Origin of the sequence: Paramagnetospirillum kuznetsovii, from assembly GCF_003284725.1 — a bacterium.
Lineage (GTDB): Bacteria > Pseudomonadota > Alphaproteobacteria > Rhodospirillales > Magnetospirillaceae > Phaeospirillum > Phaeospirillum kuznetsovii.
This window is the reverse complement of the sequence record NZ_PGTO01000008.1, coordinates 56,028-112,678: the sequence shown is the minus strand read 5'-3', so window position 1 is coordinate 112,678 and position 56,651 is coordinate 56,028. Positions and strand designations below refer to the sequence as shown.

The following is a 56,651-nucleotide window of genomic DNA, read 5'->3' as shown; positions in this document are numbered from 1 at the left end:
GGAATTGGCGCGCCATCCCGAATCCTCAAGCCCGCTGGACAGCGGCGATGTGTTTCTCAGCCAACTGCCCCATCCCCACGGCAATCACTTTCATGTGGGCCATAAGGTGGCGCTGTCCAAGGACGCCAGCGGGCTGACCAACCAGGCGGTATGGACGGTGCTGGAACGCAAGGGCCTGATCAAGGCCAGCTTTCCGGTGGCCGTGACCTTGACCGCCGCCGGGATCGCCTATGATACTGGCATCGCCGATCAGATTCTTCACGGTTCCGACCACTGATGCCCTACACGGTCAAGGAAGTCTTCCTGACGCTGCAAGGCGAGGGCGCCCAGGCCGGTTGCGCCGCCGTGTTCCTGCGCTTCGCCGCCTGCAATCTGTGGAACGGCCGCGAGGAGGATCGCGCCACGGCGGCCTGCCGCTTTTGCGACACGGATTTCGTCGGCGGCGAGAAATTCCCCGACGCCGAGACCCTGACCGAGCGGGTCGCGGGATTGTGGCCGGTGGGGCAAGGATCGCGATTGGTGGTGATCACCGGCGGCGAGCCCGCCCTGCAACTGGATCAGGTGCTGGTGGACGCCCTGCATGACCGGGGGTTCCGGGTCGCCATCGAGACCAACGGCACCCTGGCGCTGCCCGACGGCATCGACTGGGTCTGTGTCAGCCCCAAGGCCGGAACCCAACTGGTGGTGACCCAGGGCGACGAGCTGAAGCTGGTCTTCCCCCAGCCCGGCCTGGATCCGGCCGGATTCGAATATCTCGGCTTCAGCCATCTGCTGCTCCAGCCCATGGACGGACCGGAGCGGGACGCCAATACCCAGGCCGCCATCCGCCATTGCTTGACTCATCCGCGCTGGCGTCTCAGTTTGCAGACACACAAGATCATCGGAATCGCCTGATGCCCGCCTTTCGAGTCAGCCGCCGCATCGAGATCGATGCCGGCCATCGCATCATGACCCACGGCTCCAAGTGCCGGAACCTGCACGGCCACCGCTATGTCATCGAGGCCGAGTGCGAGGCCCGGCAGCTGCATGCCGACGGCGAACAGACCGACATGGTGGTGGATTTCGGCTTCCTCAAGGAAGAGATGATGCGCCTGATCGACGCGCCCTGCGATCACGGCTTCATCGCGGCTTCCGCCGATGACGAGTTGCTGTCGCTGTTCGCGCCACAGGGGCGCGACGCCGATCCCTGGCTGGCCGAGATCAGGGGCAAGGTCGCGGCAAGCGGCGCGGCGCTGACCGTCGAGACCCGCATGCTGACCAAGCTTTACGTGGTGCCGTTCCAGCCCACCGCCGAATGTCTCGCCAAGCACTGGTACGGACTGCTGGCCGAGCCGGTGAAAAGCCGCTCCGACGGCTGCGCCCGGCTGGTCTCGCTCCGCGTCTGGGAAACGCCAAACTGCATGGCCGAATACGCGCCGGGGTGATTATTTCCCGCGTTCAAGCGCCCGCCACGCGATGTCGCGGCGGCAGAAGCCTTGCGGCCAGTCCAGCTTGTCCACCGCCTGATAGGCCCGCTCGCGCGCCTCGCTGACCGTCTTGGCCGTCGCGGTGACGCCCAGCACGCGGCCGCCGGTGGCGACGACCTTGCCGTCCTTCAGGGCGGTTCCGGCATGGAACACGGTGACGCCCTCGACCGCGCCCGCCGCATCCAATCCGCCGATGACGGTGTTCTTGTCATAGGCGCCGGGATAGCCCTTGGCCGCCATGACCACCACCAGGGCGGGGTCGTCGTGCCAGTCCAGATGGATGCCGTCCAGCTTGCCCTCGGCCCCGGCCAGCAACACCGGCAGCAGATCGGATTTCAGGCGCGCCATCAACACCTGGCATTCGGGGTCGCCGAAACGGACATTGTATTCCAGCAGCTTCGGCCCTGACGCCGTCACCATGATTCCGGCGAACAGGACGCCGGTATAGGGCTTGCCCGCATCAGCCATCGCCTTGACCAGCGGCAGGATGGATGTGCGCATGATTTCTGCCTGGATTTCCGGCGTGACCACCGGGGCGGGGGAATAGGCGCCCATGCCGCCGGTATTGGGGCCGGTATCGCCGTCGCCCACCCGCTTGTGGTCCTGGGCGGCCACCAGGGGGAGAGCGGTGGCGCCGTCGCAGAGCGCGAAGAAGCTGCACTCCTCGCCGTCAAGGAATTCCTCGATCACCAGTTCGTCGCCTGCGGTCCCGAACACTTTGTCGCCCATCATCATGTCGACGGCGGCCAGGGCCTCGTCCAGGCTCATGGCCACCACCACGCCCTTGCCCGCGGCCAGCCCATCGGTCTTGACCACGATGGGAGCGCCCTTGGCGCGGATGAAGCTCTTGGCGGCCTCCATGTCGGTGAAGCGGCCGTACCACGCGGTGGGCACGCCCGCCTTGGACGCCATGTCCTTCATGAAGCCCTTGGAGCCCTCCAGCTCGGCGGCGGCGGCCGAGGGGCCGAATACCTTGATGCCCTCGGCGCGGCACGTGTCGGCAAGGCCCAGCACCAGCGGCGCTTCCGGGCCTATCACCACCAGATCGACGGCATTGGCTTTGGCGAAGGCGACCAGCTCGTCCACCTTCTCGGCCCCGATGGCGACGCAGTCGGCGACGGCGGCGATCCCGGCATTGCCCGGCGCGCACCACAGTTTGGCGAGCAGGGGGGACTGCTTCAGCTTCCAGCACAGGGCATGCTCACGCCCGCCCGAACCGACCACCAGGACTTTCATCGCCAGACTCCCTTGAAACCGTGGCCGGGTTTTAGCACTTCCGTCCCCGTTTGCAAATCGGCCCGCCACGGGCCATCATCCCCCCATGACCGACGAGCCAGCCCCCAGATCCAATATTCCCGAATACTCGGTCAGCGAGTTGTCGGGCTCCTTGCGCAAGACGGTGGAGGAGACCTTCTCCTTCGTGCGCGTGCGGGGCGAGATCTCGGGCTTCAAGCGCCATTCCTCCGGCCATATGTATTTCGCCCTCAAGGATCCCGAGGCGGTGCTGGACGCCGTGTGCTGGCGCGGCCAGGCCAGCCGTCTGGGCATCAATCCGGAAGACGGCATGGAGGTCATCGCCACCGGGCGGCTGACCACCTATCCGGGGCGCTCCAAATACCAGATGGTGGTGGAACGCATGGAACTTGCGGGGCAGGGCGCCCTGCTGAAGCTGCTGGAAGACCGCAAGAAGCGGCTGATGGCCGAAGGCCTGTTTGCCCCCGAGCGCAAGCGTCCCATTCCTTTCCTGCCCGACGTGATCGGCGTGGTGACCTCGCCCACCGGGGCGGTGATCCGCGATATCCTCCACCGGCTGGCCGAACGCTTTCCTCGCCATGTGCTGCTGTGGCCGGTGGCGGTGCAGGGAGAGGGCGCCGCCGCCCAGGTGGCGGCAGCCATTCGCGGCTTCAATGCCTTGGCCCCGGGCGGCGCGGTGCCGCGCCCCGATGTGCTGATCGTGGCGCGCGGCGGCGGTTCGCTGGAAGACCTGATGGCCTTCAACGAGGAAGTCGTGGTGCGCGCCGCCGCCGAATCCGAGATTCCGCTGATCTCGGCGGTGGGTCACGAGACGGATACCACCCTGATCGACTTCGCGTCCGATCTGCGCGCCCCCACGCCGACCGCCGCCGCCGAGAAGGCGGTGCCGGTGCGCGCCGAGCTGATCGCCGGTCTGGCCGAGCAGCAGGCCCGTCTGGTGGGCGCCATGATGCGCGGGCTGGCCGATCGCCAGGGCCGTGTGGCCCAGACCTTCCGCGCCATTCCCCATCCCCGCCGGGTGATCGAGGATTGCGCCCGGCGCCTGGATGACCGGGGCGAGCGGCTGGACAATGCGCTGCCCAATCTGGTGGAGCGCCGCCGCATCGAGCTGGACCGGCTGTCGGCTCGCCTCGCCCACGGGCTGCGCGCCGCCCGCGCCGCCGGGCAGGCCCTGGCGGAGCGCGAGGCTCTGCAATTGGATCAGCTATCGCGGCGCCTGAGCGAAGCCATGCCAAGGCTGCTGGATGACCGGGCCTTGCGGGTGGAAAACGCGGGAAAGCTGCTGGAGAGCTATTCCTACCGCAAGGTGCTGGAGCGCGGCTATGCCGTCATCCGAGACGAGCACGGCCATCCGGTGGTCGCGGCCGCCGAGGCCAGGCCAGGGGCGGTGGTGGCGGTGGAATTCAGCGATGGGGTGGTCCAGGCGGTGATGCAGGGCAAGCCCTCGCCAAGTGCGCCCAAAATGCGCAAACCCCCGCCGCCCGACGGGCGACAGGGGAATTTGCTGTAACGGATGGGGATGGGCCTACTTCGCCCGTGTGGTGGCGTAGACGCCGCGCTGTTCGGGAACCGGCTTGAACTTATCCGAGATGCCCAGCACCGTTTCGGCGCCGCCAAGATAAAGGAAGCCGTCATCGGGCATGATCCGGCTGACGTTTTCCAGCACGCGGGTCTTGGTGGGCTGGTCGAAATAGATCAGCACGTTGCGACAGAACACCACGTCGAAATTGCCCAGCGGCTTCAGGTCATGCAACAGGTTGTATTCGCGGAAGGTCACCATGGCGCGGATGGCCGGGTCGATCTGCCACATCTCGGCGGTCTTCTTGAAATACTTCACCAGCAGTTGGATCGGCAGGCCGCGTTGCACCTCGAACTGGGAATACAGACCCGCCTTGGCCTTTTCCAGCATCTCGGTGGAAATATCGGTGCCGACGATCTCGATCCGCCACCCGGCCAGCTTGGCACCTTCTTCCTTCAGGACCATGGCCAGGGTATAGGCCTCTTGTCCCGAGGAGGAGGCGGCCGACCAGATGCGCAACGTCTTCGGGCCGCCGCGGGCGGCGAGCATGTGCGGCAGCACCAGCGCCTTGAACTGGTCGAACGGCTTGATGTCGCGGAAGAAGAACGACTCGTTGGTCGTCATGGCCTCCGTCACTTCGCGCAGCAGGTCTTCCCCCGCCGTCCGCAGGCCGGACACCAAGTCGTCCAATCCCTTGAGGCCGCGCTTGCGCGCCACCGGGGTCAGACGGCTTTCGAGCAGATAGGCCTTGTCGCGGGTAATGATCAGACCAGAGCGGTCCTTGAGCATCTTGGCGACATAATCGAAATCTTCGGGCCGCATGATATTAGCGCCTCGTCGCCAGCTTCATGATCCACGGAGCAATTTCAGGCAGCGGCAAGACAGCCGAGCAAATGCCCGCCGTCGCCACTGCTCCCGGCATGCCCCACACAACCGAGGTGCCCTCATCCTGGGCAATAACCGTTCCGCCGGATGCCACCACAGCCTGTCCCCCCTTAAGTCCATCGGACCCCATTCCCGTCAGAATGCAGGCGACGACCCGCTTGCCATAGGCGGCACAAATGCTGCGCAGCATGGGGTCGACGGCAGGCCGACAAAAATTTTCCGGCGGATTCTTGTTAAGCCTAATAATTTTGTCGGTGCCCTTGACCTCCACCACCATGTGAAAGTCGCCGGGCGCGATATAGACACGGCCGCCCCGAATGACCTCGCCATCGACGCCTTCCTTGGCGTCCCAGCCGGACACGCGGCTGATGTGTTCGCCCAGGATGGTGGTGAAGGTGGCGGGCATGTGCTGGGTGATCAGAATGGGTTGGGTAACCGTGCCCGTCCGCATGGCGCCCAGCAGGGTAAACAGCGCCTGCGGGCCGCCGGTGGAAGAACCGATGGCGATGACATCGGGGTGTTCCGCCGGGTGGTTTCGCAGGTTCAACGGCCCCGGCGGGTGGATGGCCACCCTGGCGGGAGGAAGCGGCGCCAGCGGACGCGGCGTCAGCGGCGGCGCACCGGCCGGGCGCGGCAGGCGGTTGGGCGAGCGGTGACGGGCCTGACCCAATGCCCGGATCTTGCCGACCAGTTCAGCCTTGAAATCTGCTCCGCCCGCCAAATCCTTGGTCGCGGTCGGCTTCGGGATATAGTCCGCCGCGCCCATTTCCAGGGCGCGCAGGGAAATATCGGCGCCCTTCATGGTCAAGGTGGACTGCATGATGATCTTCAGGCCGGGATCGGCCTGGAGCAGTTTCGGCAGCGCCGTCATGCCGTCCATGATCGGCATTTCGATATCGAGGATGACCACGTCGATTTCGTTGCGGTCCAGGGCGGCCAAGGCCATCTGGCCGTTCCCAACCGAGGCGACGATCTGGATGCCTTGTTCGGCATCCAGGATGCGGGTCACCAGCCCGCGCACAACCGCGGAATCATCGACCAGCATGACCCGGATGGGGTCGCCGGTGGCGGCGTGGCTCTGTGACAATGGGGCCTCGGTGGTCATGGGTGCGATATATCCGCAAGTTGCCTAGAGCAGGCCCACCTGCGAAAACTTCGCCTGCAGGATTTCACTATCGAACGGCTTCATGATGTATTCATTGGCGCCCGCGGTGATGGCCTCCTGGATATGCTCGATATCGTTTTCCGTGGTGCAGAAGACGACGATCGGGTGATCCCCACCTGGCAGGGCGCGCATGGCGCGCAGGAAGTCGATCCCGTTCATGACCGGCATATTCCAGTCCAATAGGACGGCATCCGGCATGGCGCGCTTGCAGGCCTCAAGAGCCTGGGCGCCGTCTTCGGCCTCCTCGGTCTTGAAACTCAGCTCGTGCAGGATCTTCTTGGCCACCATCCGGATGACCTTGGAATCGTCGACGATTAGACAGGACTTCATGCCCAAGCTTGCCTCCGGTGGAAAGATCGCCGCCCCTGGCAGGGACAGCCTACCTCTTCAATGCACAGTTTACCAACGCCTATACTATTCGTTCCGCGAGAAATCCAGCAGCTTGCCCACATCAAGCACCACCAGCAGCTTGTCTTCAAGCCGATAGATGCCGATGGAGAATTCTCGCCAGTGGGGATCCAACGTCGGGGGATTACGTTCGAACTTGGCGGCCGGCAGCGACAGGACTTCGCCCACCGAATCCACCATCAAGGAATAGAGTTCGCCGCTCATATCGACGACGACGCTCATGCCTTTCTTGTCCGCCGCCCGGTCCGGCAGGCCGAGGCGCAGCCGGACGTCGATGGCGGTTACGATACGGCCGCGCAGGTTCAGGCTGCCCGCCACTTCGCGGGGAGCCAGCGGAATGCGGGTGATCTTCTGGGGCCCCAGGACGTCTTGGACCGTCAGCACCGGAATGCCGAACAACTGGCCTTCGATGAACATGGTGACGAAGTCCTGGGTCTCGGGAGCGGCAAGCTCCGTCACCTGGCGCTTCCCGGCTGGAACGATCTGGTTCATGCGGCACCTTTGGAGGCTGCGATGGTCGAAGCCAGGGTCTGTAAGAGGGCATCGCGGTCGAACTTGGCGATGTAATCGTTGAAGCCGACCTGACGCCCGCGTTCAAAATCCTTTTCGGTGGCGTGGGACGACAACGCCACCATGGGGATCTGCGCCCAGCGGGCGTCGGAACGGACCGCCTGGGCAAACTCGAAGCCGCTCATTCCCGGCATTTCGATGTCGCTGATGATGGCGTCGAATTCGTCGCCCCGTTCACGCAGCGCCAAGGCCTTGTCGGGGCCTTCCACCGAGATGACCTCGTAGCCCGCCACCGACAGCAGCGGGGTCAGCAGGTTGCGGAAGAACGGCGAGTCGTCGACCAGCAGCACGCGGGGCTGTTGGTAGTCGGAATTGCCGAACTCCTTGTCGTTGCGGCCGAACCAATCGCCGAACGCCTGCGGCAGGTAGTAGCCGGCGTCGATGATGGTGGTCGCCTTGCCCGCGATGACCGCGGTGCCGATGATGCCGGGATTGCCGTCGGACAGTTCGACGCGCAGGCGGTCCTCGACGATATCGACGATCTCATCGACCACCAGGCCCATGGTGTGCTCCTGGTCGGAGAACACCAGCACCGGCTGGCGGCCCTCCTCGCGGAAGTTCATGGAGCCGTCGATGGAGATCAACGGCATCAGATGGCCGCGATACTGGACCATGGGCTTGCCGTGGCTGTGTTCGATCTCGCCGACCTCGATTTCTTCCAGTCGGGCCACCAGGGCCAGCGGCACCGCCTTGAGATCGTCGCCACCGGCGCGGAACACCAGCAACGAGGTCTTGGACTCGGCGTGGCTTTCGCGCACGGCCTGGGCATCGCCCGCCTGGGCACCGCCCAGCAGACCGGATTCGCCGGTGGCGCCCGCGATGCCGTTGGGGTCCAGGATCATGATCACCGAGCCGTCGCCCAGGATGGTGTTGCCCGAGAACATGGCGATGTGGCGCAGGATGGGCGCCACCGGCTTGACCACGATTTCCTCGGTATCGAACACCCGGTCGACGATGATGCCGAAGGTGTAGGTGCCCACCTGGGTCACCACGATGAAGGTTTCCTGTCGCTCCTCGCCGTCCTCGGCCAGCAGCAACTGACGCTTCAGCGAGACCAGCGGCAACAGACGATCGCGCAGGCGAAGAACCGGCGCGTTGTTGATCATCTCGATGCCGTGCTCGGAGTTGTTGGTGACGCGCACCAGTTCCAGCACGCTGATCTGCGGGATGGCGAAACGCTCGGAGGCGCATTCAACGATCAGGGCGGAGACGATGGCGAGAGTCAGCGGGATCTTGATGATGAAGCTGGAGCCCTTGCCGGGCACGCTCTTCAACTCGACGGTGCCGCCGATCTTTTCGATATTGGTGCGCACCACGTCCATGCCGACGCCACGGCCCGAAACGCTGGTGACCTTTTCGGCGGTGGAGAAGCCGGCCTTGAAGATGAACTGGTAGATCTGCTGCGGCGTCAGGGCTTCCAATTCGGACTCGCTGGCGAGTCCGTTCTGGACGGCCTTTTGCTTGATGCGCTCCAGGTTGAGGCCGCGACCGTCATCGGAAATCTCGATGATGATGTGACCGCCCTCGTGATAGGCGTTCAGAACCACCTTGCCCACCTCGGGCTTGCCGATGCGCTTGCGCTCTTCGGTGGGCTCCAGGCCATGGTCGGCCGAGTTGCGCACCATATGGGTCAGCGGATCCTTGATCAGTTCCAGCACCTGGCGGTCGAGTTCGGTCTCGGCGCCCAGCATCTGAAGGTCGATCTTCTTGTTCATTTCGACCGAGAGGTCGCGGACGATACGCGGCAGCTTGGCCCAGGCATTGCCGATGGGCTGCATGCGGGTCTTCATCACGCCTTCCTGAAGGTCGGTGGTGATGTGGCTGAGGCGCTGCAGCGGGGTGGCGAACTCGCTGTCATCCTTGCCGCGAACCATCTGGAGAAGCTGGTTGCGGGTCAGCACCAGTTCGGACACCAGGGTCATCAGATTTTCCAGCAACTCCACATTGACGCGGATGGTCTGGGCGGCGACGGCGGATTCCTTGGCCTCGGCCGGAGGTCCGGCGACGACCGGAGCGGCGACGGCGGGCGGCTGCGGGGTGGGCGCGGGAACGCTGGCGACGGGAGCAGGCTCGGGCTCGGGCTCGGGTTCGGGCTCGGGCGGCGGCGCTGCTGCCGCAGCGGCGGCGGCGGCGGCCTTGGCCGATTCGGCGACGGACTCGAAGGTCGGCATGGGCGGCGGCGGCGGCGGCGGGGGAGAGCCTGCGGCACGGCCATCGGCCATGGCATTCAACTGGGCGATCAGATCGTCGTCGCTGCCCTCGGGCTCGCATTCGTTCTGTTCCAGGTGACCCAGGATCAGCTTGATGCGGTCGATGGACTGGAGAATCAGCGTCACCGCGGCGGGCGTGACCTCAAGCTCGCCTTCGCGGAACTTGCCGAGCACGTTCTCGCCCGCATGCGCCACATGTTCGAGGCGCGGCAGGCCAAGGAAACCGCAGGTGCCCTTGATGGTGTGAACCAGACGGAAGATATTGCCGAGGATCTGCGGATCGTTCGGGTTCTGCTCTAAATTCACCAAAGCCACGTCGAGCGTGGAAAGACTTTCCGACGTTTCGGTCAGAAATTCACTGAGGAGATCATCCATGGTCGTCTCCAGTAGGCCCCTACAAACCGTCTTCGGGCGGTTTCAAAACTCCCCGCGCCGACAAAAACCGAAGGCGCAGGATCGACTAATAGCACGGCTGGTTTGTCTTTAGAAGAACCCAGACCGGGATAAATCCGCTTTCGTAACGAAATTCGTCAGATGCTGATCCGCCCACCGTTCGGTTCTTGTACGATCTTCAAAATTCCGCCGTTTTTCTCCATCAACCGCCGGGCGAAGCTGGCCTGGGCAATCCGAGGTCCGTTCGGCGTAATGCCCGATGTCAGCGCTTGGGCGATGTCGTCCCCCAATTGCGCGCCTTGGCCGACAAAGCTTACCGCGATGCCAAGACCGCTTCCCGGCGGCGGCGCGATGTCCACCGTCACCTTGCCGCCGCGCGCCAGCGCGTCGCGGGCCAGCAACACCATGTTCAGCAGCAGCCGAGCCGTCTCCCCGCTCAGGCGCTGGGGCGCGCAATTCCAATCCAGCGCCAAGTCGGCATTGCCGCTTGATGCCACCGCCCGCAGATAGCCCGCCGTAAGATCGCGCACCGCCGCCGCGGGCTGTTCCGATCCGGCCGGACCGAAGGCGGCGCGGAAAAATCTCAGCCTGGCCGAGGCGCCCGACGCGCTGGCGGAAACCAGCTGCGCCGCTTCGGCGTCGTAGCCGTCTTCCAGCAATTCCGCTCCGGCGGCGGCGGCGCCGACCGCCCCGGCCATGTCATGGCACAGGCGGGCGCACAGCAGCTCGGCGAGAAAGAGATCGTCGGTGGATGTCATGGGGGGATTAGAGCCAAATGCACCGGGGAGGGACGCTCGAGCAACCATAGTGAACGCGCGGGAATGGCGAAAGGTGATTCACCGTTTCAGAATTGCCACACTCTCCAGATGGGCAGACCACGGGAACTGGTCAATAGGCGTAAGCGAGGTTACCGTCCATCCGCCATCGGCCAGCACGCGGAGGTCTCGCGCCAGGGTCGCCGGATTGCACGACACCATCACGATGACGCGGGGACCGCCCTTGGCGGCGGCGGGCTTGGCCAGTTCCGCCACCTGGGCGCTTGCCCCGGCCCGGGGGGGATCCAACACCACCGAGCGATAGGCGACCAGTTCATGGGCCGCCAGGGGGCGGCGGGCAAGGTCGCGCACTTCGGTGGTGATGGGGAGAGCTTTGCTCCGGGCGGCGGCGTCCAGCGCCGCCAAGGGGCCTTGCTCGCCCTCCACCGCGTGGACCGGACCGAGCAGCGCCAGCGGCGCGGTGAAGCTGCCGCATCCGGCATAGAGGTCGAGCACCGGAAGACCGGCGGTCACCCCGGCGGTCACCAACTGCGTGATGGCGATCTCGCCACCGCGAGTCGGTTGCAGGAAGGCGCCGGGGGAGGGTTCCACCATCACCCCCGAAAACCCAACCTCCGCCGGGCGGCGCCGCGCGATGGGCTCGACGAATCCGGTTCCGGGGCGTCGCCAGGAAAGCCGCGCCAGATCGGCGGATTCGGCGAATGCGGCCAGTCTCTCGCGGTCGAACAGGTCCAGGCGCGCCTCGGCCTCCACCAAGACGTCAAGCCCCCCTTCGGTCAGGGTGGCGGTGACGTCGCCGCCGGTGCCTTCGGGGACGATGGCGGCCAGCATGGCGCGCAGCGGCGCGAGCAACCCCACCAGGACGGGCTCCAGCAGCAGGCAGCGCTCCACATCGATGATGGTGTGGCTGGCCCTGGCGTTGAAGCCCAGCAGGGCCGCGCCCTTGGCTCGGGTAAAGGCGAAGGTGGCGCGACGGCGGCTGGCTGGCGGCACCCGGATCAGGGGCGCGATGGCAAGATCGCCGAAGCCGTGGCGCGCCAGCGGAACCGCAAGCAGATCGAGCTTCCAGGCGGCATAGGCGTCGTCGGCCAGATGCTGAAGACCGCAGCCGCCGCAGCGGCCGAAATGGGGGCAAGGCGGCTCGACGCGATCCGGGCCGGGCTCCATGACCTCGATCAGTACGGCGGCCAAGCCGTCACCCCGTCGGCTTTCGACGCGGGCCACGACCCTGTCGCCGCTCACGGTGAAGGGAACGAAGACCGCCTCGCCGTCCAGCCGGGCGACGCCGTCGCCCCGCGCGCCGATCTCGTCGATCACCAACGCGACGGTGCGGGCGGCGGGCGGCGCCGCGCGGCTTTTGCGGGCTTGGCCGGAATGGCGGCGCGGTGGCTTTCTCATTTCAGGCGGGCGCGGGTCAGGTCGGCGAGAAAGCGGGCGAATATGTCCGATACGCCCTTTTCCATGGCGGCGGCCACCGTGGTGACAGTGTCGGAATCAGTGGGGGTCTGGGCGTCGTAGGTTTCCAGCAACACCAAGGTTCCGTCACGGGCCGAGACCACGCTCAACTGGATTTCGATGCTCACCATGGAACGGTCGGCCAGTTGTTCGAAGCGGCGCACCTTACCGCGCAGGCTCCAGTCGGCCAGGACGCGCAGATCGGGCGTCACCACCCGGTCGGCGGCTCCGGCCTTGGTCAGGAAAGCGGCCAGCCGATCCTGAATCATCAGCGCGGGCGGCTCGCTCCAGTAGTCGTATTTATAATGGGCAAGCGGTCCGCCGTCCTTGGCGGAAAAGGCTATGGCCCGTTCGGTCAGCGCCCCGTCAGCCGCCAGCCGGTCCACCTCCAGCGCGCCGGTCAGCACCGGCTTGGCGAGGCGGGGCGCCGCGGCAGGCTCGATCCGGTAATAGTTGTCGGGCGGCGCCGCCGGTCCGGCACATGCGGCCAGGGCGAGAAGGGGAAGAAGGAAGAAAAAACGCATTCTCATTGCCGTACCCCTATTTCCGCCCCGGCCCGTCGTCGCCGCGCTTGGTTCCGCCGATCAGCACGCCGGGGTTCTCGCGGATCTGGCGGCTGAATTCGTGCAGATTGCGGGTGGTTCCGTCCAGATTGTAGGTAATGGAATCGATATTGCGCGACACCGCTTCCAGGGTGTGGCGCAGATCCTTCAGGCTGTGATCCATGGCGTCCTTGTTGCCGGTCACCGTCTTGTCCAGGGTGGTCAGCACCGAATCCACCTTGTGGCGGCTTTCCTGCAATCCGGCCGACAGTTGGGCCAGATTGACCAGCGACTGGCGGACCTGTTCCGCATTGGCGTCGTTGATCACCTTGGCGGACAGGGTTCCGGTCATGCGCTCCACATCGGCGGTGATGCGGGGCGTCTTGGCCGACAGATCGGCGGCGACCGCCACCAGATGCCCCATCAGTTCGGGGGCATGTTTTTCCAGAATGGTTCCCACCGCGCCGATCTGCTGGTTCAGGCTGAACAGCAGGGGCTTCAAGGCGCTTTGATTGAGGTCGGTGATCTGCTCGGCCACGTCGCTCATGGCGGCGAACATATTGGCGGCCGGGGCGCCGGTGATTTCGGCGCCGCTCGCCAGCATGTCGGGCGACGCGCCCGCCTTGATGTCGAGCACGGCGGCGGCCAAAAGGCCCGAGGCGGCGACGCGGGCGACGGAATCCTTTGGGATGCGCCAGTCGTCCTTGATGGACAGCTCCAGCCGGAACATGGTCTTGGCGTCGGCGCGCTCGGCGGTGATGTCCTCGACCTGACCGATGGCGAAGCCCTCATAGGTCACCTTGGTGCCGTATTTGACGCCGGTGACATTGGCCAGATGGGTGTGATAGACGCTGGTCGATCCGGTGCGTCCCGTCAGCAGCGCCACCACCGCCAACATGGCGACCAGCATGGCCAAGGTGAAGCCGCCGACCATGACATAGTTGATCCGGGAATCCTTCATGACCGGTTGGCCCCATTGGTCTGGGCGGCACCGGGACCGAGCAGCCGACGCAGATAGGCGTCGGGGTCGAGCTCGGCTTCCTCGGTGCGGCGATTGAGCAGATTTTGAATGCGAATATCGGTGCTGGCGCGGATGGCCTCGACGGTGTCGAGCGCCAGGACTTTGCCCCGGTCCAGCACGCAGATACGGTCGGCGATCTTGAAGGTGGAGTCCAGATCGTGGGTCACCACCACGATGCTCATGCCCATGGCGTCGCGCAGCCGCAGGATCAGATCGTCGATGGAGGAGGCCACCACCGGGTCCAGCCCGGCCGAGGGCTCGTCGCAGAACAGCAGTTCCGGGTCCATGACGATGGCGCGTGCCAGGGCGGCGCGCTTGATCATGCCGCCCGACAGCTCGGCGGGCTTCAGATCCTCGAACCCGGCGAGACTGACCACTTCCAGCTTGAGGCGGGTCATGATGCCGATGGTGGTCTCGTCGAGCTTGGTGTGCTCGCGCAGGGGAAGGGCGATGTTGTCGCCGATGGACATGGAGCTGAACAGGGCGCCCGACTGGAAGGCGACGCCGGTCCGGGTGCGCAATCGCTGATGCTCCAGCGGCGTCAGCCCTCCCAGATCCTGGCCCAGGATGCGGATGGTCCCGGAACTGGGCGACAGCAGGCCCAGCAGATGGTTGAGAAGGGTGGTCTTGCCCGAGCCCGACCCGCCCATGATCACCATGATCTCGCCCTTCTTCACCGTCACATTGACGTTGTGAAGGATCTGGCGGTCGCCGTAATGGGTGTTGAGCGCCACGACCTCGACGCTGTTGGCGCTGGCATTGTCCTTGCGGCCGACCATCAGCGGGTCACCATGAAGACGAAGACCATGTCGGTGATGACGATGGCCGAGATGGCGTGCACCACCGAGCGGGTGGTCATGCGCCCGACCCCTTCCGCTCCGCCGGTCACCGAGGCGCCGTTGACGACGCCCACCACGGTGATCAGCACGGCGAAGATGCCGCTCTTGGCCAGTCCGTGCAGCATGTCGTTCAGCTTGACCAGCTCGATGACGTCGTTGCCGTAGGCTCCCAGGCTGCTGCCCAGTTGCGGCGCGATATAGAGCCCGGCGGCGAACAGCCCCACCAGATCGGCCCACAGGGTCAGGCAGGGCAGCATCACCAGCATGGCCACCAGGGCGGGAACCACCAGGAAGCGCACCGGCGAGATGCCCATGACGGTGAGCGCGTCGATCTCCTGGTTGATCCGCATGATGCCCAGCCGGGCGGCCAGGGCCGAGCCCGAGCGTCCCGCCACCAGGATGCCGGTGATCAGCGGGGCGAATTCGCGCACCGTCGACATGGCGACCCCCAGGGTGACGCGGGATTCGGCGCCGAACAGCTTCAGCGAGTAGATGCCCTGGATGGCCAGCATGATGCCGATGGTGCCCGACAGCACGGTGACGATGGGCAGGGCTCCGATGCCGATTTCCATGGCCTGCTCGACGATGGGGCCAAGGCGCACCGGCTGGCGGCGCTTGCCGCCCATGACCAGCCAGAACAGGCTTTCGCCCACCAGCGAGGCGGCGAAGCCGAATTCCATGAGCCCGGCCACCGCCCGGCGGCCCAGGCGGTCGAGAAATCCGATCAGCGCCCCCCCTTCGGCCACTCCCGCTCACTCCTCATGCCGGGGCGCGGGCGTCTCGCCCGCCGATACGGCCGGGACGGCCGCGCTCCAAGTTTATTTCAATGCCGCCTCAAGCGTGTCGGCGATGGTGAAGACCCGGTCGAGACGGGCCAGTTGCAGCACCCGGCGCACCGGATCGGCCAAGGCCGCCAGGGTGAAGGGCGAGCCGTTCTTGCGCGCCATCTGGTAGGCCTCCACCAGACCGGCGACGCCGGAGCTGTCGATATAAGAGACGCCCGACAGCTCGACCACCACCGCCTTCTTGTCCAGCATCAGGTCCATCAAGACCTTGCGAAGATTGGGTGAATGGCTGAGATCCACCTCGCCGGACAGGGTGACGACGGTGACGGCGCCGCTTTGGCTGGTTTGCATAATCATGGGCTTATCCGCTTGACCATTTGCAACAGGTTGCCGATTCCGGCCGGGGGCGGCAGAAAATCCACTTGGTCCATGATGGACCGCATCAGATGGGTTCCCAAACCGCCCGGCCGCACATCATCGAGCGCCCTCGGCCTGATCTTAGCCACTTCGACGGGAGGAGCGAAGTCCATAAGTCGTATGACCAAAAGATCCTCGTCGCGCTCCACCTGCACCACCACGTCGCCGTCGCCACCCATATAGGCGTGGCGGATGACGTTCTGGCAGGCCTCGTCCACCGCCAGCACCACGTCCTGGACGAGGTCGTCATGGCACCCCAATTCGCGCGCCGTCCGCGTCACGTCGGCGCGAATCTGCGCCAGGGTCTCGGCGCGGGCCGAATAGCGGCGGATGAACGTGCTTTGACCGCCGGGCCTGACGTCTTCCACCACCACCAGGGTGACGTCGTCGCGCAGGCTTCCGGCGCCGTCCAGGGAATGCACGATCGCCTGGATGCGCTCTTCCGCCGGCATGGCGGCGAAGGCGTCGAACAATCCCTTGGCGCCGTCGCTGCCCAGCATGCCGCCGTCATGGGTTCTGACCTCCGTCAGTCCATCGGTGAACAGATAAAGGGCGCCGCCGTTCAGATCCACCACGCTTTCCGGGCAGCCGTCGGCGAACAGGTCCGGCGCGATGCCCAGGGGCGGCATGCCGTCCTCGATGGCGTGGAAGCCGTCGTCGCGGCGAACCAGCGGTGGTTCGTGCCCGGCATTGGCCAGCACCACCCGGCCGGTCTTGGGGTCGAGGATTCCGGCCAGCATGGTGACGAACATGCCCGCCAGTCCGGTTTCGTGGAGTTCGGCGTCGATGGCGGCCAGCAGGCGGCCGGGTCCGTCTTCCCGCTTGGCGAGGCAGCGAAACAGGCTGGCGGTCTTGGTCATCAGCAGCGAGGCGTTGACCCCCTTGCCTGACACGTCGCCGATGGCGAAGGCGATGCGGCCGTCGGCCAGCGGCACGATCTCGTAGAAATCGCCCGAGACGCCCCGCGCAGGCAGATTGACGCCATGGACGGGATAGCCGGGCGGCATGGGCGGCGGCAGCATGGCGCGCTGGATTTCCGAGGCCAGCGCCAGTTCGCGGCGAAAGCCCTCCTGCTCCGCCATTCCCGCCACCAGCCGCGTATTGATCAGCGCCAGGGCCGACGACATGGACAAGGCGCGCAGCAATTGGGCATCCGTCGGGGTAAAGGCCTCGCCGCCCTGCTTGTTGAACAATTCGATGGCGCCCAGCTTCTGGCCACGGAACGACATGGGGGCGCAGAGGATGGAGCGGGTGACGAAGCCGGTGGCGTCATCCACAGAATTGGCGAAATCGGGATCGAGCCGGGCGTCCCTGACCAGTTGCGGGCTGTCCAGATCCACCGTCCGCCACACGATGCCGCGTCCGGGGGCAAGGCGCAGTCCGGTCAGATCGGTGGGGCCGATGCTGGCGTGACAGACCAGCTCGCCGGTATCGGGCTCCAGCAGGAACAGCGACGAGGCTTCCGCATGCAGCCGCTCGGTGACCCGGGTCAGACCCAGCCGCAGGGTGGTTTCCACGTCCTGGGACATGGCGAATTCGCTGGTCATCTCGATCATCAGATCGAGATGGCTGGAACCGGCGCCCTGGTCAGGTTGGATTTTCGACATGCCCCATCATGCCTTGCTGCGCGGCTTTGCGCTAATTGAGTCTGGCGTCCGCTTCGGCCAGACTGACGGCGAGCGAGACAAATCGCTTTGTCCGATCCTGGTGAATCTTGCGCAAAAGGCGTTCGTCGGCGGTTACGAAAATTCGCTGCTCGGCCTCCGCCATGGCCAGATAGATGCAGTCATAGGCGGAATGGTCGAGAGCGATGGCGATGGCTGAGGCCGGTTCCAGAAAGGGCCGCATGGGCATAAGCTCCATATCGGCGCGCATCAGCAGGCTGGCGGCAAGCCTGACCTCGTCGGCGGAAAGTTCTCCCCGGCGCGCCTTCTTCCATAGGATGTTGGCGCATTCCGCCATCAGCAGATCGGGGGCGGCCAGGGAATGCTTGCGCAAGGCCAGGGCCGCCTGGCTTCCCTCCTCCTCTATGATCCATTTGATGGCGACACTTGCGTCGATGATGAAAGCACTCACCGTTCGTCACGCCCCTCGCGCAGCAGGGCTTCCGCCGGGGTGTGGCGACGTCCCCGCGTCATGGCGCGGAACTCGGCCGCCAGATCGTCGAAGGAGGGTTCAGGCTCGCCGGTCAGGGCTTGGCGGAGAATTTCCCGATGCTCGGCCTCGGCCGAACGGCCGTGGCGGGCGGCACGGCGTTTCAATCGGGCGATCAGATCGTCGTCCAGATTGCGAACGCTGAGACTTCCGGTCATGGCTCACCTCATTGATGGCAATGAGGGCAATCATAGCATGGATCGGGGCTTCTGTCGTTCCGTGATCAGCCCGGGATTCGCGCCTTCATCTCTTCCACCGCTTCCACCAGGCCCGAGCGGGTTCCCATTTCCATGGCCGAATGTCCGGCGTCGGCGATCAGGCGTAGCTTGCATCCCGGCCAGGAGCGGGCAAGATCGTCGGCGCTGACCGGCGGACAGACCATGTCGTAGCGCCCCTGGACGATGATGCAGGGCAAGTGGCGGATGCGGCCCAGGTTCCGCAGCAACTGGTCGGGATCCAGGAAGCCGGCATGGACCATGTAATGGGCCTCGATGCGGGCCATGGCCAAATTGCCGGGGCCATCGGTTTCAGGTTGCGCCGTGGGTGGCGGCAAGAGGCGGGCGCAGGCTTCCTCGTAGCCGCACCACACCCGCGCCGCCGCCAGATGGACGGCGGGATCGGGATCGTTCAGCCGGTGCATATAGGCGGCCAGCGGATCGGCGCGTTCGGCGGCGGGCAGGAAATCCATGAAGCGAAGCCATGCCTCGGGGAAGAAGTTCCGCATGCCGAACAGGAACCAGTCCACTTCCTCGGGGCGGAACAGGAAGACGCCGCGCAGGACGAATCCGGTGCAGTTCCGCGGATGGGTCTCGCCATAGGCCAGGGCCAGGGTGCTGCCCCACGAACCGCCGAACAGCAGCCAGCGCTCGACGCCGAGGAACCGGCGCAGCGCCTCCATGTCTTCCACCAGATGGGCGGTGGTGTTGGCCTCCACCGAGGCATGGGGGCGCGATCGTCCGCAGCCGCGCTGGTCGAACAGCACGATGCGCCAGAACGACGGGTCGAAGAAGCGGCGATAGGTGGGCGCCGTTCCCGCCCCCGGTCCGCCATGAACAAACACCACCACCGGTCCCGACGGATTGCCGGAAACCTCCCAGTAGACGTGGTGGCCATCGCCGACCGACAGCATCCCGGATGCGACGGGATCGATGGGATGAAACAGATCCATTGGGCCTCGTCATCTGTGGTCGTGCCCACTATGCCAGTTCGTCCGGTCATTGACGCCACCAAATTGGCGGCCTAAACCCGCGTTTATGAAAGTGGACGATTTCGACTTCGATCTCCCCCGCGAACTGATCGCCGAGCGCCCGGCCGAACCGCGCGGTTCGGCGCGGCTGCTGCATGTGGGCGCCCAAGGCCTGATCGACGGTCGGGTGGCCGAACTGGCGGGAATGCTGAAGCCCGGCGATGTCATGGTGTTCAACGATACCCGCGTCATTCCGGCCCGCCTGTTCGGCCGACGCGGCGAGGCGGGCGTCGAGGTCACCTTGCATCAGCGCGTCGCCCTGGACTCGTGGAAGGCCTTCGCGCGGCCCGCCAAGAAGCTGCGGCCCGGCGACCGGGTGGACTTCGGCCACGGCTTCTCGGCGGCGGTGGTGGAAAAGGGCGAGGCGGGGGAGGTCACGCTGCGCTTCGACCAGTCGGGCGAGGCGCTGTTGGCGGCGCTGGAAGAGTTCGGCCGCATGCCGCTGCCGCCCTATATCCGCAAGGGCCAGGCCGACGAGCGCGACAAGGGTGATTACCAGACCGTCTTCGCCCGCGCCAAGGGCGCCGTCGCCGCCCCCACCGCCGGGCTGCATTTCACCCCGGACTTGCTGGCCGAGCTTGACGCCAGGGGAGTCAGGCGGGTGACGGTGACCCTGCATGTGGGGGCGGGCACCTTCCTGCCGGTCAAGGTTGACGATACCGCCGACCACCGCATGCATTCCGAGATCGGGGTGATCTCCGCCGATGCCGCCGCCGCCGTCAACGCCGCCAAATCGGCGGGCGGGCGGGTGGTGGCGGTGGGCACCACCTCGGCGCGCCTGCTGGAAAGCGCCGCCGATGAGACGGGATGCCTGCATCCCTTCGACGCCGCCACCGATATCTTCATCACCCCGGGCTACCGGTTCAGACTGGTGGATGTCTTGATGACCAATTTCCATCTGCCGCGCTCGACCCTGTTCATGCTGGTCTCGGCCTTCATGGGGCTGGACCGCATGAAATCGGCCTATGAACACGCCAAGGCCTCGGGCTACCGGTTCTATTCCTATGGCGATGCCTGTCTGTTGGAGCGAAAGGCGAGTCCCTGATCCGTCATGCGACGCGCTCCACCGGCTGTCGATGATTCACCACCAAGACACCAAGTCACCAAGAGGGCGGAGCAAGAGGTCGCCCCCAGACGCGTCGTCATCACACGGAGAGCAAGAAACCGTGTCGATCTCTTGGTGTCCTTGGTGCCTTGGTGGTAAATCCACCGTCATGTCCCATGCCACCGATGGCCGATTTAAACCGGACGGCCGTGGCGCAAGCCCGTTCATGATCAAAAGAGTTGAAACCACCGATGATGACAGACTTCAAGTTCGACCTTCTCGCTACCGACGGGCAGGCCCGGCTGGGGCGGGTGCATACCGCCCACGGCGTCATCGACACCCCGGCCTTCATGCCGGTGGGAACCGCGGGCACGGTGAAGGCCATGCTGCCCGGCTCGGTGGCCGCCACGGGGGCGCAGATCGTGCTGGGCAACACTTATCATCTGATGCTGCGGCCGGGGGCCGATCGGGTGGAACGGCTGGGCGGGCTGCACCAATTCATGAACTGGCCGGGGCCGATCCTGACCGATTCCGGCGGCTTCCAGGTCATGAGCCTGGCCAAGCTGCGCAAGATGGATGCCGACGGCGTGACCTTCCAGTCCCACCATGATGGCTCCAAGCATCGCCTGACCCCGGAAAACTCCATGGAAATCCAGCGGCAGTTGGACGCCGACATCACCATGGCCTTCGACGAATGCACCCCGTTTCCCGCCACGCCGCAACAGGCGGCCGAGTCCATGCGGCTGTCCATGCGCTGGGCGGCGCGCTCCAAGGCGGCCTTCACGCCCCGTCCCGGCTATGGCCTGTTCGGCATCGTTCAGGGCGGTATCTATCCCGATCTGCGGGCGGAATCGGCCAAGGCGCTGCTGGAGATCGGCTTTGACGGCTATGCCATCGGCGGCCTCGCGGTGGGCGAGGGGCAAGAGGCCATGTTCGCCACCCTCGACGTCACCACCCCGCTGCTGCCCGAGGACAAGCCGCGCTACCTGATGGGCGTCGGGCGGCCCTCGGACATCATCGGCGCGGTGATGCGCGGCGTCGACATGTTCGACTGCGTCATGCCGACCCGCTCGGGCCGCACCGCCCAGGCCTTCACCAAGCGCGGCACCGTCAATCTGCGCAATGCGCGCCACCAGGACGATCCGCGTCCGCTGGAAGAGGGTTGCGCCTGCCCCGCCTGCCGCGATCATTCCCGCGCATACCTGCATCACCTCATCCGCTCCGAGGAAATCCTCGGGCCGATGCTGCTGACATGGCACAATATCCAGGCCTATCAGGATCTGACGCGATCCCTGCGCGCCGCCATCGCCGAGGGGCGGGTGGAGGCGTTCGCGGCCCGTGCCGCCGAACTGGAAGCCCAAGGCGATATCGCCGCGCTGTGACGGAGGGACCATGCTGGACCAACTGGACGGATTGCCGCTCGATCTCCCCGAGGCGGCCCAGGCGGCGCTGAAAGCGGCGGGGGCGCAGTGGCACGACGAGGCGACGGCCGAGGCCAAGGTGCGCGAAGCCCTGGCCCTGGCGCCCGATGCCCTGGCGGCGCGCATCGGCGCCTATAAGTTCTATTTCTACCGCCATCGGCTGGACGAGGCGCTACCCCATGCCCGCTCCTGCGTCGCCTTCGCCCTCGACGCGTTGGGACTGGGCGAGGATTGGCGAGCGGTCAAGCCCCATGACGCCGCCTTCGTGGGCACCGCCGTCACCTTGGGGCCGCTGCCCAAGCTGCTGATGCAGACCCTGATCGCCACCGGCTATGTGCTGGCGCGGCTGGGCCGCATCGCGGAATCGGAAGAGGCGCTGTCCAAGGTGGTGGAACTGGACCCCACCGACCGGCTGGGAGCGGCCCGCCTGCTGGCCACGGTGCGGCGCGGCGGCATCGAGGAGGAAGACCCCGAGTGATGGACCATGCCGCCTATGGTCTGGCCTGGCTGGTCTTCGGCCTGACCCATTCCGCCCTGGCGGGGCGGACATGGTTCGGGCGGTGGTCGCGCATTGTATACAATGTGATTGCCACCCTGCAGTTCCTGGCGGTGGCGGCGCTGGGCGCCAAACTGCTGGGCGACCGGGCCGTCTTCGTCATGCCCGAGCTTGCCCGCTGGTCCCTCGGCGTGGTCCATCTCATGGGCTGGGGCATCGTGCTGGCCTCGGCCCGCTTCTACGATCTGGGCAGGCTGGGCGGCCTGACCCAGTTGCGCCACCCCGAGCTTGCCCCCGACGAGGGCCTGCGCACCGACGGCCCCCATGCACGGCTGCGCCATCCCCTCTATGCCGGGGCCTTCCTGATCCTGTGGGGAGCGGCCCTGTCGCCGCTGGGACTGGCGACGGCCTGCTGGGGCAGCCTGTACCTGCTGATCGGCACCGCCTGCGAGGAACACCGCCTGCTGCGGCGCTACGGCGAGGCCTATGCCGAGTATCGGCGCCGGGTGCCCGCCTTCGTGCCGTGGCGCGGCCTCCCCTTGCCTCTCCCGCCGTTTTGTCCTAACACCAGCCCTGCGACAAAAGGCAAGGGCGAGGTCATCATGGCGGACGGGCATTCCACTCCGGTTCTGGGCATCATCGGCGGCTCCGGCGTCTACGACATCGACGGGCTGACCAACAAGGAATGGCGGCGGATCGAAAGCCCGTTCGGGGCGACCTCGGACGAATTCCTGTTCGGCGAACTGAACGGCCAGAAGCTGGTCTTTCTGCCGCGCCATGGGCGCGGTCACCGCATTCCGCCCTCGGAATTGAACTTCCGCGCCAATATCGACGCCATGAAGCGGGCCGGGGTCACCGAGATCCTGTCTGTCTCGGCGGTGGGCTCGTTGAAGGAGGAGCTGCCGCCCGGCACCTTCGTCATCGTCGACCAGTTCATCGACCGCACCTTCGCGCGCACCAAGAGCTTCTTCGAGACCGGTCTGGTCGCCCATGTCAGCATGGCCCATCCGGTCTGCGGCCGTCTGGGCGATCTGGTGGAGGCGGCGGCCAAGGAGGCGGGAATCATCTGCGTGCGCGGCGGCACCTATCTGGTGATGGAAGGCCCGCAGTTCTCCACCCAGGCCGAAAGCAATCTCTATCGCCAATGGGGCTGCGACGTCATCGGCATGACCAACATGCCCGAGGCCAAATTGGCCCGCGAGGCCGAGATGTGCTACGCCTCCGTCGCCATGGTCACCGATTACGACTGCTGGCATCCCGATCACGACGCGGTGACGGTGGATGCCATCGTCAAGGTGCTGCTGGCCAATGCCGACCGCGCCCGCTCGCTGGTCAAGACGGTGGCCCCCAAGGTGACCGGGCGCAAGGCGCCTTGCGCCAAGGGCTGCCACACCGCGCTCGACAACGCCATCATCACCCATGGCGAGGTCCGCGACCCCGCCGTGGTGGGACGGCTGGACGCGGTGGCGGGGCGGGTGCTGAAAGGCTGAAATTTCATCGTCATTCCCGCGAAGGCGGGAATCCATGTGTCAGGCGGCACGATTTCGAGGCCTGCCCTCTGCTGTTCCGACCATGGAGCCCCGCTTTCACGGGGGTGACGAATTAAGTGGCGCGAGCCTGTCTTCCCCTACGGCACTTGCGTCCGCCGCCCCATTGCGGCACCTTGGCCCCGGCATGGGGAGAGTGACGCAATGCGCGCGGTGATCGCGGCCGTCCTGGTTTTGAGTTCGCTGTCGGCGCCCGCCGTCGCCCAGGAGGCGACGGTGCCCGCGGCTTGGCTGGACCCCTTGTCCATGGGAATCGGAGCGCTGCTGGTCTTGCTTCCGGCGGTGGCGGCCCTGGCATTCTTGCGCTGGCGCATGGCCAATTGGGAAAAGGAGGCGGTCAAGGCCGGTTCCGACGCCGAACGCATGCTGGAAAGCCTGCTGGCGGCGCCCGACGGTTTTTACGGCTGGCTCGCCGAGCGGGAACTCTGCTCGCGGCGGCTGGCGGTGCTGCTGGGGCTGTATGCGGGCACCGATTCGACCTTCATGGATGTGCTGGAATCCTTCGCCGCCGCCGATGCCGCCCGGCTGGATCTGGCGGTGCGCCAATTGAGGCAGGACGGCCAAGGCTTCGAGTTGGAAGTCGGCCTGCGCGACGGCGGCCGCCGGGTGCGCGCCGCCGGTGTGCGCGCCTCCAACGCCGACGGCGCCGCCCTGGCCGATCTGGTGTGGATGCACGACGTCACCGAGGGCGCGGCGGTGGAAGAGGAACTGGCCGAGCGCATCGACGGGCTGGCGGCGGAACGCGAACGGCTCGACGGCCTGCTGGGCGTGTTGTCGGTGCCGGTCTGGGTGCGCGATGACGATCTGTCGCTGGTCCATGTGAACCGCGCCTATGCCCGCTCGGTGGATGCCGCTTCGCCGATGGCGGCGGTGGCGGGGCAGATCGAACTGGCCTCCGACGGTTCGGTGCGCGAAGCCCGCGCCTTGGCCGCCCGTGCCCGCGCGGCGGGCGAGCCGCGCTCGGAGAGTTTCCATCTGGTGCTGGGCGGCCAGCGCCGTTTCACCGAGATCACCGAAGCCCCCTTCGAAACCGGCGACGGCGAGTTGCTGACCGCCGGTTTCGCCATGGACCTGACCCGCATCGAGGAATTGCAGGCGGAACTGGCCCGCCACGCCAGCGCCCATGCGGAAGTGCTGGAACATCTGTCCACCGCCATCGCCATTTTCTCCACCGACACGCGGCTGACCTTCTTCAACACCGCCTTCATGCGGCTGTGGCGGTTGGAATCCGATTGGCTGGCGGCGCAGCCCACCTATGGCGCGGTTCTAGACAGCTTGCGCGAACGCCGCCTGTTGCCCGAGGTGGCCGATTACCGCGCCTATAAGGAAGACGAGCTGAAGCGCTTCATCTCGCTGATCGACGCCGCCGAGACCCTGCTGCACCTCCCCGACGGCCGCACCCTGCGCCGCATGATCTCGGCCCATCCCTATGGCGGGCTGATCTTCACCTATGAGGACGTCACCGACACCCTGGCGCTGGAACGCTCGTTCAACACCATGCTGGCGGTGCAGCGCGAAACCCTGGACCATCTGCACGAGGGCGTGGCGGTGTTCAAGGGCGACGGCAGGCTGCGCCTCTACAACCCGGCCTTCGGCCGCATCTGGGGATTGGCCGACGCCAATCTGGCGGGCGAACCCCATCTGGCCGAACTGGTGGAGGCGCATCGCCCCTATTTCGAGGGCAGGCCCGACCGCGCCTCAGACTGGCCGCTGGTGCGCGACCGGCTGATCGCCCTGTTCAATGATCGCGTCCCCCGTGAAGGCAGGCTGGAACGGTTCGACGACACCATCGTCGATTTTACCTCGGTGCCCTTGCCCGATGGGGCCATGCTGCTGACCTGGCTGGACGTCACCGACACCGCCCGAGTGGAGAAAGCGCTGCGCGAGCGCAACGAGGCCCTGGCCGCCGCCGACATGCTGAAAAGCGAGTTCATCGCCAATGTCTCGGCCGAGGTCCGGAAGCCGCTGACCACCGTCATCGGCTTTTCCGAGATGCTGTCGGCCGAGTATTTCGGCAAGCTCAACAAGCGCCAGCACGATTACGCCAAGGGCATCACCGAGGCGGGCCAGGGGTTGCAGACGCTGATTTCCGATATCCTGGACCTCGCCGCCATCGACGCGGGACAGATGCGGCTGGAACTGGACACCGTCGACGTCCACCCCATGCTGTCGGCGGTTCTTGGGCTGGTGCGCGAAAGGGTGCGCGAGAAGAAGCTGTCGCTGGAATTCGACTGCCCGCTGGACATGGGCTGGATTGTCGCCGACGAACGCCGCCTCAAGCAGGTCTTGTTCAATCTGATCGGCAACGCGGTGAAGGATTCCGAGGCGGGCGGCAAGGTGTGGGTGGGCGCCGAGCGGCGTCCGGCGGAAATCGCCTTCACCATCACGGATTCCGGCCCCGGCATGAGCGCCGAGGAGCAAGCCCGCATCTTCGGCGGTGACGCCTACCGTCGCCGCTCCGAGGTGGTGCCGGTCGGCGGCGGACCGGCGGCCGGCCTTGGACTGGCCCTGGTGGAACGCTTCGTCGATCTGCATGGCGGCCGCATGGAGATCGCCTCTGCGCCGGGGGAGGGAACCACGGTGACCGTCCGGCTTCCCACTGGCGAGGGTCTAACTTAAGTCGAGGGTGGCTTTACTCCGTCTGCCCGTCCCGTCATCATGCCGTCAAGCGGACGGGAGGATGCAGACATGAAGCTTGGGCTGAAGCGTTTGGTGGCAGTGGTCGGCATGTGTCTTGGGCTGTCGCAGCCGTCTTGGGCGGTGACGGTGGTGAGCGAAGAGTTCAAGATTTCGTCCAAGCAGCCGAATGTGGAACTTTACCTCCGTAACAAGCATCCCGAGGCCCTTTACAGCGTGAAGCCGGAACGGACCGTCCTGTTCATTCACGGCGCATCCTATCCCGCCCATTCCTCCTTCGATTTCCCCATCGACGGCAAAAGCTGGATGGATTGGCTGGCCGAGCAGGGCTACGACGTCTATTCCCTTGATATTCGCGGCTATGGCAAATCCACCCGTCCGCCCGAAATGAAGCAGACGCCCGAGGCCAATGCGCCCATCGTCGATACGATCCAGGCGGTGGAAGACCTGTCCTCGGCGGTGGATTTCATCTTGTCTCGCCGTAATTCCCAGCAATTGACTCTCGTGGGCTGGTCCTGGGGCGCCACGGTGGCGGGAACCTATGCCTCGACCTCCGCCGAGCGGGTGGGGCGGCTGGTCCTCTATGCGCCGCAATGGCTGCGCAACGTCGCCCCGCCGTCGAGCGCCGAGATGGCGAAGGTGCCCGCTTGGCGCAACGCCGATCCCCGCCATGCCCGCGATATCTGGTTGAAGGGGGTGCCCGCGGACAAACGCGACACGGTGCTGCCCAAATCGGTGTTCAATGCCTGGGTGACCACGACCCTGGCCAGCGATTCCGAACCGGCGGTGCCGGGAACCGTCCGTGCTCCCAACGGGGTGGTGCTCGACACCATGAAATACTGGGCCTCGGGCAAGCCGCGTTGGAATCCCGAGTTGGTTTCGTCGCCCGTGCTGGTGATTCAGGGCGAATGGGATGCCGAGGCGCCGCCCGCCATGGGCTTGGTGGTGTTCAACACGCTGACCCACGCCTCGTTCAAGCGCTATGTCATGGTGGGCGAAAGCAGTCATGCCGCGCTGTTCGAGGCCAATCGGCGACAGCTCTATCAAGCCGTCCAGGAATTCATCGAGGCGCCCATTCCTTAAAAGGGGCGCTCCGTGATACTATGGTCACGACCATGGTCATGGAGGGACGCATGCACATCGTCAAGGCGGGCGAGTTCAAGGCCAAATGTCTTCAGCTGATGGATGAGGTCGCTCAAACGGGCGAGTCGGTCATCATCACCAAGAACGGTGTTCCCGTGGCGCGACTCGCGCCGCTGTCAAGCAAGCCTGACAGCTTGTTCGGCATCATGAAGGACTCCATCCATGTTCACGGCGACATCATGTCCCCAACCGCCGAGGCTTGGGAGGTCATGGCGTGAGTCCGACGCTTCTCGATACCCATGCCCTTGTCTGGCTATTGCAGGGCAGCGGTCTGGGCCAAGCGGCGAAAGAACATATTCATCAAGCCCATAAGGCGGATAATCTGGCGGTTTGCGCCATCACCTTCTGGGAGATCGCCATTCTGATCCGCAAGGGGCGTCTTGACTTGGGGGTGGGGGCCGCCGCATGGCGAAGGAGTGTCCTGGCCCTGGGTATCCAGGAGTTTGCCGTCGATGGGGGCATCGCCGTCGAATCCGTGGATCTGGAGGCACTGCACCCGGACCCCGCCGACCGGCTGATCCTATCGACCGCCCTGCGTCATGACGCGGCTTTGGTCACCGCCGATGAGCGGCTCCTCGCCTGGGAAGGGCGTGTCGTCAGAATCGATGCGCGCCGTTGACTCTTGCGCCATGGCTGCGATATAAACTGAACCGTCCAGTCTAGTTCAGTATCGGGCGCATCGCCATGAAGAAGCCTGTCCTCCTTGCCGCCGCCGTTGCCGTCATCGCCGTGGGGGGCTGGGCCACCAGCCGCTGGATGGCCGAATGGCGCTGGATCGAATCCACCGACGACGCCTATGTGGACGGCGACATCACCGCCATGGTGCCCAAGGTGGCGGGCTATGTGGTGTCCTTGCCCGGCGGCGACAATAGGCCCGTCGCCAAGGGCGATGTGCTGGTCCGCATCGACGACCGCGACTACCGCGCCAAGGTGGACGAGGCCCGCGCCCAGATCGCCGCCCGCATGGCCCAGTTGATCCAGGTGGAGGATCGTCATGCGGTGCAGGTGGCGCTGATCTCCCAGTCGGGCGCCTCCATCACGGCGGCCCGCGCCGACGTCATCCGCGCCAAGGCCGATTTCGAACGCAGCCAGCGGCTGGTGAAGGAGGACTTCGTCAGCCGCCAGCGCTACGACATCACCGCCGCCGACGCCGCCAAGGCCCAGGCCGGTCTGACCGGCTCGGGCGCCGGATTGCAGGCCGCCCAGCGCCAACTGGCGGTGTTGGCCTCGGAAAAGGTCATGATCCAGGCCCAGATGGAGCAGGCCAAGGCCGCCCTGACCCTGGCCGAAAGCGATCTTGACGCCACCGTCATCCGCTCGCCCGTCGATGGGGTGCTCGGCAATCGCGCCGCTCGTGACGGCCAGTATGTGCGCCCCGGTCAGATGCTGCTGGCGGTGGTTCCGCTGGACCGGGTGTGGATCGACGCCAATTTCAAGGAAACCCAGTTGGCCCGCATGAAGCCGGGCCAGAAGGTGGAAATCCGGGTCGACGCCTTTCCCGGCCAGGTGATCCAAGGCCGCCTCGACAGTTTCGCCCCCGCCACCGGGTCCAAGTTCAGCCTGCTGCCCGCGGAAAACGCCACCGGCAACTTCACCAAGGTGGTGCAGCGGGTGCCGGTGCGCATCCTGCCCGCCGACGACAACGCGCTGAAGGGCATGCTGCGGCCCGGCATGTCGGTGGAGGTCAAGGTCGATACCCGGGATTCGTCGTCATGAGGACGGGCGGACACACTTCCCCCTCACCCCGCCCCTCTCCCTCAGGGAGAGGGAGATCGACCGAAGGGAGGTGCGGCCAAGGGCCGGCGCGCCGCGTGGCGCGAAAGCCAAGCTCGCGGAGCGAGCGCCCGGCGATTGAGGGACTTGCACCATGAACACCCGCCCCGAAGACAGGGTCGTCACCTTGCGTGACTGGCTCGGATTCCTGTCCATGGTGCTGGGCATGTTCATGGCCATCCTGGATATCCAGATCGTCGCCAGTTCCATCGCCCAGATCCAGGCGGGCATTTCCGCCTCGGCCGACGAGGTCAGTTGGGTCCAGACCTCCTACCTGATCGCCGAGGTGGTGATGATTCCGCTGTCGGGCTGGGCCGCCCGGCTGGTCTCCACCCGCTATCTGTTCTTCGCCTCCTGCATCACCTTCACGGTGGCCAGCGCGGCTTGCGCCTTCTCGTGGAGCATCGAATCCATGATCGTCTTCCGGGCGATCCAGGGTTTCCTTGGCGGCGCCATGATCCCCACCGTCTTCGCCACCACCTATATGATCTTTCCGCCCAGGCTGCAGGCCGGTCTGTCCGTGGTGATCGGCCTTGTTGCCACCATGGCGCCCACCATCGGCCCGACCCTGGGCGGCTGGCTGACCGAGAGCTGGAGCTGGCACTGGCTGTTCCTGATCAACGTGGTGCCCGGCGTCGTCGTCGCCACCATGGTGATGAGCTTCGGGCGCCGCGACAAGCCGCAGCTCTCCATGTTGAAGGGCTTCGATCTGGCGGGAATCCTGCTGGTGGCCGTGTTCCTCGGCTCGCTGCAATATGTGCTGGAGGAGGGCCCCGGCGACGATTGGTTCACCGACCGGCGCATCGTGATCATGTCCCTGATCTCGGCCTCGGCCGGTCTGGCCTTCATCTGGCGGGAACTGACGGCCGCCCATCCGGTGGTGGATTTGAAAGCCTTCGCCGACAGCAATTTCGCGGTGGGCTGCCTTTACAGCTTCATCATCGGCATCGGACTGTATGGGTCGGTCTATATCGTGCCGCTCTACCTTGGTCGGGTGCGCGGCTATTCGGCGCTGGAGATCGGGACCACCATGATGGTGACCGGCCTGTTCCAGGCGCTTTCGGCGCCCCTGGCGGGCAATCTGGCCAAGCATATGGACCTGCGCTACATGCTGGGGATGGGGTTGGCGCTGTTCGGCGGCGGGCTGTGGCTGAATTCGGCGCTGACCTCGGAATGGGGCTATTGGGAGATGTTCCTGCCCCAGGCGGTGCGCGGGCTGTCGCTGATGTTCTGTTTCGTGCCCATCAACGCGGTGGCCCTGGGACATCTGCCGCCGCAACAGGTCCAGAACGCCTCGGGACTTTATAACCTGATGCGCAATCTGGGCGGCGCCATCGGGCTGGCGGTGATCAACACGGTGCTGACTCACCGTCTCGACCTCCATATGAGCCGCCTGTCCGAAGGCCTGACCTCGGCCAGCGGCGCGGCGGTCGGAATGCTGAGCGGGCTCGCCGAGCATCTGGAGCCCATGCTGGGCGGCGGTGCCGAGGCCGGCGCCCTCAAACTGCTATGGCAGTTGACCCGGCGGGAAGCCATGACCATCGCCTTCGCCGATGCGTTGATGGTGATGGCCTCGGTCTTCGTCCTTGGGCTGCTGCTGCTGCCCCTTCTCCAGCCGGTTTCCCATCCCAGCGCCGACAGCGGCGGACATTAGCTCTCGACTTTTCAGCTTCCGAGCGTGTAAACCCTCGTCCGGGACGGGGAATTCAGGGACTGCGGAGCGATCCGCAGCTGGGAAATGCTGGTATTTTCGATGGCGGCCCTTGGGGCCGTCCAGGACGTATGAGTCTGTTCTTCGGCAATCGGGGCGTGCCCGAAATCGCTTCCGGCGATGTCTTTCGCAAGATCGGAACCTATGGTGCCGATTGGGTGGTGGAACGCCTGTTCGACTACCCCGATATCCCTCGGCATGCCCGCCTGATCGACCAGGGCAGTGGCCGCACCATGACGGTTGCCGTCAGCATGTTGCTGGACCCCGAGATGTTCAAGCCCATCCGCAAATAGCGTTAACGCGGCTGGCAATCGGGTTTGGTGAAATACTTCTCGATGATCGGCCCATAATCGTGGACCAGGACGCTTTTGCGTTGGCGCACGGTGACCGTGGTGCCGGTCGGCCCCTTGGCGAATTCGGTGACCATGAAGTATTCGGTGCGGTAGACGGCTTCCAGCGTTCCGGTCAATTCCGAGCGGGCGCCGCCCGGCGCGGCGTCGCAGCGATAATGGAAATTGGGACCGCTGGCGCACCACATCAGCATGCGGGCGGTCTTGGCGCAGGCCTGATCCGGCGCCACCGAAATGGTGAAGATGGACTGGGCTTCGGCGTTGGCCTTCAGCGCCTCGACACTGAGGTCGGGGCTGACGAAGGAGCAGCCGCCTAGGGCGAGGCCCAGGACCGAAAAAAGGAACGTCGCGCGCGTCATGACCCTATCCGCAAACTGACCAAGCGCTAAGTTAACGTGGATTTCGCGGCGGCGGAACTAGGGTCTTTCCCCTAAGACTCAGGTATGGCCCGCAACAGGCCGTCGACGACGGTCCGCAGCCTCTCCATATCGGCGTCCCGCGACAATCGATGCTCGCCGTCCTTGACCAGGATGATCTCCACATCGGCCGCCGTCAGGCTGTCGGCGATCTGGAGCGCGGTGCGCCACGGCACGTCCGCATCCAACTGCCCGTGAATCAGCCGCACCGGGCAGGACAGATTGATGACGTCGCGCAGCAACAGATGATTGCGGCCGTCCTCGATCAGGCGGCGGTGCACCCGCCAGGGATTTTCCGGCTCATAGCAATTGGGCAGGCTGATCTCGCCCTTTTCCAGCAATTGGCGCCGCTGCTCGAAGCTGAAATCCTGCCACATCAGATCCTCGGTGAAGTCGGGGGCGGCGGCGACGCCCACCAGACCGACCACCCGGTCACGGCGTTCCAGGGCGGCCAGCAAGGAAATCCAGCCGCCCAGGCTGGACCCCACCAGCACCAGTGGGCCTTCGGTCAGCGCGTCGATCACCGCCACCGCATCCTCGGCCCAGCGTCCAACCGTGCCGTGCATGACGTCGCCCGAGGATTGCCCGTGGCCGAAATAATCGAAGCGCAGGAAGGCGCGGCCTTGGCCTCGGCACAGATCTTCCAGGGCCATGGCCTTGCTGCCGGTCATATCGGAATGATAGCCATGCAGGAACACCACGCCGGGTTTTTTGCCCTCGAAACTGTGGTATGCGATTGTCGCGCCGTCGGGGCGTGATAATATCCCGCCCCCGACGGACCGCCCGCCGTTATCATCGTCACCCGTCATGGCAAGAGCTCGCCTTTATCCTATGCAAATGGACCAAGCCACTTCCATCGATGCGCCCTCGGCCGAACTCCGTCAACCCCTTCCGGGCGACGGCCGTCCTCCCGTGGTGTTGCAGGTATTGCCCGCGCTGGTGACCGGCGGGGTCGAACGCGGCGCGGTGGACATGGCGGCGGCGCTGGCGGCGGCTGGCTGGACGGCCATCGTGGCCTCCGAGGGCGGCCCCATGGCCCGCGAATTGTCGCGCTGCGGCGCCGAACACATCACGCTGCCGCTGGCCAGCAAGAATCCGCTGGTGATCCGCCGCAATGCCGACCGGCTGGCCGAAATCGTGGCCAACCGCAACGTCGACATCCTGCACGCCCGGTCCCGCGCCCCGGCCTGGAGCGCCCTGATGGCGGCGGAGCGCACCGGCTGCCACTTTCTCACCACCTTTCACGGCACCTACAATACCGGCGGCTATTTCGGCCTGAAGAACCGCTACAACGCGGTGATGACCAGGGGCGAGCGGGTGATCGCCATCTCGGAATTCATCGCCGAGCATGCCAGGCGGGTTTATGGCCTGGACCCCGACCGCATTCGGGTGGTCCATCGCGGCATCGACCTTAACCGCTTCGATCCAGCCAGGGTCAGTCCCGAGCGCATCATTCAACTGGCGCAGAAGTGGCGGCTGCCCGATGGTCATCGGGTGATCATGCTGCCCGGCCGCCTGACCCGGTGGAAGGGTCAGTCGGTGCTGATCGAGGCCTTGGCCCTGCTGGGCCGCCACGACGTGCGCTGCCTGCTGGTGGGCTCCGACCAGGGCCGCACCGGCTATCGCGAGGAATTGGAGGCATTGGTGCGACGCCGCGATCTGGTGGACGTGGTCCACCTGACCGACGAATGCAACGACATGCCCGCCGCCTATATGCTGACCGACGTGGTGGTATCGGCCTCCACCGATCCCGAGGCATTCGGCCGGGTGGCGGTGGAAGCCCAGGCCATGGGCCGCCCCGTCATCGTCACCGCCCACGGCGCCACCGGCGAGACGGTGATGCCCGGCCGCACCGGCTGGCTGACCGCGCCCGGCGACGCCGAGGCCCTGGCCCAGGCTCTGGACCGCTTCCTGGCCCTGTCGGCGGAAGAGCGCGCCGGCATGGCGCAAGACGCCATCGAGCATGTGCGAGCCAATTTCACCAAGGAAACCATGTGTGCCCAGACCATCGCGGTCTACCGGGAGGTTCTGGGCCTCGCCTCCGGCACGTCATGACCATTCGCCGAATTCTGGTGATAAAGCTGGGCGCCCTGGGCGATTTCGTTCAGGCCATGGGGCCGTTTTCCGCCATCAGGGCGCATCATCCCGGCGCCCATATCACCTTGCTGACCACCAAGCCCTTCGCCGATCTCGCCCTGGCCTGCCCGTGGTTCGATCAGGTGCGGCTGGACGACAAGCCGAAGCCCTGGCAGTTGCCCAGCATGCTGCGGCTGCGCGCGATGCTGCGCGACGGTCGGTTCGACCGGGTCTACGACCTCCAGACCTCGGACCGTTCCTCCAGCTATTTCCGGCTGCTGGGCAAGGCGGTGGAGTGGTCGGGAATCGCGCCGGGCTGCTCGCATCCCCATGCCAATCCCCGGCGTGACGCCATGCACACCATCGAGCGCCAGCGCGAGCAATTGGCCGTGATCGGCATCACCGAGGTGCCGCCGCCCGACCTGTCCTGGGTCAAGAGCGATATTTCCCGATACGGCCTGTCGCATCCCTTCGCGCTGATCTGTTCCGGCGGGGCGGCCCACCGGCCCGCGAAGCGCTGGCCGTCCGAGCGCTTCGCCGCCCTATGCGCGTGGCTGGCGGAGCGTCAGGTGCAGCCGGTGCTGCTGGGCACCGAGAAAGAGGCCGACGAGATCAAAGCCATCCGCGCTTTGTGTCCCGATGCCGCCGATCTGGCCGGGCGCACCTCGACCCTGGATATCGTCGCCCTGGCCCGCGACGCGTTGGCGGCGGTCGGCAACGATACCGGCCCCATGCATCTGATCGCCATGGGCGGCTGCCCGTCGGTGGTGCTGTTCTCCCACGATTCCGATCCGGCGCTATGCGCGCCGCGCGGCAAGGTGACGGTGTTGCGCAGGCCGTGTCTTGCCGATCTGGACGCAGCCGAGGTGGAAGCCGCATTGAGCAGAATGATCGAGCCATGACTTGGCTGGAACGGCGCAAGCGCATGGAGGCCATCCTCCAGACCGAGCATCGCCGCCAAAGCGTCACGGGCCAGCGCCAGAATCTCAATCATGAGAAAATGGCCGGGACCATGGGCCGGTTCTTCCGGCGGCTGGGCCTCTTCGATTGGGGCTTGCGCAATGCCCATGATGTGCGGCTCCACGCGGTGGAAATCGCCGACCCGGCCCTGCCCCAGGACTTCGACGGCTTCAAGATTCTCTTTCTCTCCGATCTGCATGCCCTCAATACCCCGAGAGTCATGGTGGAGGCGGCCGAGCGGGTGCCCGCGCTGGATTTCGATCTTTGCATTCTGGGCGGCGACTACCAGATTTTCGCCAAGCCCCCCGCGCGTGAAGCCGCCCGCCTGATGTCGCCGCTGCTTGCCGTCTTGGCGGCCATGCGCCCGCTTTACGGCGTGCTCGGCAATCACGATCGTCACGATCTGGTGCCCGAGATGGAGGCCCTGGGGGTGGAGATACTGATCAATCGCCACGTGACGGTGGAACGGGGGGGCGCCCGTCTGGTTCTGATCGGGCTGGACGACATCCACTCCTTCTACACCGAGGCGGCGGAGCAGGCCTTGCGCCAGGCGCCCGAAGGATATCGCATCGCCGTCATCCATAGCCCGGAATACGCCGACCACGCGGCGGCGGCGGGGGTGAACCTCTACCTGGCCGGCCATACCCATGGCGGCCAGATCTGCCTGCCGGGCGGCATGCCCATCTTCACCGCCACCCAGTCCCACCGGGCCTTGGCGGCGGGGGCGTGGCGCCATCGCGGCATGCGCGGCTATACCAGCACCGGGCTGGGCTCGTCCGATCCGCCGGTCCGCTTCAACTCCCGCCCCGAGATGGCGTTGATCACCTTGCGGCGCGCGCCTTGACTTCCCTGGGTTTCGCCGTAGAAACTGCATCCCCCGTTTTCGTTCCTGTCGCAAGTGAGAGTCCCATGGTCGCCATTACCCTGCCCGACGGTTCCGTCCGTCAGTTCGATCACCCGGTGACCGGCCTCGACGTGGCCAAGTCCATCGGCCCCGGTCTGGCCAAGGCGGCTCTGGCGGTGACGGTGGACGGCGCCATGAAGGATCTCTCCGTCCTGCTGGACCGCGACGTCAAGCTGTCCATCATCACCGCGAAAAGCGGCCAGGACGCGCTGGAACTGCTGCGCCACGACGCCGCCCACGTCATGGCCGAGGCGGTCAAGGAGCTGTATCCCGAGACCCAGGTGACCATCGGCCCCTCCATCGAGAACGGCTTTTACTACGACTTCGCGCGGCCGACCCCGTTCGGGCCGGAGGATCTGGAAAAGATCGAGAAGCGCATGGCCGAGATCGTCGACCGCGACGAGGCCATCACGCGGGAGGAATGGGACCGCGACGAGGCCGTCAAATTCTTCGAGGGGCTGGGCGAGAAATACAAGGCGGAGATCATCGCCTCCATCCCGTCCGACCAGAAGATCGGCCTGTATCGCCAGGGTAAGTTCATCGATCTGTGCCGTGGCCCCCATCTGCCGTCCACCGGCAAGCTGGGCAAGGCCTTCAAGCTGATGAAGCTGGCCGGGGCCTATTGGCGTGGCGATTCCCGGAACGAGATGCTTCAGCGCATCTACGGCACCGCCTGGTTCGACAAGAAGGAGCTGGACGCCTATCTCCACATGCTGGAAGAGGCGGAAAAGCGCGACCATCGCCGCCTGGGCCGCGAGATGGAGCTGTTCCACCAGCAGGAGGAGGCGGCGGGCTCGGTGTTCTGGCACAAGAAGGGCTGGACGCTGTACCGCGCCGTCGAGGCCTATATGCGCCGCCGTCTCGAGGCCAACGACTACCAGGAGGTCAAGACGCCGCAGTTGGTGGACTTCTCCCTGTGGGAGGCCTCGGGCCACGCCGACAAGTTCTCCGAATCCATGTTCACCATCACCACCCAGGACGACCGTCACCTGGCGGTCAAGCCCATGAACTGCCCCTGCCATGTGCAGATCTTCCGCCAGGGCATCAAGAGCTATCGCGACTTGCCGCTGCGCATGGCCGAGTTCGGCTCCTGCCATCGCTACGAGCCGTCGGGTGCCCTGCACGGCATCATGCGGGTGCGCGCCTTCACCCAGGACGACGCCCATATCTTCTGCACCGAGGACCAGATCACCTCGGAGACCATCGCCTTCTGCCAGTTGCTGAAGGAGGTCTACACCGATTTCGGCTTCACCGATGTGCGGGTCAAGTTCTCCGACCGTCCGGCCAAGCGGGCCGGGTCCGACGAGACCTGGGACAAGGCGGAAAGCGCGCTGCTGGAAGCCTCCAAGGCCGCCGGTCTGGAAACCGTGCTCAATCCGGGCGAGGGCGCCTTCTACGGCCCCAAGCTGGAATTCGTCCTGCGCGACGCCATCGGCCGCGATTGGCAGTGCGGCACCCTGCAGGTGGACTTCGTGCTGCCCGAACGTCTCGACGCCGCCTATGTGGCCGAGGACGGCGCCAAGAAGCGCCCGGTCATGCTGCACCGGGCCATCCTGGGTTCGTTCGAACGCTTCCTCGGCATCCTGATCGAGAATTTCGCGGGCCGCTTCCCGCTGTGGCTGGCGCCCACCCAGGTGGTGGTCGCGACCATCGTCTCGGACGCCGACGACTTCGCCGCCGAGGCGGCCGCCGCCCTGAAAGCCGCCGGACTCCGCGTCGAATTGGACCTGCGCAACGAGAAGATCAACTACAAGGTCCGCGAGCACTCGGTGGCCAAGGTGCCGGTGATGCTGGTGGTCGGCAAGCGCGAGGCGGAGAATCGCTCGGTCGCCATGCGCAGGCTGGGAAGCCAGGACCAAGAAATTGTTGCGCTGGATCAAGCAGTCGCTACACTTAGCCGCGAGGCTGCCCCACCCGCGTGATACGCCCACCCGCGTGACACGACAGGACAGCCGACCGGACCGACGGGCCGGCCCGCGAACCACGCGCCGGGCCTATCGGGTACTCGAAAACATGGAGATTGTTAAATAGCTAGACCGCCGATGCAGACGCCGCCCAAGAACGATGGGCCCCGCGTCAACCGTGAGATCGATGTGCGTTCCATCCGCCTTGTGGGCGCCGATGGCGAAATGATCGGAGTCGTGACCCTGCGCGAGGGTCTGACCATGGCTGAGGAAGCCGGGCTCGATCTGGTCGAAGTCTCCCCCAATGCCGATCCGCCGGTGTGCAAGATTCTGGATTTCGGAAAGTTCAAGTACGAAGACCAGAAGAAGAAGAATGCCGCCCGCAAGAAGCAGAAAGTCATTGAGGTCAAGGAAATCAAGCTGCGGCCGAACATCGACGATCATGACTATGACGTCAAGATGCGCAGCATGAAGAAGTTCCTCGAGGAAGGTGACAAGGTCAAGGTGACGCTGCGCTTCCGTGGTCGCGAACTGGCTCACCAGGATCTCGGCATGATCGTGCTGGAAAAGGTCAAGGTCGACCTGGACGCCCTGGGCAAGGTCGAACAGCATCCCAAGATGGAAGGCCGCCAGATGGTGATGGTGATCGCGCCCCGCTAAGGGTGCGCGATCAGCCGTTCCACCATTGCAAGGATCCGCCCGAAAGCGGGTTGCTTCGTCATGGCCTTTGCGCTATTTTCCGCGCCTCCCTGACCACCGGGGAACACACTCCTGCGGAGGGGTGGCAGAGTGGTCGAATGCGCCGGTCTCGAAAACCGGTATGGGTGCAAGCTCATCGTGGGTTCGAATCCCACCCCCTCCGCCATTCAAAAGAAAAGGCCACCCTCGGGTGGCCTTTTCTTTTTGAGCAGGTGCCGGTGCGGGGAGGCATTGAGTGCACTGTCACCGGAACCCGGGAGGATCAAGTGTCCTCCGGTACGAGCATCACGAGGTTTTGAATGTTCCTTAGCTCGTAGCCCCTGGACTTCTTCGGAAAAAGGTCACCTTCGCAAGAGATCGGCAATCGACGTTTGTTCGCTTCAGCGAGCAAGGCATACGTCTCGTCATCCAAATCAACTGCGGTGACGGATACGGGCTTCTCGTCCACAAACACCTTGAGGCTTGCTTGCCCCAGCTTTGCCTTTGGTGGACGCTTTGGCCCATACACCCAGCCCTGCAGTTGCTGGCCTGTCATGGGTTCCTTAGTCCGAAGGAACTCTGCGGCCTTCAGAAGAACCTGGGATGTCTGTGCCTCGAACCTGACCTTATGCTGGGGTGCTGTCCTTTCAAATAAAGGTCGAACCTCTGCCCAACTGACATCAATGTCTATGGTTCCTCCTGCCTCTGTAAGATGAGCAAGCGCCTCGCATAGGTTCGCATTGACCCCATCTCGCAAATGCTCTTCGAAATGCTCGACCTGACTATCCTTGTCTAGGGCCTCAGCGACGGCCGCTTTGGTGGCGACCAACGCCCCGATCAGCGTCTTGGTAACTTTTCTCTCAAATGGATCGGGATCAAACTGTGGGCCAAGAGATAACTGGCCTGAATCGTCAAGTGCGGGGGCGACGGGGGACAAAAGGGTGATGATGTAACTTCCCTTTTCGGTCTGCCCTATCCTCAGGCTATCTATGTAATCCGTCGCAGATTGTGGTTTTCTGCTATAGAAAACAGCCCTTGGCCTGTCCGGTGAAGCGGCTGTACACGCAGCAGAGAGCAATATTTCGCGGGCTTGTTGATACAGCTTTACGCCCGCATCGATGGGCAAGGAGCCATCTTCCGCGTTCTCCACTGCGCGTATCCTCACAATATCAGCGCCAGTGGTCGTCAAGTCGATTAGGACAGACAGTTCGCTACGCTCTTCGGCACTGGCTACCGCACGGACAACGTCAACCATGCGAGCTTCGTAATCACCTAGCTCTGCGTTAAGCGGCACAAGAGCCTGCCACTTTTCGCTAGCACCTCGATAAACAACGGCACGGCCCTCCCAACGCTCAACCTCTGCCCATCCTCGAGACAGCAGGTAGGCCTGGACCGTTATTGGCGAGAGCGATCGAAACACCGCCCGATCTTCGATCCTGACCTTCATAGCGGCTCCCGGCGGTCAACTTTCCGCATCATCGCGTCGAGGGTATCGGGATTGAAGGGTTGCGAGAGTGGCACCTTCACTGTGACAGAGTTGGTGGTAATCGGCATCTTGCCTCTAAGGGAGAGCCAGTAAGCACCCCGCCGCATCACCAGCAGGTTCGGTGCAAAGTGCAGCCAGTCCTCCTCCTCTTTGGGGAGAAGTACGACAAGGAGTATACGGGGCCTTAATGTGTCAATTCGCAAGTCATCGTAGTTTTTTGCGGGAAGGGAAAAATGGATGTTTCCCTTGCAAACTAAGTCCTGCGATGTTGCTTTCAATTGGAAGCCAACTGATGGACGTACCCCATACCGGCCCTCTATTTCCCCATCGATGCTATCGAAGTCTGAACTGGGGATGTTGTACTGATAGCCCGCTCTCGCACAGATCGCCTGCACAAACGCCCTGGAGAAGCATTCCATCCTCGCTGTTACCGGCATCCCCCCAGCATCGCCGCCCAGTTTGGTCGGCGCGGGAAAGGGATAGCGAGCAGAGGGGATGGAGCGAAGCCCCCCCGTTCCTTGAAGTTCGCTGTTCTGGAGCCTCGAACGGCTAGACTTTCGATACGCCATCCCCCAAACCTATACAATGTATGGCAACGTCGCCAAGCTAGCATGTTGCCATAGAAAAAACATCGTAGGTTGTTGCGGGGTTCCAGTGACAGTGCACTGATTGGATGGGGGCATCCGATCAATAGCGCCTGCGGCACCATAACACCCTGATTTCGCATGAGAGAAGGTTCGTGCCCAGCCGCCTTCCCTCCGGGGTCGGTGAGCGTGCGCTTATTCGCGAAGGAAATAGACCAAATCCAGGGCCGGTGGCGGCACGTCGGTGGCTGACAGCATGTCATGGACTTGCCCCCGGTGATGGGTGGCGTGGTTGAACATGTGCAACATGGTCAGGCCCCGAGGGGTCGCTGTATCCTGACCGGCCGCGGTCCGATAGGCGAACACGGCTTCGAGGTCGCCAAGCGGAGCCTCGAAGAATGTGACGATTCGGGCGTCCATATCTTGACGTGCCTGGACCAGTCGCCCGAAATCGGCATGCAGGATCTGGTCGAGCCCTTTGATGCCGTGGCTTTCGTCACCCGTGAACCGCCCCATCCATAGCATGTCACCGATCAAGACGTGGTTCAGGGTGGCGAGAATGGAGCCAAAGAAACTGGGACGCGGGCATGAGATCGCCTCCCCGGGCAAGCGGGAGCAAGCCTCATAGAGGCGTTGGTTGGCCCAGGCATTGTAGCGGGCCAGTGTTCGAAGGGTCGCGGGTGTCATTTGTCCATCCTGCGAAAGCGGCGGGCGAAACCGTGGTCAGAGACCTGTTCGGCCCCCTCAAGGCCAGAGTCTATGAGGCCATTCAAAGAAATGCGGTTCGCCACTATCCAACTCCGCACCGCCACATGTCTTGCGAAATCCGTTCTCTGATTTCGGTCGGAGTCTGAATGGAATGCTGACCTGCCATGGGAATCGTCCTCCAGTCCGAAGCAGAGTTCGTTCCAGACAAGGACGGACGATATGAAGCGCAGCAGGTTTTCAGAGGAACAGATCGTCGGCATCCTGATCGCTCGGCGCTTTCGGAGATGTCGAGTGTATTTCCAGCCAGTTGAAGCTCTCGGGATGGAAATAGATGTAGGCCATGTAGGCGGCGAAGGCGACCAGCAAGCCGACTCCGATCAACAGACCCAGGATATCCTTGTCGGACATGACACCCTCCGCTTCCCTGCCCCCTCGCTTCCCTGCCCACGGAGCCATTATCCCGCCGGTCCGCATCAAGGATCGATACGGGAGGGTGTAAGGATTTTTTTATGCTGGGCTAACGTCTCCCCCGGAAAGGCCGTCTCGAACCTTTATCGGCGACGGGGCTCGTGTTTAAGCCATAGGCGAACACTCATCGGGATATCCCCATGACGCGGAACCGGAAGACCGAATGGGGGACCGGCAGGGAGATCGCTGAATTGATTCCGGCTGATGCGATTTTGGTCGGCGCACGGCTGATCCGGCGAGGCTGCACCGTCTCTTCACCCGACAATCGAGCCCGGTGGCCGCCTGGGCCTATTCTCCCCGCTTGAGGCGGTAGCCTACGCCAGCATCGGTGACGATCAGGGTGGGCGCCGCCGGATCGACCTCCAGCTTCTGACGCAGTTGGTTGACATAGACCCGCAGGTAGGCGGTGTCCTCGCCATGGGCGGGGCCCCAGACTTCCTTGAGGATCTGCTTATGGGTCAGAACGTGGTCGGGCTGGCCGGCCAGGAAGGCCAACAGGCCCCATTCGCGCTTGGACAGATGCACGTCCTCGCCGTCGCGGGTGACGATGCGCCGGGTCAGGTCGATCCGCACCGAGCCTGCCTCGACCACCTCGTCGGCGCCCTTGGCGGCCCGCTGGCGCAGGACGGCGCGGACACGGGCCATCAACTCGGCCACGCCGAACGGCTTGACGATATAGTCGTTGGCGCCCCGGTCCAGGGCTTCGACCTTGTCCAGTTCGCCCGCGCGCACCGACAGCACCAGGATGGGGACGTCGGAGCGCTCGCGCACCGCGCTGATGACCTCCTGGCCGTCGAGATCGGGCAGGCCGAGATCGAGGATCAGCAGGTCCGGCTGCTGGGACCGCGCCGCTTCGATTCCTTTCGCGGCGTTCTCGGCCTCCAGCACCTCGTAGCCGTTGGCGGTGAGCGAGATGCGCATGAACTTGCGGATCTGCGGCTCGTCGTCGATGACCAGAATCCGGGCGCTCATGGCCTTCCCCCCTGTTCGGCGTCAGCGCTGATCCGGGCGGCGAGGCCGTCGATATCGGATCGTTGCGGCAGATGAATGATGATGGCGGTGCCTGCGCCATGCAGACCCGGCTCGGCCTTGATGGTGCCGCCATGAGCCTCGACGATGCCCCGGCAGATGGCGAGGCCGAGGCCGGTTCCCGCCGTCTTGGAATCCCCCTGATCAACCCGATAAAACATGTCGAATACCTTCTCGCTGGCATCGGGCGGGATGCCGGGGCCTTGGTCGACCACCTCGATGGTGACGTAATCGGGGGTCCGCCGGGCCCAGACCTTCACGGCGGTGCCGGGAGGGGCGTATTTGCAGGCATTGTCGAGCAGATTGAAGAACACCTGCTCCATCAGTACCGGGTCGACGCAGAGCAGCGGCACCCCGGAATCGATCTCGACCTTGATGGTGTGGGCGCGGGCCAGCCGCTGGGTCCGCGCCACGGCGGCGCCGACGATGTCGTTGAGGTCGGCCCAGTCGGCCCTGGGTTTCAGGGCGCCCGCGCCCAGCTTGGTCATGTCCAGCAGGTTCTGGACGAAGCGGTTAAGGCGCTCGGCCTCGTCCTGGATGGTCTGGGTCAGGTCGTGGCGGCTGGCGTGGTCCATCATCTCGTCGTAATTCTGCAAGCTGGACGCCGCCCCCATGATGGAGACCAGCGGCGTGCGCAGGTCGTGGGACAAGGACGACAGCAGGGCCGAACGCAGGCGCTCGCGCTCGGTGGCGACGCGGGCGGTCTCGATATCGGCGACCAGGGTGGTGCGTTCGATGGCCACCGCCGCCTGGTCCGCCAGGGTCTCCAACAGCCGCATCTGCGCCGGGCTGGGCAGGTCGGCATCCTCGCTCATCTGGACGCCGAGCACGCCGAACGGCGCCCGCGCGGTTTTCAACGGCAGGAACAGCCACAGCGACGCAGGCAGGGTGGCCGAGCCGCGCCCGGCCAATTTGCCGTGGCTCCAGGCCCAGTCGGCGGCGGCGGCCGAGCGGTCGTCCAACTGGTCCTCGGGCGGGTAGCCCGCCGCGATCGCCAACCCAGACTCGCCCGGCAGCAGCACCAGCGACTTGGCCGTCATGGTGGCGGCGACGTGATGGACCACCGCCCACAGCACGTCGTCCAGGGTCACCGCCGCCGTGATCTTGCGGCCGAAATCATAGAGATTGGTGGTGCGCCGCGCGCTCTCCTTGGTCGCCAGGATCTGGGCGCGCAGGCGCGACGCCATATTGGACACGATCACCGCCGCGATCAGGAAGAACACCAGGGTCAGCACATTCTGGGTGTCGGTGACGGCGAAGGTCCAGCGCGGTTCGGTGAAGAAGAAGTTGAAGGCGAAGAAGCTGGTCACCGAGGCCAGGATGGCGGGCCGGAGCCCTGAGCGCATGGCCACCACCATCACCGCCAGCAGAAAGGCCACCGAGATGCTGGCGACGGGAAGCCACATGTCGATGACGAAGCCCAGGCCGGTGGCAATCCCCGAGCACAACAGGGCGAAGGCGAGATTAAGCCAGTCGGAGGGAACCGCCACCTTTCGTGACGCAACCCGAGGCGCCGGTTTGTCATCATCCTCGCCGCCGACCACGAAGACATTGAAGTCGCCGCTTTCGGCGAACAGCCGGTCGGTCACCGATTTACCCAGCCGCCAGCGGCGGGGGCGGGCGCGACCGACCACGATCTGGGTGGCATTGCGCTCGCGGGCATAGTCCAGCACGGTGGCGACCACGTCGTCGCCTTGCAACAACGCGGTTTCGCCGCCCATCTGCTGGGCAAGGCGCAGGGCCTCGGAGATGCGGTCCTTGTCGGCCTCGGTCAGGGCATAGGAACCGGATGTCTCCACGGAAACGACCACCCAGGCGGCGCCACGGCGCTCGGCCGCCCGCTTGGCCACCCGCACCAGCCTGGCCGCATCCACCCTTTCGTCGATGCAGACCAGGATGCGTTCGCGCGCCGGCCATGGCCCGGCAATGGCGTGCGCCCGCATGTAATCCACCATCTGGGCATCGACCCGCTCGGCGGTGTGGCGCAGCGCCATCTCGCGCAGCGCCGTCAGATTGCCGGGCGAGAAGAAATTGCCGACGGCCCGCTTGGCCTGTTCCGGGACATAGACCTTGCCCTCGTGCAGGCGCTTGATCAGTTCCTGCGGCGGCAGGTCGATCAGGGAAATCTCGTCGGCCGACGACAACACGCTGTCGGGCAGGGTTTCGCGGACCTTGACCCCGGAGATCTGCTCGACGATGTCGTTGAGACTTTCCAGATGCTGGATGTTCAGCGTGCTGTAGACGTCGATCCCGGCGGCGAGGATCTCCTCCACGTCCTGCCAGCGCTTCAGGTGGCGCGAGCCTGGGACATTGGTATGGGCCAGTTCGTCCACCAGCACCAGTTGGGGCCGCCGGGCCAGGATGGCGTCCAGGTCCATCTCGCGGAAGTCCTTGCCGCGATATTCCAACTGACGCGGTGGAAGAACGTCGATGCCGGACAGTTGCGCCTCGGTCTCCCGCCGTCCGTGGGTCTCGACCACGCCGGCCACCAGATCCACCCCTTCCCGTCGCCGTTCCCGCGCCGCCTGCAGCATGGCATAGGTCTTGCCGACACCGGGGGCGGCGCCCAGGAAAATCTTCAGCCGCCCGCGCGTTTCGCGCTGGGCGGCGGCCAGCAGTGCATCGGGGGATGGGCGTTCCTCGCGGTCGTCGGTCATGAGTCCATGTTCGTTTCAGCAGCCATCGAAAGTCCAGAACGAGATTGCAAAGGCAATCGTCGGTCGCGGGCAGGCAGGCTTGACGGGCGCTGCCCCGCCCCCCGCAGGATCTTATCTCGCCGCCGACCCGCGCCGGTCGAGGGCGAGATTGAGCTTCAGCACATTGACGGCCGCCTCGCCAAGGATGCCGAAGACCCGGCCTTCGGTGTTGGCGGTCACCAGGGCGCGCAATTCGTTCTCGGAAATACCGCGAGCCCTGGCGATACGGGGCAGTTGGTACTCCGCCGCCGCTGGCGAGATGTGGGGGTCGAGGCCTGAACCCGAGGCGGTGATTAGATCCACCGGCAGCGGCACGCGGGCGTCGGGATTCTCGGCCTTGACCTGATCGACCAGGGCCTGGGTCGACTCGATGTAGGACTTCGAGGTGGGGGCGGCGTTGCTGGCCCCCGAATTGGCGGCGTTGTAGGGGGCCGACACCGTCTTGGTCGGATCATTGGGATCGGCGTCGGTGGTGGCCGAGGGCCGGGGGTGGAAGTATTCCGGCTTGGTGAAGCCCTGGCCGATCAGGGCCGAGCCCACCACCGCGCCGTTCTTCTCGATCAGGCTGCCATGGGCCTGATTGGGGAACAGGGTGCCTGCGAGGCCGGTCATGGCCAGGGGATAGCCCAGCCCCAGCAGGACGGTCAGCAGCAGGGTGAGAAGGGTGGAGGGAAGAAGTTGCTTGAGCATGGAAATTCTCCGAACGAGTCCCCGAAATCTCGGGGACTCGGAGGCAAGGCCAAGGGCCGCCGCGCCTCGTGGCGCGAAAGCCAAGGGCGCGGAGGCGCCCGCCTGGCGATTGAAGGACAACATGACGTTCAGGCGAGATGCAAGGCCGCGACCAGAAGGTCGATCGCCTTGATGCCGATGAAGGGAACGATGATGCCGCCCAGGCCGTAGACCACGATGTTACGGCGCAGCAGCACCTCGGCCGCCGCCGGTTTGTAGGTGACGCCGCGGAGCGCCAGCGGGATCAGCGCGATGATGATCAGGGCGTTGAAGATGATGGCCGACAGGATGGCGCTTTGCGGGCTGGCCAGATGCATGACGTTGAGCGCCTGCAACTGCGGGTACGACACCATGAACATGGCCGGGATGATGGCGAAGTACTTGGCGATGTCGTTGGCGATGGAGAAGGTGGTGAGCGATCCCCGGCTCATCAGCAGTTGTTTGCCGATCATCACGATCTCGATCAGCTTGGTGGGATCGCTTTCCAGATCCACCATGTTGCCCGCCTCGCGGGCCGCTTGGGTTCCGGTGTTCATGGCCACGCCCACATCGGCCTGGGCCAAAGCGGGGGCGTCGTTGGAGCCGTCGCCGCACATGGCGACCAGACGCCCGCCCTGCTGTTCCTTGCGGATCAGGTCCAGCTTGTTCTCCGGCGTCGCCTCGGCCAGGAAATCGTCGACTCCTGCCTCGGCGGCGATGGCGGCGGCGGTCAGGGGATTGTCGCCGGTGATCATCACCGTGCGGATGCCCATCTGACGCAGCGTGGCGAAACGTTCGCGGATACCGGGCTTGACGATGTCCTTGAGATAGACGACGCCGAGCAGACGGTTGTCGCGGGCCACCACCAGCGGGGTGCCGCCAGCCTTGGCCACCCGCTCCACCGCCTGGACCAGTTCCTTGGGGATTCCGCCGGGAGTCTTGCCCTGCTTGTCGGCCACATAGGCGGTGACCGAATCGGTGGCGCCCTTGCGGATCTCCACCAGACCGGAGGCGGTCTCCAGATTGACGCCGCTCATACGGGTATGGGCCGAGAAGGGGATGAAGGTCGCGGACTTGCCCTGGTCGGCAAAGTTGAACTTCTGGCGGGCGAGGGCGACGATGGACTTGCCTTCCGGGGTCTCGTCGGCCAGCGACGACAGGAAGGCGGCCTCGGCCAAGTCACGCTCATTGACCTGGGGCAGGGGGATGAATTCCGCTGCCTGACGGGCGCCCAGCGTGATGGTGCCGGTCTTGTCCAGCAGCAGCACGTCGATGTCGCCCGCCGCTTCGACGGCACGGCCCGATTTGGAGATGACGTTGAACCGCACCAGCCGGTCCATGCCGGCGATGCCGATGGCCGACAGCAAGCCGCCGATGGTTGTCGGGATCAGGGTCACCAGCAGGGCGATCAGAAACACCACCGGAATAACCGTGCCGGAATAGGAGGCGAAGGCGGGCAGGGTGGCGCAGACGATCAGGAACACCAGGGTCAGCCCGACCAGCAGAATGGTCAGCGCGATCTCGTTGGGGGTCTTCTGGCGCTTGGCGCCTTCCACCAGGGCGATCATGCGGTCGAGGAAGGACTCGCCGGGATTGGCGGTGACCCGCACCACGATGCGGTCGGAGACCACGCGGGTGCCGCCGGTGACCGCCGAGCGGTCGCCGCCGGATTCGCGGATCACCGGAGCCGATTCGCCGGTGATGGCGCTTTCGTCGATGGTGGCGATACCGGCCACCACGTCGCCGTCGCCGGGAATGGTGTCGCCGACTTCGCAGACCACCAGATCGCCGGACCGCAGGGCGGTCGCCGCCACCTGCTTATGGGTGGTGGCGTCGATGGTTGCCAGTTTCTTGGCGGCGGTCTCGGTCTTGGTCTTGCGCAGGGACTCGGCCTGGGCCTTGCCGCGCCCCTCCGCCACCGCCTCGGCGAAATTGGCGAAGATCACGGTGAACCACAGCCAGGCGGCGATCTGGCCGACGATGGCGGTATACGCGCCGCCGCTGGCGACGTCGCGGATGAACAGCACGGTGGACAGCAATGCCACCACGCCGGTGGTGAACATCACCGGATTGCGGACAAGATCCCTGGGGTCGAGCTTGGCGAAGGCGGAGACGACCGCCGGCCGGATGATCGAACCGTCGAACAGGGACATTTCCTGTGAACGATGGATAGCCATGGGAGATTCCTTTGTTAGACCCTCAGGCGCCGGGCGCACGCATCCGCGTGCTTGGCTCCCGCGCCACGCGGCGCGACGCGCGTTGCGCTTGCCGACACGAAAATGAAGGTCTTCATTTCCATGCCGGAGTTAGAACAAGGTGCCGACGCCGAGCATCAGATGCTCGACGATGGGCCCCAGGGCGAGAACGGGGAAGAAGGTCAGGCCGCCGATGACCACGATCACCGCGATCAGCAGGCCGATGAACAATCCGCCATGGGTGGGGAAGGTGCCGGAAGACGGCGGCACGATCTTCTTGGCCGCCAGCGAACCTGCGATGGCCAGGGTCGGGACAATGATCAGGAAGCGGCCGATCAGCATGGCGATGCCCAGCGTGCTGTTGTACCACAGCGTATTGGCCGACAGACCGGCGAAGGCCGAGCCGTTGTTGCCGGTGGCCGAGCTATAGGCATACAGCACCTCGCTCAACCCGTGCGGCCCGGCCGCGCTCATCCCGGCCAAACCGGCCGGCAGCACCATGGCCGCCGCGCCGAAGCCGAGGATGGACAGCGGGAAGATCAAGATGCACAGGATGGCCAGCTTGACCTCCTTGGCCTCCATCTTCTTGCCCAGGTATTCCGGGGTGCGGCCCACCATCAGCCCGGCGATGAACACCGCGACGATGACGAAGACGATCATGCCGTGCAGGCCGGAACCGACGCCGCCGAAAATGACCTCGCCCAGCATGATGTTGACCAGTGGCACCATGCCGCCGATGGGGGTGTAGCTGTCATGCATGGAGTTGACCGAGCCGTTGGAGGCGGCGGTGGTGGCGGCGGCCCAGATGGTCGAATTGGCGATTCCAAAGCGGACCTCCTTGCCCTCCATGTTGCCGCCGGGAGCCATGTCGGTGGCGATCACATCGACCCCCATGGCCTGGATCTGGGGATTGCCGCCAGCCTCCTGCCAGTAGGCGATGCCGATGCCGACCGCCAGCATGATCGCCATGGCCAGATAGAGGGCGCGGCCCTGACGCCGGTCGCCCACCATGTGGCCGAAGCTGAACACCAGCCCGGCGGCGATGAAGATCAGCGCCACCATCTCGATCAGGTTGGTGATCGCGGTGGGGTTCTCGAACGGATGGGCGGAGTTGACGTTGAAGAAGCCGCCGCCGTTGCTGCCCAATTGCTTGATGGCGACCTGACTGGCCACCGGGCCTTGGGCGATCACCTGCTTGGCGCCTTCCAGGGTGGTTGCCTCCGTATAGGCGTCGAAATTCTGCGGCATGCCCTGCCACACCAGCGCCAGGGTCACCACCACCGCCATGGGCAACAGGATGTAGAGAATCGAACGCACCGCATCGACGTAGAAATTGCCCACCGTCTTGGCCTGGCGCCGCGCGAAGCCGCGCACCAACGCCACCAGGATGGCCATGCCGGTGGCCGCCGAGGTGAAGTTCTTCACCGTCATCCCCAGCATCTGGGTGAGATAGGCCATGGTGCTTTCACCACCATAGGCCTGCCAGTTGGTATTGGTGGTGAAGCTGACGGCGGTGTTGAAGGCGAGATCGGGGGCGACCGCCGCCTGACCGGCGGGATTGAGCGGCAGCAGGGCCTGAAGCCGCATCACCGCATACATCACCACCAGTCCGATCACGCTGAACATCAGGCAGGAGAAGGCATAGACCGTCCAATGCTGCTCCTGGTCGGCTCTGACGCAGCAGATCTTGTAGATCAGCCGCTCGACCGGCTTGAACACCGGATCGAGCCAAGTGCGTTCGCCGGAATAGACCCTGGCCATATAAGCCCCCAACGGAATCGCCCCCGCCGTGACCACGGCGAAAAAGACGACGATTTGCAGAATGCCTGCGGCGTTCACGGGCGGTCTCCTAGAAACGTTCGGGGCGGATGAGGGCGTAGACCAGATAGACCGTCAGGCCCACGACGGTGATACCCCCTAAGATCAGATCAAAAGCCATGGATCAGCTTCCTTCAGATGCGGTCGCAGGCATGGACGAACAGGGCGCCCAGGGCGAAAAAGGCAAGCGCGGCGACGACGAACACGATGTCGAGCATCGGTGCTCTCCGGTTGAAATTTCAGATGTGATAACCCTACGTCCGGCGGGCATTAAGGCTCCACGCGGCTTTGCATAAAGGATGCGTAAAAATCCGCTTATCCGTGGTAACGCAGCCGTAATGCCGCCGGGCCCGCTCGATGGCGGCCTTCAGATCGCCATGGGACAGGCGGTCACAGCGCATCAGGGTGTGGAAGGACGGGGTCGGCCAGCAGATCCGACAGCATCGGCTCGTCCCCCGCCTGGGCGAACGGAGCCGCCTTGGCGGTCATCGCGACGCCACTTGCCATGTCCGTTCCCTCCGATTGATGAGTTGGAGGGATAACTAACTGTTCTGCAACGATTTCGCTGGTGAGTGAGCGTCCCGAATCCGTCCGCCCTATGGCTGTCGCCGTCCGGATTAGAGGTGCGAAATCCGGCCTAAAGCTGAAAGCGACAGCTAATGTCGGATTCAGGCATGAATCGGACTGAAAAGTGCAACGGCTCGAGTGGCTCGGCCCTTTGAGCCGGATTGTATGCCACCCTTAAAGCGGACAAATTGGCAGCTGCCGCTTAAATTTAGAACAGAATCTGGCGTCCGTTCGAGAAGAACACCCGCCCCGTCAGCCACCGACCTTTCGACTTCCGATGGATTCGGCAATGCCCCCCTCACTGACATAGAAGCTTTCTACTGCACGATTGAATCTAGGCTGATGGGCGGCGCCCCCTCGTTTGTCATCAGGCAGGGCGGAGATCAGAACCGCCCCAGCTTCCATCGCTGCCTATTTTTCGATCGAATTTCCTTTCCGGACATGTCATAGTCCCTCTAAAGGTGGTATGCGAGGGGATGATGACGACTTCCTATCCTAGGATAGTAGACCTATTTTGCGGATGTGGCGGCTTTGGCTTGGGAGCGGAGTTGGCGGGATGCCATAGTTTTGCCGCCATAGATATCGAGCCGATTTTGCAATCCGCCTACAGGTTAAATTTTCCCAATACGCGAGCAATCCAGGCCGACATTGGCGAAATCGATAAGGATGCGTGGGCATTTATCCTCGGGGATCAACAAATCGACGGCGTCATCGGCGGCCCGCCGTGCCAGGGGTTCAGCCGCATCGGCAAACGAGAGAAAGGCGACCCTCGGAATACGCTCATCGGACACTTCTTTCGGCATGTGGCAATTCTACAGCCTCGCTTTTTCGTGATGGAAAACGTCGAGGGGCTGCTGGATACGGGGAACATCGAGAACCTCCAGGCTGCGATAGATACAGTTTCCAATCGCTACACCATTGTAGGCCCCGTTATTATTAACGCGCTCAGGTATGGCGCCCCCACCGCGCGCAGACGCGTTGTCGTTATCGGGTTCGACAGGTCTTATGTGGACGAACTGTCGCCAGCAGATCTGGAGCAGGGCAACACCGATACGCCAGTAACCGTAGTCAACGCAATCGGCGACCTCCCCTCACCGGTCGCCGATCAGAAAGGCGAATTTGGCTGGGCACACTACCCTGACCGAACAGTCGGCCCCGACGCCGCGCCCGCGTACGCGCGTATGATGCGCAAATCCCCCATTGCGACGCTTGGCTGGCCCGAGGCGGTCGAACGGCTTAAAAAGGGCCAAAGTTCCGGCCACTTCAACACTGTCCACACCCCTGCTGTCGTAAAACGCTTCGCCGAGACTGGGAACGGGAAAACCGAACCTGTGAGCAGGTATCCTCGCCTAGCTTGGGATGGCCACTGCCCCACCCTGCGCGCTGGCACAGGAGCTGATCGCGGTGGCTTTCAAGCAATGCGCCCAATACATCCAAGCGAGCCCCGCGTTATTACGGTTAGAGAAGCGGCTAGGCTGCAGGGGTTTCCTGACTGGTTCGTGTTTCACCCGACCAAATGGCACAGCTTCAGAATGATTGGAAATAGCGTCTCTCCGCTGGTTGGCCAGGGGATCCTCACGACAATAATCCAAAAGATGTACGGCGGCATTGCGCCACTGCGGGTGCGCGCATAACATTATCGCCACGCAACAGATCGTGGGGCCGCCATGAATGGGCTATTCCGGAAACCATCGACCGATGACACATTCGTAGTCCGCACGGACGTGGATCCGAACTATCTCCAAAACGCGCTCACGAAGGATATCACCACCTTAGAATCGATCTACGATTTGGTCGACAATTGCATCGATGCTGCGAGAAATACGCTCCTCTCCAGTCCCGCCTGCGCGTTCGACAGATATGGCCTCCCGGCCTCCTACAGCGGATTTTGCATCTCGCTCCATTTTGGCGACGGATGGATCGCTATTTTAGACAATGCCTTCGGCATTGATGAGGACACTCTGGCCAATCGCACGCTGCGGCCCGGTACCGAATCATCACATCGGTTCGGCATCGGGCGCTTCGGCATTGGCCTTAAGCGAGCGCTCATGAAACTCGGCAAGCGGTACTGGCTCTCCACAGACACCGGCGCGCAGGCCTCGATGATGGCTTTTAAGCGGGAGCAACTGGGCGGCCCTGAATTGATCGCTCAGCGGGTCTCATCAAAGGGAAGGCAAAAGACACTTATCTGCATTAAAGAACTTGAAAGCATGGTTTCACACGAGACAAGCACACCTAACTGGAAAGAAACGGCCATCCGGGAACTATCTCGGCGATATGGCATTTTCGTATCAAAAGGGCTGCGTATCTATTTGAACGGGGCGCAAATCCCATCGTTCGGCCCGTGCATCCGGGACAGCGGTCCCGTCACGCATCAAACTGAGTCTGATGAAATCGATGGCGTTCGAATTTTCATCGATGCCGGTATGCACCAGGACTATAGGATCTCAGACGAGCCTAGCTACGAACGGTCTGTTAACAAGAAACTGACTGATCAGTATGGATGGTATTTCGTGTGCAACGACCGGATTGTGGAGGTCGCTACGCATCAGAAATCACTTGGCTGGACTGGCAAGTGGCACCAGGAATACTACGGCTTTGTCGGATGGGTTCGCTTCGTCAGCGAAGAACTCGCGACCTCTGGCGAACTCCCCTGGGATACCAAGAAAACGTCGATCAATCCGTATTCTCCTGCTTTCGTCAGGATAGCCGATCAGCTTCAAGCGTTCGCTGAGAGATATAAGAAGGAGAATAAGGCCGCACGCCCGGACAAGGGGGGTGGCGAGTCGGCTCCCCCCACCCCCCCGGGGCAGCCGAGCCCCCCAGATGCTCGACCGCATCCTGGCCCTACCTCGCCACCGTCACCAGCGCCGTCGCCGTCGCCGTCGCCGTCGCCGCCAAGCGATGCTGATCATAATGAAAATTGGGGGGCGCTCTTTCCGCCTGTGGGCGTGGATCACAATCACGACAAACTTAAGGCGCTCGTGGTCGAAGCGTCAGCCCTTGAAGCCACACGCCCATACGCTGCGACGATGCTTTTTCGGGCCATCTTTGAGCTAGCCCTATTCCAATACGTTAAGCGCGCCGGCAGATTCAATGATGTGGCGACGTCGGTTTTCGAGGACCAAGAGCGAAATGGGCGCCCTTTCACCGAGGAACAAAAGGGGCTGTATGCCCCGACCCTCGCGATTATGGTCACCTGGGTACTTTCAAATTCGGATATATTCCCAGTCGAATATCGCAGAGAGTGCACGACAGCACTGCAACATTTTAAAAAACATCTTCCCGGCATCCAGAAGGTCGTACACGAAACGGCCATGACGAGCAGTGAAAAAATAAAGACCATCCGAAACGACTGCTGGCCTGTCATCAAGTATATTCTTGAGAACGACCCGGGTAAGAAGGCCACCCGGTAAGGCCTTCTAAGAGGTTGGGCACCTTTAATGGTCGATCATGTGCCAGTTGAGAAGCGATCCGAGATAATGCGGGCTGTGAAGCCCAAAGACACCACCCCGGAGTTGCTGGTTCGCCGGATGGCTCACAGACTCGGCCTGAGATTTCGGCTCCATGTGAAAAAGCTTCCTGGCTGCCCAGACATCGTTTTCTCAAGAAAGAAGACTGTGATTTTTGTACACGGTTGCTTTTGGCATCGGCATCAAGATTGCAAGAAAGCCACGACACCAAAAAGCAATCTAAAATTTTGGGAAGAAAAATTCCTGAGGAATGTCGAGCGTGACGCCGAGGACAGGCGCAAGCTTGAGCGGCTCGGGTGGAGAGTCTGCGTTATCTGGCAATGTGAAACGGCGCCGCCGGATCGCCTTGAACAACTGCTCAGACACATACTTCACCCCCAGGACGGCAAATTAGGCTTTTAACCTAACCATTCCATCTTCTACCGTTGACTGTTAGAGTATGCGCGCCACAACCATACCGGAGAGACTGATGGCCGACCAGGCAAAGGCGCTCCCCACCAAGCGTTTCTTCGTGCGAATGATCACACGTGACATCTCGATCGAGGACTGCATCCTCGATTTGTTGGATAACGCACTTGATGGAGCCTCTAAAGAAGTGGCTCGCAGACATGGCTCGCTGGACCGTGAGAATGCGTACGATGGGTTCTGGGCCCGCATAAAAATCAAAGATAATAGTTTCTGTATCGAGGATAATTGCGGTGGCATTCCCTTAGCCGAGGCCAAGAACTATGCCTTCTATTTCGGAAAACCTGATCCTGACGTGAATGGGGGCGTTCCCGCCATTCAAACTGCTGAACATTCTATCGGGCTTTACGGCATTGGAATGAAGCGAGCCATTTTTCGAATAGGGAAAATGGCAAAGGTTGTTTCATCCACCTCAGCCGGGGCTTTTGAGGTCGATATAGATGTTTCTAAATGGGAAAAATCCGGCGAATGGGCCTTCGATCTGACAGAATGCAAGGCGAAGACGCCAGGGACAACCATAACACTTAGTCCGCTCGCGGATTTTGTAAACGAAGAAGTGAATTCCCCTGAATTTCTTGACAAAGTCTGGAAGTCAATTGCCCGAGACTACTCTTTCTTTATCCAGAAAGGATTTAAGGTTTTCATGGGCGATAGCGAAGTAAACCCCTATCAATTCACTCTTCGCGAGGGCGGGGGCTTCTCTCCTGCATACCTACACTACACCGACGAAGAAACTGGCGTGAGAGTTACGATCAAGGCCGGAATGGCCGGACCGCCTCCTGATGAGGGCTCTGTCGATGAAAAGATGAAAGAGGTGGAATATTGCGGCTGGTACGTCATCTGCAACGACCGCATTGTCATTGCCGCCAACAAAAATGATAAAACGGTTTGGACAGAAGGCGGCTCCTTCCCTTCTTGGCACCCCCAATACAACGGGTTCATGGGGCTGGCCTTCTTCGAATCTCAGGATCCCGCATTACTGCCATGGACGACTACAAAGCGGGATATCGAAGTGCATGCCCCCGTCTATCGGCGCGCCCTCGCGAAAATGAGGGACGCGACAAGAGAATGGATCGACTACACCAATCAGCGGAAAGGCTATTTGGAGCAAGCAAAGGCAATTGAACGACAAGCCACATCAGTGCCGATTAAGAGAATTAGCGAAATTAAAGCCATCTCCGTTCCGCGTTTCGAGGCAAAGCCGAAAGTGAGAATGGCAAACATAAATTACAGCGTCACGCTAGATGATCTCAAGGCGGTCGCGACTGCACTCGGCAATGAACATATGAGCTACAGGGACGTTGGTATCGAGACATTCAAATTCTACAAAGAGAATGAGGTCGACTGAGATGGCCGGCAATTCCTTTGACGTTGTAAACTACTCAGTCCGGCCGAATAAAAATGTTGAGCGAAAGCTGCTAGCGGAGAGCTTGGCCGCCCTCGCCCCGCAATTCAACATATCGGACTATCGGTATGTGGGGTTCGGCTCCATGTGGTTCACAGACTTCGCGCTCTTTCACCGCACCCTTCAAATCTCCGATATGATCTCAATCGAGGGAGGCGGAGAGGATGCCGTGCGACGCGCGGAGTTCAATCGCCCTCATACGTGCATTTGCGTCCTGGGAGGTTATTCAACAGAGGTCCTCGCTTCTGCTATTGAAGACAAGAAAAGGTCAATAGTTTGGCTGGACTACGACAAGGGGCCTGGCGAAGCGCCGGCAGAAGAGGATATCGAAATCTTTTTTCGTCACGCAAGCAGCGGCTCCATTGTTATGTTCTCCATGAACGCTCACGGGGAGCGGATAAGGTTAAGGAAAGATACCGGAAAAGGCTTTAAGCCTCGCCTTGAAGGGCTCAAAGATCTGTTGAAACACCTTGTGCCCAGTTGGGTTAAAGAGGATGACCTAAAGAACGAAACATACCCGAGTACGCTCGCGCGTATTTTCCTTGATCACATGAAGAGCATCCCCGTCCGCCTAGGTAGGACCGTGAAATTCATCCCCTTGTACAATATCTACTATCGTGATGGCGCTCCAATGATCACGGTCGGCGGAATGCTATGCGACAAATCAGACGAGACGACACTGACATCGCTTAATCTTGACAAGAGGTTCTTCTATATTGGCGAGGAACCTCAACTTAGGATTGAGGTTCCGCATTTAACTCCGAAAGAAAAAATATTAATCGACTGCACCGTTCCATACAATCTTCGCAACGACTGCAAGATGATTGGCCTCGACGGCCTAGGCCCAAATGACGGCATGGAGAACGCCCCCATTTCACGGGAA

The 56,651-nt window shown here is 63.8% G+C and carries 55 protein-coding genes and 1 tRNA gene (2 of these 56 cut by a window edge); 27 read left to right on the top strand and 29 right to left on the bottom strand.

The window, feature by feature from the left end; all coding sequences use genetic code 11:
* The 3 genes in view from CU669_RS12150 to CU669_RS12140 are tightly spaced (each overlapping or abutting the next) and all read left to right on the top strand, a layout consistent with a single transcriptional unit that may run on beyond the window.
* On the top strand, positions 1-277 hold the 3' portion of the coding sequence (locus CU669_RS12150; protein ID WP_112145022.1) for a hypothetical protein. 65 nt of this gene lie to the left of the window's left edge; 277 of the gene's 342 nt are visible here — the last part of the coding sequence; its start codon lies beyond the left edge, outside the window; it ends in the stop codon at positions 275-277.
* Positions 277-894: a 7-carboxy-7-deazaguanine synthase gene (gene queE, locus CU669_RS12145; protein ID WP_112145020.1), complete on the top strand. Its 618-nt coding sequence runs from the start codon at positions 277-279 to the stop codon at positions 892-894. The genes CU669_RS12150 and queE overlap by 1 nt, the downstream gene beginning before the upstream one ends.
* The gene (locus CU669_RS12140) at positions 894-1,424 is read left to right on the top strand and encodes a 6-carboxytetrahydropterin synthase (protein ID WP_112145018.1); all 531 of its coding nucleotides are present in this window, start codon (positions 894-896) and stop codon (positions 1,422-1,424) included. The genes queE and CU669_RS12140 overlap by 1 nt, the downstream gene beginning before the upstream one ends.
* Here CU669_RS12140 and purD read toward each other — a convergent pair whose 3' ends face one another.
* A complete protein-coding gene (purD, locus tag CU669_RS12135) occupies positions 1,425-2,702 on the bottom strand; it encodes a phosphoribosylamine--glycine ligase (protein WP_112145016.1) in 1,278 nt (425 codons plus the stop codon). It lies immediately after the preceding gene.
* A gap of 85 nt (positions 2,703-2,787) precedes the next feature.
* Between purD and xseA the strand changes: the two genes are divergently transcribed.
* The gene (gene xseA / locus CU669_RS12130) at positions 2,788-4,230 is read left to right on the top strand and encodes an exodeoxyribonuclease VII large subunit (protein WP_112145015.1); all 1,443 of its coding nucleotides are present in this window, start codon (positions 2,788-2,790) and stop codon (positions 4,228-4,230) included.
* A 15-nt stretch (positions 4,231-4,245) separates the two neighbouring features.
* Here xseA and CU669_RS12125 read toward each other — a convergent pair whose 3' ends face one another.
* The 16 genes from CU669_RS12125 to pip form a co-directional block, all read right to left on the bottom strand.
* Positions 4,246-5,061, bottom strand: a complete 816-nt coding sequence (locus tag CU669_RS12125) for a CheR family methyltransferase (RefSeq protein WP_112145013.1) — start codon at positions 5,059-5,061, stop codon at positions 4,246-4,248.
* Positions 5,062-5,065: 4 nt separating this feature from the next.
* Complete coding sequence (locus CU669_RS12120; RefSeq protein ID WP_192884611.1) at positions 5,066-6,229, bottom strand: protein-glutamate methylesterase/protein-glutamine glutaminase; 1,164 nt, start codon at positions 6,227-6,229, stop codon at positions 5,066-5,068.
* 24 nt (positions 6,230-6,253) lie between these two features.
* Entirely contained in the window at positions 6,254-6,619 is a 366-nt protein-coding gene (locus CU669_RS12115) for a response regulator (RefSeq protein ID WP_112145010.1), read from the bottom strand.
* Between the two features lie 84 nt (positions 6,620-6,703).
* Positions 6,704-7,189: a chemotaxis protein CheW gene (locus CU669_RS12110; protein WP_112145008.1), complete on the bottom strand. Its 486-nt coding sequence runs from the start codon at positions 7,187-7,189 to the stop codon at positions 6,704-6,706.
* Positions 7,186-9,852 carry a hybrid sensor histidine kinase/response regulator gene (locus CU669_RS12105; protein ID WP_112145006.1) on the bottom strand — a complete coding sequence of 889 codons (2,667 nt, stop codon included), beginning with the start codon at positions 9,850-9,852 and terminating at the stop codon, positions 7,186-7,188. The genes CU669_RS12110 and CU669_RS12105 overlap by 4 nt, the downstream gene beginning before the upstream one ends.
* 155 nt (positions 9,853-10,007) lie before the next feature.
* Positions 10,008-10,628, bottom strand: coding sequence for a histidine phosphotransferase family protein (locus CU669_RS12100; protein ID WP_161539658.1), 621 nt, complete (start codon positions 10,626-10,628; stop codon positions 10,008-10,010).
* Positions 10,629-10,706: 78 nt separating this feature from the next.
* On the bottom strand, positions 10,707-12,044 hold the full coding sequence (locus CU669_RS12095) for a class I SAM-dependent RNA methyltransferase (RefSeq protein WP_112145002.1): 1,338 nt from the start codon (positions 12,042-12,044) through the stop codon (positions 10,707-10,709).
* The gene (locus tag CU669_RS12090; protein WP_112145000.1) at positions 12,041-12,631 is read right to left on the bottom strand and encodes an ABC-type transport auxiliary lipoprotein family protein; all 591 of its coding nucleotides are present in this window, start codon (positions 12,629-12,631) and stop codon (positions 12,041-12,043) included. The genes CU669_RS12095 and CU669_RS12090 overlap by 4 nt, the downstream gene beginning before the upstream one ends.
* Before the next feature lie 10 nt (positions 12,632-12,641).
* Positions 12,642-13,604, bottom strand: coding sequence for an MlaD family protein (locus CU669_RS12085; protein WP_239988689.1), 963 nt, complete (start codon positions 13,602-13,604; stop codon positions 12,642-12,644).
* The gene (locus tag CU669_RS12080; protein WP_112144998.1) at positions 13,601-14,443 is read right to left on the bottom strand and encodes an ABC transporter ATP-binding protein; all 843 of its coding nucleotides are present in this window, start codon (positions 14,441-14,443) and stop codon (positions 13,601-13,603) included. Before CU669_RS12080 ends, CU669_RS12085 begins: the two co-directional genes overlap by 4 nt.
* Positions 14,443-15,249 (bottom strand): MlaE family ABC transporter permease, encoded by an 807-nt coding sequence (locus CU669_RS12075; protein WP_239988688.1) that lies wholly within the window; start codon positions 15,247-15,249, stop codon positions 14,443-14,445. Before CU669_RS12075 ends, CU669_RS12080 begins: the two co-directional genes overlap by 1 nt.
* A 72-nt stretch (positions 15,250-15,321) precedes the next feature.
* Entirely contained in the window at positions 15,322-15,645 is a 324-nt protein-coding gene (locus CU669_RS12070) for an STAS domain-containing protein (RefSeq protein ID WP_112144996.1), read from the bottom strand.
* Positions 15,642-17,312, bottom strand: coding sequence for an ATP-binding SpoIIE family protein phosphatase (locus CU669_RS12065; protein ID WP_112144994.1), 1,671 nt, complete (start codon positions 17,310-17,312; stop codon positions 15,642-15,644). Before CU669_RS12065 ends, CU669_RS12070 begins: the two co-directional genes overlap by 4 nt.
* 31 nt (positions 17,313-17,343) lie before the next feature.
* Positions 17,344-17,781 carry a type II toxin-antitoxin system VapC family toxin gene (locus CU669_RS12060; protein WP_112144992.1) on the bottom strand — a complete coding sequence of 146 codons (438 nt, stop codon included), beginning with the start codon at positions 17,779-17,781 and terminating at the stop codon, positions 17,344-17,346.
* Entirely contained in the window at positions 17,778-18,017 is a 240-nt protein-coding gene (locus tag CU669_RS12055) for a FitA-like ribbon-helix-helix domain-containing protein (RefSeq protein ID WP_112144990.1), read from the bottom strand. Before CU669_RS12055 ends, CU669_RS12060 begins: the two co-directional genes overlap by 4 nt.
* Before the next feature lie 65 nt (positions 18,018-18,082).
* Positions 18,083-19,027, bottom strand: coding sequence for a prolyl aminopeptidase (pip, locus tag CU669_RS12050; protein WP_112144987.1), 945 nt, complete (start codon positions 19,025-19,027; stop codon positions 18,083-18,085).
* Positions 19,028-19,112: 85 nt separating this feature from the next.
* Here pip and queA point away from each other — a divergent pair, with 85 nt between their 5' ends.
* From queA to CU669_RS11995, 11 genes are all read left to right on the top strand, one after another.
* Entirely contained in the window at positions 19,113-20,150 is a 1,038-nt protein-coding gene (gene queA / locus CU669_RS12045; protein ID WP_112144985.1) for a tRNA preQ1(34) S-adenosylmethionine ribosyltransferase-isomerase QueA, read from the top strand.
* A gap of 254 nt (positions 20,151-20,404) precedes the next feature.
* Positions 20,405-21,532 (top strand): tRNA guanosine(34) transglycosylase Tgt, encoded by a 1,128-nt coding sequence (gene tgt / locus CU669_RS12040; protein WP_112145108.1) that lies wholly within the window; start codon positions 20,405-20,407, stop codon positions 21,530-21,532.
* Between the two features lie 10 nt (positions 21,533-21,542).
* Complete coding sequence (locus CU669_RS12035) at positions 21,543-22,049, top strand: hypothetical protein (RefSeq protein WP_112144983.1); 507 nt, start codon at positions 21,543-21,545, stop codon at positions 22,047-22,049.
* Between the two features lie 620 nt (positions 22,050-22,669).
* Positions 22,670-23,557, top strand: a complete 888-nt coding sequence (locus CU669_RS21630; protein WP_205119447.1) for an S-methyl-5'-thioadenosine phosphorylase — start codon at positions 22,670-22,672, stop codon at positions 23,555-23,557.
* A 201-nt stretch (positions 23,558-23,758) separates the two neighbouring features.
* Complete coding sequence (locus CU669_RS12025) at positions 23,759-26,233, top strand: PAS domain-containing sensor histidine kinase (protein ID WP_112144979.1); 2,475 nt, start codon at positions 23,759-23,761, stop codon at positions 26,231-26,233.
* A 69-nt stretch (positions 26,234-26,302) separates the two neighbouring features.
* A complete protein-coding gene (locus CU669_RS12020) occupies positions 26,303-27,334 on the top strand; it encodes an alpha/beta hydrolase (protein ID WP_112144977.1) in 1,032 nt (343 codons plus the stop codon).
* Positions 27,335-27,384: 50 nt separating this feature from the next.
* On the top strand, positions 27,385-27,612 hold the full coding sequence (locus CU669_RS12015) for a type II toxin-antitoxin system Phd/YefM family antitoxin (protein ID WP_112145106.1): 228 nt from the start codon (positions 27,385-27,387) through the stop codon (positions 27,610-27,612).
* Positions 27,609-28,013, top strand: a complete 405-nt coding sequence (locus tag CU669_RS12010) for a type II toxin-antitoxin system VapC family toxin (RefSeq protein WP_161539657.1) — start codon at positions 27,609-27,611, stop codon at positions 28,011-28,013. The genes CU669_RS12015 and CU669_RS12010 overlap by 4 nt, the downstream gene beginning before the upstream one ends.
* Positions 28,014-28,078: 65 nt before the next feature.
* On the top strand, positions 28,079-29,110 hold the full coding sequence (locus tag CU669_RS12005) for an HlyD family secretion protein (RefSeq protein WP_112144973.1): 1,032 nt from the start codon (positions 28,079-28,081) through the stop codon (positions 29,108-29,110).
* A gap of 151 nt (positions 29,111-29,261) precedes the next feature.
* On the top strand, positions 29,262-30,821 hold the full coding sequence (locus tag CU669_RS12000; protein WP_112144971.1) for a DHA2 family efflux MFS transporter permease subunit: 1,560 nt from the start codon (positions 29,262-29,264) through the stop codon (positions 30,819-30,821).
* 128 nt (positions 30,822-30,949) lie between these two features.
* The gene (locus CU669_RS11995) at positions 30,950-31,171 is read left to right on the top strand and encodes a hypothetical protein (RefSeq protein ID WP_112144969.1); all 222 of its coding nucleotides are present in this window, start codon (positions 30,950-30,952) and stop codon (positions 31,169-31,171) included.
* Positions 31,172-31,173: 2 nt separating this feature from the next.
* Here the strand turns inward: CU669_RS11995 and CU669_RS11990 are convergent, their stop codons facing one another.
* The gene (locus CU669_RS11990; RefSeq protein WP_112144967.1) at positions 31,174-31,587 is read right to left on the bottom strand and encodes a hypothetical protein; all 414 of its coding nucleotides are present in this window, start codon (positions 31,585-31,587) and stop codon (positions 31,174-31,176) included.
* Between the two features lie 71 nt (positions 31,588-31,658).
* Positions 31,659-32,453: an alpha/beta hydrolase gene (locus tag CU669_RS11985; RefSeq protein WP_112144965.1), complete on the bottom strand. Its 795-nt coding sequence runs from the start codon at positions 32,451-32,453 to the stop codon at positions 31,659-31,661.
* A 28-nt stretch (positions 32,454-32,481) separates the two neighbouring features.
* Between CU669_RS11985 and CU669_RS11980 the strand changes: the two genes are divergently transcribed.
* The 6 genes from CU669_RS11980 to CU669_RS11955 all read left to right on the top strand — a co-directional run bounded on the left by CU669_RS11980 (position 32,482) and on the right by CU669_RS11955 (position 38,353).
* On the top strand, positions 32,482-33,699 hold the full coding sequence (locus CU669_RS11980; protein ID WP_112145104.1) for a glycosyltransferase family 4 protein: 1,218 nt from the start codon (positions 32,482-32,484) through the stop codon (positions 33,697-33,699).
* Positions 33,696-34,622: a glycosyltransferase family 9 protein gene (locus CU669_RS11975; RefSeq protein ID WP_112144963.1), complete on the top strand. Its 927-nt coding sequence runs from the start codon at positions 33,696-33,698 to the stop codon at positions 34,620-34,622. The genes CU669_RS11980 and CU669_RS11975 overlap by 4 nt, the downstream gene beginning before the upstream one ends.
* On the top strand, positions 34,619-35,524 hold the full coding sequence (locus CU669_RS11970) for a metallophosphoesterase (protein WP_161539656.1): 906 nt from the start codon (positions 34,619-34,621) through the stop codon (positions 35,522-35,524). The genes CU669_RS11975 and CU669_RS11970 overlap by 4 nt, the downstream gene beginning before the upstream one ends.
* A gap of 65 nt (positions 35,525-35,589) precedes the next feature.
* Positions 35,590-37,506, top strand: a complete 1,917-nt coding sequence (thrS, locus tag CU669_RS11965; protein ID WP_112144959.1) for a threonine--tRNA ligase — start codon at positions 35,590-35,592, stop codon at positions 37,504-37,506.
* Between the two features lie 120 nt (positions 37,507-37,626).
* Positions 37,627-38,148, top strand: coding sequence for a translation initiation factor IF-3 (infC, locus tag CU669_RS11960; protein WP_112144957.1), 522 nt, complete (start codon positions 37,627-37,629; stop codon positions 38,146-38,148).
* Between the two features lie 115 nt (positions 38,149-38,263).
* Positions 38,264-38,353 (top strand) — tRNA-Ser (locus tag CU669_RS11955).
* 96 nt (positions 38,354-38,449) lie between these two features.
* Here the strand turns inward: CU669_RS11955 and CU669_RS11950 are convergent.
* The 10 genes from CU669_RS11950 to kdpF all read right to left on the bottom strand — a co-directional run bounded on the left by CU669_RS11950 (position 38,450) and on the right by kdpF (position 49,979).
* Positions 38,450-39,613 (bottom strand): hypothetical protein, encoded by a 1,164-nt coding sequence (locus CU669_RS11950; protein WP_112144954.1) that lies wholly within the window; start codon positions 39,611-39,613, stop codon positions 38,450-38,452.
* A complete protein-coding gene (locus CU669_RS11945; protein ID WP_112144952.1) occupies positions 39,610-40,221 on the bottom strand; it encodes a DUF4365 domain-containing protein in 612 nt (203 codons plus the stop codon). The genes CU669_RS11950 and CU669_RS11945 overlap by 4 nt, the downstream gene beginning before the upstream one ends.
* Positions 40,222-40,431: 210 nt before the next feature.
* Complete coding sequence (locus tag CU669_RS11940; protein WP_112144951.1) at positions 40,432-40,923, bottom strand: DinB family protein; 492 nt, start codon at positions 40,921-40,923, stop codon at positions 40,432-40,434.
* 258 nt (positions 40,924-41,181) lie between these two features.
* On the bottom strand, positions 41,182-41,352 hold the full coding sequence (locus tag CU669_RS21380; protein WP_161539655.1) for a hypothetical protein: 171 nt from the start codon (positions 41,350-41,352) through the stop codon (positions 41,182-41,184).
* A 348-nt stretch (positions 41,353-41,700) separates the two neighbouring features.
* Positions 41,701-42,384 carry a response regulator gene (locus CU669_RS11930; protein WP_112144947.1) on the bottom strand — a complete coding sequence of 228 codons (684 nt, stop codon included), beginning with the start codon at positions 42,382-42,384 and terminating at the stop codon, positions 41,701-41,703.
* A complete protein-coding gene (locus CU669_RS11925) occupies positions 42,381-45,098 on the bottom strand; it encodes a sensor histidine kinase (RefSeq protein WP_112144945.1) in 2,718 nt (905 codons plus the stop codon). The genes CU669_RS11930 and CU669_RS11925 overlap by 4 nt, the downstream gene beginning before the upstream one ends.
* A 111-nt stretch (positions 45,099-45,209) precedes the next feature.
* The gene (gene kdpC / locus CU669_RS11920; protein WP_112144943.1) at positions 45,210-45,827 is read right to left on the bottom strand and encodes a potassium-transporting ATPase subunit KdpC; all 618 of its coding nucleotides are present in this window, start codon (positions 45,825-45,827) and stop codon (positions 45,210-45,212) included.
* A gap of 128 nt (positions 45,828-45,955) precedes the next feature.
* Entirely contained in the window at positions 45,956-48,022 is a 2,067-nt protein-coding gene (kdpB, locus tag CU669_RS11915; protein ID WP_112144941.1) for a potassium-transporting ATPase subunit KdpB, read from the bottom strand.
* Positions 48,023-48,151: 129 nt separating this feature from the next.
* Positions 48,152-49,879 carry a potassium-transporting ATPase subunit KdpA gene (kdpA, locus tag CU669_RS11910; RefSeq protein ID WP_112144939.1) on the bottom strand — a complete coding sequence of 576 codons (1,728 nt, stop codon included), beginning with the start codon at positions 49,877-49,879 and terminating at the stop codon, positions 48,152-48,154.
* 10 nt (positions 49,880-49,889) lie between these two features.
* Entirely contained in the window at positions 49,890-49,979 is a 90-nt protein-coding gene (gene kdpF / locus CU669_RS11905) for a K(+)-transporting ATPase subunit F (protein ID WP_112144937.1), read from the bottom strand.
* Between kdpF and CU669_RS21375 the strand changes: the two genes are divergently transcribed.
* The 6 genes from CU669_RS21375 to CU669_RS11880 form a co-directional block, all read left to right on the top strand.
* Entirely contained in the window at positions 49,978-50,154 is a 177-nt protein-coding gene (locus tag CU669_RS21375) for a hypothetical protein (RefSeq protein WP_161539654.1), read from the top strand. The two genes, kdpF and CU669_RS21375, sit on opposite strands and share 2 nt — an antisense overlap.
* Positions 50,155-50,901: 747 nt before the next feature.
* A complete protein-coding gene (locus CU669_RS11900; protein WP_205119443.1) occupies positions 50,902-52,059 on the top strand; it encodes a DNA cytosine methyltransferase in 1,158 nt (385 codons plus the stop codon).
* A 33-nt stretch (positions 52,060-52,092) separates the two neighbouring features.
* Positions 52,093-53,841: an ATP-binding protein gene (locus CU669_RS11895; protein ID WP_112144935.1), complete on the top strand. Its 1,749-nt coding sequence runs from the start codon at positions 52,093-52,095 to the stop codon at positions 53,839-53,841.
* A 27-nt stretch (positions 53,842-53,868) separates the two neighbouring features.
* Positions 53,869-54,300: a very short patch repair endonuclease gene (locus CU669_RS11890; protein ID WP_112144933.1), complete on the top strand. Its 432-nt coding sequence runs from the start codon at positions 53,869-53,871 to the stop codon at positions 54,298-54,300.
* 67 nt (positions 54,301-54,367) lie between these two features.
* The gene (locus CU669_RS11885; RefSeq protein WP_161539653.1) at positions 54,368-55,711 is read left to right on the top strand and encodes an ATP-binding protein; all 1,344 of its coding nucleotides are present in this window, start codon (positions 54,368-54,370) and stop codon (positions 55,709-55,711) included.
* A gap of 1 nt (position 55,712) precedes the next feature.
* On the top strand, positions 55,713-56,651 hold the 5' portion of the coding sequence (locus tag CU669_RS11880) for an O-methyltransferase (RefSeq protein WP_112144929.1). It continues 60 nt past the right edge of the window; only the first 939 of its 999 coding nucleotides appear in the window; the start codon lies at positions 55,713-55,715; its stop codon lies beyond the right edge, outside the window.

Bases quoted from the DNA above. Each gene is read 5' to 3' on its own strand.
- CU669_RS12110 (WP_112145008.1), bottom strand. From the start codon at position 7,189: ATGAACCAGATCGTTCCAGCCGGGAAGCGCCAGGTGACGGAGCTTGCC.
- CU669_RS12085 (WP_239988689.1), bottom strand. From the start codon at position 13,604: ATGAAGGATTCCCGGATCAACTATGTCATGGTCGGCGGCTTCACCTTG.
- CU669_RS11970 (WP_161539656.1), top strand. From the start codon at position 34,619: ATGACTTGGCTGGAACGGCGCAAGCGCATGGAGGCCATCCTCCAGACC.
- purD (WP_112145016.1), bottom strand. From the start codon at position 2,702: ATGAAAGTCCTGGTGGTCGGTTCGGGCGGGCGTGAGCATGCCCTGTGC.
- kdpF (WP_112144937.1), bottom strand. From the start codon at position 49,979: ATGGCTTTTGATCTGATCTTAGGGGGTATCACCGTCGTGGGCCTGACG.
- CU669_RS11980 (WP_112145104.1), top strand. From the start codon at position 32,482: ATGGACCAAGCCACTTCCATCGATGCGCCCTCGGCCGAACTCCGTCAA.
- CU669_RS12015 (WP_112145106.1), top strand. From the start codon at position 27,385: ATGCACATCGTCAAGGCGGGCGAGTTCAAGGCCAAATGTCTTCAGCTG.
- CU669_RS11930 (WP_112144947.1), bottom strand. From the start codon at position 42,384: ATGAGCGCCCGGATTCTGGTCATCGACGACGAGCCGCAGATCCGCAAG.
- queE (WP_112145020.1), top strand. From the start codon at position 277: ATGCCCTACACGGTCAAGGAAGTCTTCCTGACGCTGCAAGGCGAGGGC.
- CU669_RS11990 (WP_112144967.1), bottom strand. From the start codon at position 31,587: ATGACGCGCGCGACGTTCCTTTTTTCGGTCCTGGGCCTCGCCCTAGGC.
- CU669_RS12115 (WP_112145010.1), bottom strand. From the start codon at position 6,619: ATGAAGTCCTGTCTAATCGTCGACGATTCCAAGGTCATCCGGATGGTG.
- CU669_RS12035 (WP_112144983.1), top strand. From the start codon at position 21,543: ATGCTGGACCAACTGGACGGATTGCCGCTCGATCTCCCCGAGGCGGCC.
- CU669_RS11900 (WP_205119443.1), top strand. From the start codon at position 50,902: ATGATGACGACTTCCTATCCTAGGATAGTAGACCTATTTTGCGGATGT.
- CU669_RS12090 (WP_112145000.1), bottom strand. From the start codon at position 12,631: ATGAGAATGCGTTTTTTCTTCCTTCTTCCCCTTCTCGCCCTGGCCGCA.
- CU669_RS12125 (WP_112145013.1), bottom strand. From the start codon at position 5,061: ATGCGGCCCGAAGATTTCGATTATGTCGCCAAGATGCTCAAGGACCGC.
- CU669_RS12080 (WP_112144998.1), bottom strand. From the start codon at position 14,443: ATGGTCGGCCGCAAGGACAATGCCAGCGCCAACAGCGTCGAGGTCGTG.
- CU669_RS12055 (WP_112144990.1), bottom strand. From the start codon at position 18,017: ATGACCGGAAGTCTCAGCGTTCGCAATCTGGACGACGATCTGATCGCC.
- CU669_RS11925 (WP_112144945.1), bottom strand. From the start codon at position 45,098: ATGACCGACGACCGCGAGGAACGCCCATCCCCCGATGCACTGCTGGCC.
- CU669_RS11950 (WP_112144954.1), bottom strand. From the start codon at position 39,613: ATGAAGGTCAGGATCGAAGATCGGGCGGTGTTTCGATCGCTCTCGCCA.
- thrS (WP_112144959.1), top strand. From the start codon at position 35,590: ATGGTCGCCATTACCCTGCCCGACGGTTCCGTCCGTCAGTTCGATCAC.
- infC (WP_112144957.1), top strand. From the start codon at position 37,627: ATGCAGACGCCGCCCAAGAACGATGGGCCCCGCGTCAACCGTGAGATC.
- CU669_RS12065 (WP_112144994.1), bottom strand. From the start codon at position 17,312: ATGTCGAAAATCCAACCTGACCAGGGCGCCGGTTCCAGCCATCTCGAT.
- CU669_RS21630 (WP_205119447.1), top strand. From the start codon at position 22,670: ATGGCGGACGGGCATTCCACTCCGGTTCTGGGCATCATCGGCGGCTCC.
- xseA (WP_112145015.1), top strand. From the start codon at position 2,788: ATGACCGACGAGCCAGCCCCCAGATCCAATATTCCCGAATACTCGGTC.
- CU669_RS21380 (WP_161539655.1), bottom strand. From the start codon at position 41,352: ATGTCCGACAAGGATATCCTGGGTCTGTTGATCGGAGTCGGCTTGCTG.
- CU669_RS12025 (WP_112144979.1), top strand. From the start codon at position 23,759: ATGCGCGCGGTGATCGCGGCCGTCCTGGTTTTGAGTTCGCTGTCGGCG.
- pip (WP_112144987.1), bottom strand. From the start codon at position 19,027: ATGGATCTGTTTCATCCCATCGATCCCGTCGCATCCGGGATGCTGTCG.
- CU669_RS12100 (WP_161539658.1), bottom strand. From the start codon at position 10,628: ATGACATCCACCGACGATCTCTTTCTCGCCGAGCTGCTGTGCGCCCGC.
- CU669_RS11995 (WP_112144969.1), top strand. From the start codon at position 30,950: ATGAGTCTGTTCTTCGGCAATCGGGGCGTGCCCGAAATCGCTTCCGGC.
- kdpC (WP_112144943.1), bottom strand. From the start codon at position 45,827: ATGCTCAAGCAACTTCTTCCCTCCACCCTTCTCACCCTGCTGCTGACC.
- CU669_RS11940 (WP_112144951.1), bottom strand. From the start codon at position 40,923: ATGACACCCGCGACCCTTCGAACACTGGCCCGCTACAATGCCTGGGCC.
- CU669_RS11885 (WP_161539653.1), top strand. From the start codon at position 54,368: ATGGCCGACCAGGCAAAGGCGCTCCCCACCAAGCGTTTCTTCGTGCGA.
- CU669_RS12000 (WP_112144971.1), top strand. From the start codon at position 29,262: ATGAACACCCGCCCCGAAGACAGGGTCGTCACCTTGCGTGACTGGCTC.
- CU669_RS11975 (WP_112144963.1), top strand. From the start codon at position 33,696: ATGACCATTCGCCGAATTCTGGTGATAAAGCTGGGCGCCCTGGGCGAT.
- CU669_RS11985 (WP_112144965.1), bottom strand. From the start codon at position 32,453: ATGACGGGTGACGATGATAACGGCGGGCGGTCCGTCGGGGGCGGGATA.
- CU669_RS11890 (WP_112144933.1), top strand. From the start codon at position 53,869: ATGGTCGATCATGTGCCAGTTGAGAAGCGATCCGAGATAATGCGGGCT.
- CU669_RS12020 (WP_112144977.1), top strand. From the start codon at position 26,303: ATGAAGCTTGGGCTGAAGCGTTTGGTGGCAGTGGTCGGCATGTGTCTT.
- CU669_RS21375 (WP_161539654.1), top strand. From the start codon at position 49,978: ATGGATCAGCTTCCTTCAGATGCGGTCGCAGGCATGGACGAACAGGGC.
- CU669_RS12105 (WP_112145006.1), bottom strand. From the start codon at position 9,852: ATGGATGATCTCCTCAGTGAATTTCTGACCGAAACGTCGGAAAGTCTT.
- CU669_RS12070 (WP_112144996.1), bottom strand. From the start codon at position 15,645: ATGATTATGCAAACCAGCCAAAGCGGCGCCGTCACCGTCGTCACCCTG.
- queA (WP_112144985.1), top strand. From the start codon at position 19,113: ATGAAAGTGGACGATTTCGACTTCGATCTCCCCCGCGAACTGATCGCC.
- CU669_RS11895 (WP_112144935.1), top strand. From the start codon at position 52,093: ATGAATGGGCTATTCCGGAAACCATCGACCGATGACACATTCGTAGTC.
- kdpB (WP_112144941.1), bottom strand. From the start codon at position 48,022: ATGGCTATCCATCGTTCACAGGAAATGTCCCTGTTCGACGGTTCGATC.
- CU669_RS11945 (WP_112144952.1), bottom strand. From the start codon at position 40,221: ATGGCGTATCGAAAGTCTAGCCGTTCGAGGCTCCAGAACAGCGAACTT.
- tgt (WP_112145108.1), top strand. From the start codon at position 20,405: ATGACAGACTTCAAGTTCGACCTTCTCGCTACCGACGGGCAGGCCCGG.
- CU669_RS12140 (WP_112145018.1), top strand. From the start codon at position 894: ATGCCCGCCTTTCGAGTCAGCCGCCGCATCGAGATCGATGCCGGCCAT.
- CU669_RS12120 (WP_192884611.1), bottom strand. From the start codon at position 6,229: ATGACCACCGAGGCCCCATTGTCACAGAGCCACGCCGCCACCGGCGAC.
- CU669_RS12095 (WP_112145002.1), bottom strand. From the start codon at position 12,044: ATGAGAAAGCCACCGCGCCGCCATTCCGGCCAAGCCCGCAAAAGCCGC.
- CU669_RS12005 (WP_112144973.1), top strand. From the start codon at position 28,079: ATGAAGAAGCCTGTCCTCCTTGCCGCCGCCGTTGCCGTCATCGCCGTG.